Annotated in this window: 49 protein-coding genes and 1 tRNA gene; 40 read left to right on the top strand and 10 right to left on the bottom strand. The window is 73.4% G+C overall.

Annotated features, from left to right (window positions below; all coding sequences use genetic code 11):
* Positions 1-344 (top strand): hypothetical protein (locus VNF07_08660; protein HVB06297.1); only part of this gene is annotated, 344 nt, incomplete at its 5' end.
* Positions 341-1,639: a universal stress protein gene (locus tag VNF07_08655; protein HVB06296.1), complete on the top strand. Its 1,299-nt coding sequence runs from the start codon at positions 341-343 to the stop codon at positions 1,637-1,639. The genes VNF07_08660 and VNF07_08655, both read left to right, overlap by 4 nt.
* 12 nt (positions 1,640-1,651) lie before the next feature.
* Here the strand turns inward: VNF07_08655 and VNF07_08650 are convergent, their stop codons facing one another.
* Together VNF07_08650 and VNF07_08645 are read right to left on the bottom strand one after the other, a co-directional pair.
* A complete protein-coding gene (locus tag VNF07_08650; protein HVB06295.1) occupies positions 1,652-2,200 on the bottom strand; it encodes a hypothetical protein in 549 nt (182 codons plus the stop codon).
* A 168-nt stretch (positions 2,201-2,368) separates the two neighbouring features.
* A tRNA-Arg gene (locus VNF07_08645) sits at positions 2,369-2,440 on the bottom strand.
* 89 nt (positions 2,441-2,529) lie between these two features.
* On the opposite strand from VNF07_08645, the gene argS reads away from it, so the two are divergent.
* The 10 genes from argS to VNF07_08595 all read left to right on the top strand — a co-directional run bounded on the left by argS (position 2,530) and on the right by VNF07_08595 (position 14,970).
* Positions 2,530-4,254 (top strand): arginine--tRNA ligase, encoded by a 1,725-nt coding sequence (gene argS / locus VNF07_08640; protein HVB06294.1) that lies wholly within the window; start codon positions 2,530-2,532, stop codon positions 4,252-4,254.
* Positions 4,254-5,534: a diaminopimelate decarboxylase gene (lysA, locus tag VNF07_08635; protein HVB06293.1), complete on the top strand. Its 1,281-nt coding sequence runs from the start codon at positions 4,254-4,256 to the stop codon at positions 5,532-5,534. The genes argS and lysA overlap by 1 nt, the downstream gene beginning before the upstream one ends.
* A 17-nt stretch (positions 5,535-5,551) precedes the next feature.
* Positions 5,552-6,862: a homoserine dehydrogenase gene (locus VNF07_08630; protein ID HVB06292.1), complete on the top strand. Its 1,311-nt coding sequence runs from the start codon at positions 5,552-5,554 to the stop codon at positions 6,860-6,862.
* A complete protein-coding gene (gene thrC, locus VNF07_08625) occupies positions 6,859-7,926 on the top strand; it encodes a threonine synthase (GenBank protein HVB06291.1) in 1,068 nt (355 codons plus the stop codon). The genes VNF07_08630 and thrC overlap by 4 nt, the downstream gene beginning before the upstream one ends.
* 47 nt (positions 7,927-7,973) lie before the next feature.
* Entirely contained in the window at positions 7,974-9,911 is a 1,938-nt protein-coding gene (locus VNF07_08620; GenBank protein ID HVB06290.1) for an alpha/beta hydrolase domain-containing protein, read from the top strand.
* A 325-nt stretch (positions 9,912-10,236) separates the two neighbouring features.
* On the top strand, positions 10,237-12,111 hold the full coding sequence (gene rho, locus VNF07_08615; GenBank protein ID HVB06289.1) for a transcription termination factor Rho: 1,875 nt from the start codon (positions 10,237-10,239) through the stop codon (positions 12,109-12,111).
* A gap of 46 nt (positions 12,112-12,157) precedes the next feature.
* Positions 12,158-12,370 (top strand): 50S ribosomal protein L31, encoded by a 213-nt coding sequence (rpmE, locus tag VNF07_08610; protein ID HVB06288.1) that lies wholly within the window; start codon positions 12,158-12,160, stop codon positions 12,368-12,370.
* 56 nt (positions 12,371-12,426) lie between these two features.
* On the top strand, positions 12,427-13,521 hold the full coding sequence (prfA, locus tag VNF07_08605; protein HVB06287.1) for a peptide chain release factor 1: 1,095 nt from the start codon (positions 12,427-12,429) through the stop codon (positions 13,519-13,521).
* The gene (gene prmC / locus VNF07_08600) at positions 13,518-14,357 is read left to right on the top strand and encodes a peptide chain release factor N(5)-glutamine methyltransferase (protein ID HVB06286.1); all 840 of its coding nucleotides are present in this window, start codon (positions 13,518-13,520) and stop codon (positions 14,355-14,357) included. Before prfA ends, prmC begins: the two co-directional genes overlap by 4 nt.
* Entirely contained in the window at positions 14,344-14,970 is a 627-nt protein-coding gene (locus tag VNF07_08595) for an L-threonylcarbamoyladenylate synthase (protein HVB06285.1), read from the top strand. The genes prmC and VNF07_08595 overlap by 14 nt, the downstream gene beginning before the upstream one ends.
* On the opposite strand, the gene VNF07_08590 is transcribed toward VNF07_08595, so the two are convergent.
* Complete coding sequence (locus tag VNF07_08590) at positions 14,945-15,721, bottom strand: ABC transporter permease (GenBank protein HVB06284.1); 777 nt, start codon at positions 15,719-15,721, stop codon at positions 14,945-14,947. The two genes, VNF07_08595 and VNF07_08590, sit on opposite strands and share 26 nt — an antisense overlap.
* Before the next feature lie 134 nt (positions 15,722-15,855).
* On the opposite strand from VNF07_08590, the gene glyA reads away from it, so the two are divergent.
* The 14 genes from glyA (at position 15,856) to VNF07_08520 (ending at position 27,673) form a co-directional block, all read left to right on the top strand.
* Positions 15,856-17,154, top strand: coding sequence for a serine hydroxymethyltransferase (gene glyA / locus VNF07_08585; GenBank protein HVB06283.1), 1,299 nt, complete (start codon positions 15,856-15,858; stop codon positions 17,152-17,154).
* A gap of 42 nt (positions 17,155-17,196) precedes the next feature.
* On the top strand, positions 17,197-18,606 hold the full coding sequence (locus VNF07_08580; protein ID HVB06282.1) for an MraY family glycosyltransferase: 1,410 nt from the start codon (positions 17,197-17,199) through the stop codon (positions 18,604-18,606).
* Between the two features lie 59 nt (positions 18,607-18,665).
* Complete coding sequence (locus tag VNF07_08575; GenBank protein HVB06281.1) at positions 18,666-18,818, top strand: hypothetical protein; 153 nt, start codon at positions 18,666-18,668, stop codon at positions 18,816-18,818.
* A gap of 75 nt (positions 18,819-18,893) precedes the next feature.
* Complete coding sequence (locus VNF07_08570; GenBank protein ID HVB06280.1) at positions 18,894-19,319, top strand: hypothetical protein; 426 nt, start codon at positions 18,894-18,896, stop codon at positions 19,317-19,319.
* The gene (gene atpB / locus VNF07_08565; GenBank protein ID HVB06279.1) at positions 19,316-20,050 is read left to right on the top strand and encodes a F0F1 ATP synthase subunit A; all 735 of its coding nucleotides are present in this window, start codon (positions 19,316-19,318) and stop codon (positions 20,048-20,050) included. The genes VNF07_08570 and atpB overlap by 4 nt, the downstream gene beginning before the upstream one ends.
* A 79-nt stretch (positions 20,051-20,129) precedes the next feature.
* Positions 20,130-20,348 carry an ATP synthase F0 subunit C gene (gene atpE / locus VNF07_08560; protein HVB06278.1) on the top strand — a complete coding sequence of 73 codons (219 nt, stop codon included), beginning with the start codon at positions 20,130-20,132 and terminating at the stop codon, positions 20,346-20,348.
* Between the two features lie 11 nt (positions 20,349-20,359).
* The gene (atpF, locus tag VNF07_08555; GenBank protein ID HVB06277.1) at positions 20,360-20,872 is read left to right on the top strand and encodes a F0F1 ATP synthase subunit B; all 513 of its coding nucleotides are present in this window, start codon (positions 20,360-20,362) and stop codon (positions 20,870-20,872) included.
* Positions 20,873-21,382 (top strand): F0F1 ATP synthase subunit B, encoded by a 510-nt coding sequence (atpF, locus tag VNF07_08550; protein ID HVB06276.1) that lies wholly within the window; start codon positions 20,873-20,875, stop codon positions 21,380-21,382. It begins immediately after the preceding gene.
* Positions 21,382-22,269, top strand: coding sequence for a F0F1 ATP synthase subunit delta (locus tag VNF07_08545; protein ID HVB06275.1), 888 nt, complete (start codon positions 21,382-21,384; stop codon positions 22,267-22,269). The genes atpF (VNF07_08550) and VNF07_08545 overlap by 1 nt, the downstream gene beginning before the upstream one ends.
* Before the next feature lie 16 nt (positions 22,270-22,285).
* On the top strand, positions 22,286-23,824 hold the full coding sequence (atpA, locus tag VNF07_08540; GenBank protein HVB06274.1) for a F0F1 ATP synthase subunit alpha: 1,539 nt from the start codon (positions 22,286-22,288) through the stop codon (positions 23,822-23,824).
* A gap of 2 nt (positions 23,825-23,826) precedes the next feature.
* Complete coding sequence (atpG, locus tag VNF07_08535; protein HVB06273.1) at positions 23,827-24,801, top strand: ATP synthase F1 subunit gamma; 975 nt, start codon at positions 23,827-23,829, stop codon at positions 24,799-24,801.
* Entirely contained in the window at positions 24,798-26,240 is a 1,443-nt protein-coding gene (gene atpD, locus VNF07_08530; GenBank protein ID HVB06272.1) for a F0F1 ATP synthase subunit beta, read from the top strand. Before atpG ends, atpD begins: the two co-directional genes overlap by 4 nt.
* A gap of 1 nt (position 26,241) precedes the next feature.
* Positions 26,242-26,742, top strand: a complete 501-nt coding sequence (gene atpC, locus VNF07_08525) for an ATP synthase F1 subunit epsilon (GenBank protein HVB06271.1) — start codon at positions 26,242-26,244, stop codon at positions 26,740-26,742.
* 1 nt (position 26,743) lies between these two features.
* Entirely contained in the window at positions 26,744-27,673 is a 930-nt protein-coding gene (locus VNF07_08520; protein HVB06270.1) for a GNAT family N-acetyltransferase, read from the top strand.
* Here the strand turns inward: VNF07_08520 and VNF07_08515 are convergent.
* Genes VNF07_08515 through glpX form a run of 5 tightly spaced genes read right to left on the bottom strand, consistent with a single transcriptional unit; the run spans position 27,670 to position 32,573 of the window.
* Positions 27,670-28,851: an acetyl-CoA C-acyltransferase gene (locus VNF07_08515; protein ID HVB06269.1), complete on the bottom strand. Its 1,182-nt coding sequence runs from the start codon at positions 28,849-28,851 to the stop codon at positions 27,670-27,672. The two genes, VNF07_08520 and VNF07_08515, sit on opposite strands and share 4 nt — an antisense overlap.
* 1 nt (position 28,852) lies before the next feature.
* Positions 28,853-29,758 (bottom strand): dioxygenase, encoded by a 906-nt coding sequence (locus VNF07_08510; GenBank protein HVB06268.1) that lies wholly within the window; start codon positions 29,756-29,758, stop codon positions 28,853-28,855.
* On the bottom strand, positions 29,755-30,765 hold the full coding sequence (locus tag VNF07_08505; protein HVB06267.1) for an iron-containing alcohol dehydrogenase: 1,011 nt from the start codon (positions 30,763-30,765) through the stop codon (positions 29,755-29,757). The genes VNF07_08510 and VNF07_08505 overlap by 4 nt, the downstream gene beginning before the upstream one ends.
* Positions 30,766-30,781: 16 nt before the next feature.
* The gene (locus VNF07_08500) at positions 30,782-31,495 is read right to left on the bottom strand and encodes an alpha/beta hydrolase (protein ID HVB06266.1); all 714 of its coding nucleotides are present in this window, start codon (positions 31,493-31,495) and stop codon (positions 30,782-30,784) included.
* A gap of 52 nt (positions 31,496-31,547) precedes the next feature.
* Positions 31,548-32,573: a class II fructose-bisphosphatase gene (glpX, locus tag VNF07_08495; protein ID HVB06265.1), complete on the bottom strand. Its 1,026-nt coding sequence runs from the start codon at positions 32,571-32,573 to the stop codon at positions 31,548-31,550.
* A gap of 64 nt (positions 32,574-32,637) precedes the next feature.
* Here glpX and murA point away from each other — a divergent pair, with 64 nt between their 5' ends.
* From murA to VNF07_08480, 3 genes are read left to right on the top strand one after another with little or no spacing between them, the layout of a single operon-like run.
* A complete protein-coding gene (murA, locus tag VNF07_08490) occupies positions 32,638-33,918 on the top strand; it encodes a UDP-N-acetylglucosamine 1-carboxyvinyltransferase (GenBank protein HVB06264.1) in 1,281 nt (426 codons plus the stop codon).
* A gap of 5 nt (positions 33,919-33,923) precedes the next feature.
* Positions 33,924-35,675, top strand: a complete 1,752-nt coding sequence (gene treS / locus VNF07_08485) for a maltose alpha-D-glucosyltransferase (GenBank protein ID HVB06263.1) — start codon at positions 33,924-33,926, stop codon at positions 35,673-35,675.
* Positions 35,672-36,949 (top strand): hypothetical protein, encoded by a 1,278-nt coding sequence (locus tag VNF07_08480; protein ID HVB06262.1) that lies wholly within the window; start codon positions 35,672-35,674, stop codon positions 36,947-36,949. Before treS ends, VNF07_08480 begins: the two co-directional genes overlap by 4 nt.
* Here VNF07_08480 and VNF07_08475 read toward each other — a convergent pair.
* The gene (locus VNF07_08475) at positions 36,922-37,929 is read right to left on the bottom strand and encodes a DUF4921 family protein (GenBank protein ID HVB06261.1); all 1,008 of its coding nucleotides are present in this window, start codon (positions 37,927-37,929) and stop codon (positions 36,922-36,924) included. The genes VNF07_08480 and VNF07_08475 overlap by 28 nt on opposite strands.
* A 100-nt stretch (positions 37,930-38,029) precedes the next feature.
* On the opposite strand from VNF07_08475, the gene VNF07_08470 reads away from it, so the two are divergent.
* The 6 genes from VNF07_08470 (at position 38,030) to VNF07_08445 (ending at position 45,957) form a co-directional block, all read left to right on the top strand.
* Positions 38,030-38,476 (top strand): hypothetical protein, encoded by a 447-nt coding sequence (locus VNF07_08470; protein ID HVB06260.1) that lies wholly within the window; start codon positions 38,030-38,032, stop codon positions 38,474-38,476.
* A 52-nt stretch (positions 38,477-38,528) separates the two neighbouring features.
* Positions 38,529-39,704: a hypothetical protein gene (locus VNF07_08465; GenBank protein HVB06259.1), complete on the top strand. Its 1,176-nt coding sequence runs from the start codon at positions 38,529-38,531 to the stop codon at positions 39,702-39,704.
* A gap of 4 nt (positions 39,705-39,708) precedes the next feature.
* Positions 39,709-40,854, top strand: coding sequence for an aminotransferase class V-fold PLP-dependent enzyme (locus VNF07_08460; protein ID HVB06258.1), 1,146 nt, complete (start codon positions 39,709-39,711; stop codon positions 40,852-40,854).
* Positions 40,855-40,857: 3 nt separating this feature from the next.
* The gene (gene mnmA, locus VNF07_08455; protein ID HVB06257.1) at positions 40,858-41,898 is read left to right on the top strand and encodes a tRNA 2-thiouridine(34) synthase MnmA; all 1,041 of its coding nucleotides are present in this window, start codon (positions 40,858-40,860) and stop codon (positions 41,896-41,898) included.
* The gene (gene ligA, locus VNF07_08450; GenBank protein HVB06256.1) at positions 41,895-43,985 is read left to right on the top strand and encodes an NAD-dependent DNA ligase LigA; all 2,091 of its coding nucleotides are present in this window, start codon (positions 41,895-41,897) and stop codon (positions 43,983-43,985) included. Before mnmA ends, ligA begins: the two co-directional genes overlap by 4 nt.
* Positions 43,986-44,058: 73 nt before the next feature.
* Positions 44,059-45,957 carry a PASTA domain-containing protein gene (locus VNF07_08445; GenBank protein HVB06255.1) on the top strand — a complete coding sequence of 633 codons (1,899 nt, stop codon included), beginning with the start codon at positions 44,059-44,061 and terminating at the stop codon, positions 45,955-45,957.
* 4 nt (positions 45,958-45,961) lie between these two features.
* On the opposite strand, the gene VNF07_08440 is transcribed toward VNF07_08445, so the two are convergent.
* On the bottom strand, positions 45,962-46,363 hold the full coding sequence (locus VNF07_08440; GenBank protein ID HVB06254.1) for an SCP2 sterol-binding domain-containing protein: 402 nt from the start codon (positions 46,361-46,363) through the stop codon (positions 45,962-45,964).
* A 78-nt stretch (positions 46,364-46,441) separates the two neighbouring features.
* Here VNF07_08440 and VNF07_08435 point away from each other — a divergent pair, with 78 nt between their 5' ends.
* The 5 genes from VNF07_08435 to VNF07_08415 all read left to right on the top strand — a co-directional run.
* Positions 46,442-47,203, top strand: coding sequence for an alpha/beta fold hydrolase (locus VNF07_08435; protein HVB06253.1), 762 nt, complete (start codon positions 46,442-46,444; stop codon positions 47,201-47,203).
* The gene (gene gatC, locus VNF07_08430; GenBank protein ID HVB06252.1) at positions 47,203-47,505 is read left to right on the top strand and encodes an Asp-tRNA(Asn)/Glu-tRNA(Gln) amidotransferase subunit GatC; all 303 of its coding nucleotides are present in this window, start codon (positions 47,203-47,205) and stop codon (positions 47,503-47,505) included. The genes VNF07_08435 and gatC overlap by 1 nt, the downstream gene beginning before the upstream one ends.
* Positions 47,502-48,968 carry an Asp-tRNA(Asn)/Glu-tRNA(Gln) amidotransferase subunit GatA gene (gene gatA, locus VNF07_08425; protein ID HVB06251.1) on the top strand — a complete coding sequence of 489 codons (1,467 nt, stop codon included), beginning with the start codon at positions 47,502-47,504 and terminating at the stop codon, positions 48,966-48,968. Before gatC ends, gatA begins: the two co-directional genes overlap by 4 nt.
* Entirely contained in the window at positions 48,965-50,386 is a 1,422-nt protein-coding gene (gene gatB, locus VNF07_08420) for an Asp-tRNA(Asn)/Glu-tRNA(Gln) amidotransferase subunit GatB (GenBank protein ID HVB06250.1), read from the top strand. The genes gatA and gatB overlap by 4 nt, the downstream gene beginning before the upstream one ends.
* A gap of 436 nt (positions 50,387-50,822) precedes the next feature.
* Positions 50,823-51,356: hypothetical protein (locus VNF07_08415; protein ID HVB06249.1), on the top strand; the 534-nt coding region annotated here is incomplete at its 3' end.

Here is a 51,356-nt window from a genome sequence, read left to right as displayed (position 1 = left end):
CGAGCGGCGCGGAGCTCACCCTCGACGTGCTCGACGGGCGCGACCCCCTCGGCTACCCGCTCGGGCTGCAGGCGGCCGAGCTCGTCGGCGACGCGCCCTCCGCCTCGAGCGACACCGTCGACTTCCGCCTCCGCTCGCCGGGCGCCGGGGCGCGCCGCCTGCACCTCGACGGCCCGTGCGGCGAACGGGCGGCGCGCTGTAGGGGGGCGTTCCCGCTCGTCTTCTGCCCCGAGGTGCGCGGCAGCTCCGCGCTCTACGGGCCCGGGCTGTGCCTCACCGGCCGCGTCGACCGTGAGCTTCCTCCGGGTCGCGGCGACGGCGACGGAGCAGGGGAGCCGTGGTGAGCGGGCGGCTGACCGGGAGCCTCGAACAGCTGGCCCGCGCCGGGCGCGAGGCTGGGATGCGACGAACCGGCACCGCGCCGGTCGACGAGTTCGTCGCGCCCGAGGTGGACGAGGTGTCGTCGTTGGAGGGGGGCGAGCTGCCGTCGGTGGAGGGCCTCACCGCCGAGGAGGTGGAGTCGGCCGGCCACTTCCGCCTCTACCTCGGAGCGGCGGCCGGCGTCGGCAAGACCTACGCGATGCTCGACGAGGCCAGACGCCGCGCCGAGCGCGGCGCCGACGTCGTCGTCGCCTACGTCGAGTGCCACGGGCGGCGGCACACCGAGGAGCGCCTCGCCGGTCTCGAGGTCGTCGCGCGCCGCGCCGTCGAGTACCGCGGCGGGACCTTCGAGGAGATGGACCTCGCCGCGGTGCTCGCCCGCCACCCGCAGCTCGCACTCGTCGATGAGCTCGCGCACACCAACGTGCCCGGCTCGGGCGATCACCCCAGGCGCTGGCAGGACGTGCTCGAGCTCCTCGACGCGGGGATCGACGTCATCTCCACCGTCAACATCCAGCACCTCGAGAGCATCGCCGACGCGGTCGAGCAGATGACAGGGGCCCGGGTGCGCGAACGGGTGCCCGACTGGGTCGTGCGCCGCGCCGACCAGATCGAGCTCGTCGACTCCTCTCCCGAGCAGCTCCGCCGGCGCATGATCCACGGCAACATCTACCCTCCACAGAAGGTCCATCAGGCCCTCACGCACTTCTTCCAGACCGACAACCTCGTGGCACTGCGCGAGCTCGCGCTGCGCTTCCTCGCCGACGAGACCGAGGAGGAGCTCCTCGAGCACCTGCACAAGCGCCACGCGGACCAGCTCTGGGAGACGGCCGAGCGGATCATGGTCGGGGTCACCGCCGCTCCGGGGACCGACGGCCTGCTGCGGCGGGCGGCGCGCATCGCGGCGCGCATGAAGAGCGAGCTCGACGTCGTGCACATTGCGACCGGTGACGCCTCGCGTCGGGACGAGACGGCGATCGCCGCGCTGCGCACCCTCACCGAGGACCTCGGTGCCCGCTGGCACGAGATCTCCGGGAACGACCCGGCGCGGGCGCTGATCGGCTTCGCGCGCGAGCACCAGATCACCCAGCTCGTGATCGGCTCCAGCCAGCGCAGCCGTCTCCAGGAGCTCCTCGGCGGCGGCTCCATCGTCCGCAAGGTGCAGCGCATGGCGGGCGCCTCCCAGATCGACGTGCACACGATCGCCCGCCGGGACCACCTGAAGGGCCTCGCCGCCCCCGAGCAGGAGGAGAGCTGAGCTCCGGCGCGCTCACAGCTCGGCGGTGAGGCTCCCACCGACGAGCACGGCGTCGGGCCGCGCGCCGGGGTCCTCGCTCGGAAAGCAGAGCACGCCGCAGCCGACGAGGGAGACGCCGGGGCGCTCGAGGGGCCGCGACGGCGTGTCCTTCGGCGTCGGGAGCAAGTGGTGCGGCAGGGTGGCGAGGATGTCGTCGGGGTCCGAGGCGTAGAGGTAGGCGCTCGCGCCGGGGTGCATCTCCTTCGCGCGGCCAACCGTCACGAGCCATTCGAGGAGCTCGATCGGATGGCGCAGCAGGCGCCTGCCGCCCGGGCCGGCTGCGGGGTCGAGGAGGTAGTCGGCCCAGTCGGGGTCGCCGGCGGCCACCCGGGAGGAGAGGGCCGCGGTCGCCGCCGCGCCGGCGAGGTCGGCTGGGAGCGGCGGGGGAGCCGGGCGGCCGACGAGTGGGTGCAGGTAGCAGTGGCCCGCGCGGTCGACGAACGAGCACCCGGCGTCGCGGAGCACGCGCTGGGCGGGGCGCGGCAGGTACTCGGCGACCACCACCGCGAGCGACCACCTCATCGCTCCACGATGCCCCTGCGCCGCCCCAAGCGCGCACCGGCGCCTGGGGCGCCGCCGTCGACCCGACGGGAGGGGCCGAGGTGACGAGCTCCGAATGCCCCGACACGACCCCCGAACCCACCGAGTTGAAGGTCCGGGGTGGTTCCGATGTCGCGCGACATCACAGGGTGCCCCCGGCAGGATTCGAACCTGCGCACCCGGCTCCGGAGGCCGGTGCTCTATCCCCTGAGCTACGAGGGCCCGCGGGGAGGGCCGCGGCGCTCCGCCGACTCTTCCCCGCGGCATGGTAGCCGGAGGGCGTCGGGTCGCCCGTCTGCGACGATAAGGAGATGGTGAGCCTCCTCGATACCGTGGCGCAACGCCTGCAGCCCGCCTTCGACGCCCTCGAGCCCGGCGCGGACCCGATCCTGCGCCTCTCCGAGCACGCGGACGCCCAGGTGAACGGCGTGCTCGGGCTCGCCAAGCGCCTCGGCCGCCCGCCACGCGAGGTCGCCGAGGAGATCGTCGCGCGCAGTGACCTCGCCGGGCTCTGCGAGCAGATCGAGATCGCGGGCCCCGGCTTTCTCAACCTCACCTTCTCGGCGGCCTTCCTCGGCCGCCACCTGGAGGCGCTCGCCGCCGACGGGCATCTCGGCGTGCGGCAAAGCGACGCCGACGGGACCGTCGTCGTCGACTACGGGGCGCCGAACGTCGCGAAGGAGATGCACGTCGGCCACCTGCGCTCGGCGATCATCGGTGACGCCCTCGCGCGCCTGCTCGACTACTCCGGCAGTCGCGTGATCCGCGAGAACCACATCGGCGACTGGGGCACGCCCTTCGGGATGCTCATCGAGCACTCGCTCGACATCGGCGAGGCCGAGGCGGCGCGCGAGATCGCGCTCGGCGACCTGAACGCCTTCTACCAAGAGGCGCGCAAGGCCTTCGACGGCGATCCGGAGTTCGCCGAGCGCTCGCGCCGCCGCGTGGTGCTGCTGCAGTCCGGCGACCCAGAGACGATGCGCCTCTGGGCGCGCCTCGTCGAGGACAGCATCCGCTACTTCAGCGTGGTCTTCTCGCGCCTCGGGGTGCTGCTCACCCCGGACGACGTGCGCGGCGAGAGCGCCTACAACGACCTCCTTCCCGGGGTCGTCGAGGCGCTCGCCGACAAGGGTCTGCTGGTCGAGAGCGAAGGGGCGCTCTGCGTCTTCCCGCCGGGCTTCAGCAACCGCGAGGGGGAGGCGCTCCCGGTCATCGTCCGCAAGTCCGACGGTGGCTACAACTACGCGGCGACCGACCTCGCCTGCATCAGGGACCGCACCGACCGTCTCGGTGCCGACCTCATCCTCTACGTCGTCGGTGCCCCGCAGTCCCAGCACTTCGAGATGGTCTTCGCCGTCGCCGCCATGGCCGGGTGGCTCGACGAGGAGCGGCGCGCGGTGCACGTCGCCTTCGGCTCGGTGCTCGGCGAGGACCGCAAGATGTTCCGCACCCGAAGCGGTGAGTCGACCAAGCTCATCGACCTCCTCGACGAGGCGGTCGAGCGCGCCCTTGCGGTCGTGCGCGAGAAGAACCCCGCGCTCGACGAGGCGGCCGCCTCCGCCGTCGCCGAGGCGATCGGCATCGGCGCGGTGAAGTATGCGGACCTCTCGACCGAGCGGACGCGGGACTACGTCTTTGACTGGGACCGGATGCTCGCCTTCGAGGGCAACACCGCTCCCTACCTGCAGTACGCGCACGCACGGATCTGCTCGATCTTCCGGCGCGCCGCCGCCGAAGGTGCGCCGCCCCGCGCCTTCGGCCGCCCGCAGGAGGCCGCCGAGCGGGCCCTCGTCCTCTGTCTCTCGGCCTTCGGGGACGCCGTCGCCTCGGCGATCGCGGCGTACGGCCCGCACCGCCTCTGCACCTATCTCTACGAGCTGGCCGGCACCTTCACCTCCTTCTACGAGCACTGCCCGGTGCTGCGCGCCGGGGAGGAGGCGACCGTCGCCCGCCGCCTCGGCCTCTGCGAGCTCACCCGCCGGGTGCTCGCCCAGGGCCTCGAGCTGCTCGGCATCGCCGCGCCCGAGCAGATGTGATGGCCGCGACCGCGCCGATCGCCCGCCACCTCCTCCCCGACGGCGCGGCCGTGGGAAAGGGCGGTGAGCTTACGGTCGCGGGGGTGGCGCTCTCGGCCGTCGCCGAGGAGTTCGGGACCCCCTTCTTCCTCTACGACGAGCAGCACCTGCGCGCCCGCTGCCGCGAGGCGGTCGCCGCCTTCGGCCCCGGCGCCGCCTACGCGACCAAGGCCTTCCTCTGCAAGGCGATGGCGGCGCTCGCCGCCGAGGAGGGGATGACCCTCGACGTCGCCACCGGGGGCGAGCTCGCGGTCGCGCTCGCCGCGGGGGTCGACCCGGCGCTCCTCGTCCTGCACGGCAACAACAAGTCCGACGAGGAGCTCGCCGCCGCCTTCGGCGCCGGGGTCGGGCGCATCATCGTCGACTCCTTCGAGGAGATCCGCCGCCTCGAGCGCCTCGCGCCCGCCAAGGGCGCGCAGCGCGTCTCGCTGCGGGTCACGCCCGGCGTGGAGGCGCACACCCACGAGTTCGTGATGACCGGGCAGGAGGACTCGAAGTTCGGCTTCTCGCTCGCCTCCGGGGCGGCCGCCGAGGCGTTGCGGGCGCTGCACAAGGTGCCGGGCATCGTCGCCGACGGCGCGCACGCGCACATCGGCAGTCAGATCTTCCGCCTCGACGCCTTCGAGCGCGAGGTCGCGGTGCTCGCGCCCTTCATCGTCGACAACGGCCTCACCGAGCTCTCGGTCGGCGGCGGCCTCGGCGTCGCCTACCTGAACGACGAGCACGCCCCCTCGATCAGCAAGTGGGCCGAGGTCGTGCGCGGCGCCTGCGCGAGCGCGGGCATCCCCTCGTCGGTCCTCCTCTCCGCCGAGCCCGGCCGGGCGATCGTCGCCAGCGCCGGGCTGACCTGCTACCGCGTCGGGACGATCAAGGAGCTCCCCGGGATCCGCACCTACCTCGCGGTCGACGGCGGGATGAGCGACAACCCCCGCCCGGTGCTCTACGGCAGCGGCTACGAGGCCTTCCTCCCCCGCAGCCCCGACGCCGAGCGGCCACTCGCGGCGCGCATCGTCGGCAAGCACTGCGAGTCCGGGGACGTCCTCGTCCACGAGGCGTTCCTGCCGGGCGACGTCGCCGTGGGGGACCTCCTCGTGACGCCGGTCACCGGTGCCTACGGCTTTTCGATGGCCTCGAACTACAACCGCCTCGCCCGCCCGCCCGTGCTCTTCGCCCGCGACGGCGAGGTGCGCGCCGTCGTGCGGCGCGAGTCGATCGAGGACCTGCTCCGTCTGGAGCCCTGATTCGATACCTTGTGCCGATGGCCAGCGCCGATGTCGTGCGTGTCGGGCTGCTCGGCTGCGGCAACGTCGGCGGCGCGCTCGTCGACGTCGTCGACCACGACGGAGCGGCGATCGCCGCCCGCACCGGCGTGCACCTCGAGATCACCCGCATCGCGGTGCGCAACGTCGCCCGCGCACGGGTGCCGGCGCTCGCTCCCGACCGCCTCACCCACGACGCGGCGGCGCTCGCCGTCGACCCCGAGATCGACGTCGTCGTCGAGCTGATCGGCGGCATCGAGCCGGCGCGCGGGCTGGTCGTGGACGCGCTGCGCGCCGGCAAGCCGGTCGTCACGGCGAACAAGGAGCTGCTCGCGAACTTCGGCGAGGAGCTCTACCGGGCGGCGGAGGAGGGCGGCAGCGCGCTCTACTGCGAGGCGGCGGTCGGTGGCGCGATCCCCCTCTTGCGGGCGCTGCGGGTCTCGCTCGCCGGTGAGCCGATCAAGCGTGTGATGGGCATCGTCAACGGCACGACGAACTACATCCTCTCCCGGATGAGCGAGGAGCGGATCTCCTACGCCGAGGCGCTCGCCGAGGCAGAGCGCCTCGGTTACGCCGAGCGCGACCCCTCGGCCGACGTCGAGGGCTTCGACGCCTCGGCCAAGGCGGCGATCCTCGCGAGCATCGCCTTCAACACCGAGGTCGTCGCCGGCGACGTCTACCGCGAGGGGATCGAGACCATCGACGTCGCCGACATCGACTTCGCCAGCCGCCTCGGCTACGCGGTGAAGCTCCTCGCCGTCGCCGAGGACACGACCCCCGCCGGTGCCGCGCAGAAGACGATCGGCGTCAGGGTGCACCCCGCGATGGTCCCCCTCGAGCACCCCCTCGCCGGGGTGCGGGGCGCCTTCAACGCCGTCTTCGTCGAGGGCGAGCACGCCGGCGAGCTGATGTTCTACGGCCGCGGGGCCGGTGGGCGCCCGACGGCCTCGGCCGTGCTCGGCGACCTCCTCGACGCGGCGCGCAGCGCGCGCCTCGGACCCCTCCCGCCGCGCCCGCCGGTGCAGAAGGTGGAGATCCGGCCGATCGACGAGCTGCACGCGCAGTACTACCTGACGATCGACGTCGCCGACCGCCCGGGCGTGCTCTCCGCGGTCGCCTCACTCTTCGGCGAGCACGGCGTGTCGATCCGCTCGATGGAGCAGGTGGGCCTGGCCGCCGAGGCGCGGCTCGTCTTCATCACCCACCTGGCGCGCGAGGCGGACATCCAGGCGACGCTCGCGGGGCTGCGAGAGCTCGACGCCGTCGAGCGCATCGGCGGCCTGCTGCGGGTGATCGGCCCGGAGCATTGACCGCCACCGTGCCGGTGGGCGCGCCGCAGGTGCACCGCGGGCTCATCGAGCGCTACCGGGAGCTGCTGCCCGTGAGCGACGCGACACCGGTGATCACCCTCTACGAGGGGAACACCCCCCTCCTCCCCGCGCCGCGCCTCTCCGAGCGCCTCGGCGCAGAGGTCTTCCTGAAGATCGAGGGGGCCAACCCGACCGGCTCCTTCAAGGATCGCGGGATGACCGTGGCGATGTCCAAGGCTGCCGAGAAGGGCGCGAAGGCGGTCGTCTGCGCCTCCACCGGCAACACCTCCGCCTCGGCCGCCGCCTACGCAGCGCGCGCCGGCCTCGCGTGCTTCGTGCTCATCCCCGAGGGGCACATCGCCCTCGGCAAGCTCGCCCAGGCGCTCGTGCACGGGGCGCGCGTCCTGCAGGTGCGGGGCAACTTCGACGTCGCCCTCGAGATCGTGCGCGAGCTCTCCTCGCGCACCCCCATCGAGCTAGTGAACTCGGTGAACCCCTTCCGCATCGAAGGGCAGAAGACGGGAGCCTTCGAGATCGTGGACGTCCTCGGCGACGCGCCGGACGTGCACTGCATCCCCGTCGGCAACGCCGGCAACATCACCGCCTACTGGAAGGGCTACCTCGAGTACCGCGCCGCGGGGCGCGCGACGAAGCTGCCGAGGATGCTCGGCTTCCAGGCGGCGGGCGCCGCGCCGATCGTTCTCGGCCACCCCGTCGAGCACCCCGAGACGATCGCCACGGCGATCCGCATCGGCAACCCCGCCTCCTGGTACGGGGCGACGGCGGCGGCGAGCGAGTCCGGGGGGAGCATCTCCGCGGTGAGCGACGAGGAGATCCTCGCGGCCTACCGCTTCCTCGCCGAGCAGGAGTCCGTCTTCTGCGAGGCGGCCTCCGCGGCCGCCGTGGCGGGCCTGCTGAAGCTCGGGGTGGCGGAAGGGTCGCGGGTCGTCTGCATCCTCACCGGTCACGGCCTGAAGGACCCCGACCTCGCGATCAGCCAGGTGCGCGTGCCCGAGACCGTCGACGCGACCTTCGACGCAGTCGCCGCCACCCTCGAGCTGTGACGGCGGCCGCCTCGCGGTGCCGGTGAGGGTGCGGAAAGGGGTCGACGATGGGCCTTGAGCGGGTCGAGATCACCGAGCGGGAGCCGCTCGCCGGGGCCCCCGAGGGTTACGTGCTGCTGCGCGGCAGGGCGCACTTCGTCCTCGACCCGGCGGCCCCGGCCAACGCCCGCATCGCCGACCTCCCACTCGCGGCGGGGGAGGACGGCCTCGTCCGTTTCTCCTCCGACCTGCTCGTCGCCGAGCCGCCCGGAGGGGCCGCCGCGCCGCTGTTCTACGTCGTCGCGAACCGCGGCCGCGCCGAGGTCCTTCCGCTCGCGCTCGGCGCGGCGCTGCCCGGGCTCCTCCCGCCGGCGCTTGTCACCGAGGCGACGGCCCCCGCGCTCGGGGACGGGCTCCTCCTCCGTCTCGGCTACCGGGTGGTGTGGTGCGGCTGGCAGAGCGACCTGCGCCCCCTCCCCGGGCTCCTCCGCCTCGACGCCCCGCTCGCCCGCGTCGGGGGGGCGAGCCCGCCGGGGCTGCGCGAGACGCGCATCGAAGTGGACCGTGTGCTCCCGAGCGTGCCGCTCATCGACTCGCGCGCCCTCTCGCCGGCGATCGCGCCCGACCCCGTCGCCGATCCCGCGGACCCGGGCGCGCGTCTCCTCGTCCGGCCGCGCACCGGAGGGGCCTTCGAGGTGATCCCCCGCGACCGCTTCCGCTTCGCCCGCGCCCTCGACGGTGCGCTCACCGAGAGCGCCGAGGACCTCGCCCTCGACGGCGGCTTCCTTCCGGAGAACGTCTACGAGCTCTCCTACCACCCCCTCCGCTCCCCGGTGCACGGGGTCGGGCTCAGCGTGGCGCGCGACCTCGTCTCGGCGCTGCGGGAGGACGCCGCGGCCGTCCTCGGCGGGGGAGCCGCGCCGGTCGGGGACACCTTCGCCTTTGGCGTCTCGCAGTCCGGCCGCTACCTCCGCCAGTTCCTCTTCGACGGGCTGAACCTCGACGAGCCCGGCCGCCGGGTCTTCGACGCGATGTTCGTCGACATCGCCGGCGCGCGCCGCGGCGACTTCAACGAGCGCTACGGGCAGGTCTCGGTGAACCGCTCCGAGGGGAGCGGGCTGCACCCCCCGTACGCGGCGGCGCACCCCGACGGCGGCCTCCTCGACCGCCAGCGCGCCCTCGGCGGCTCGCCGAAGGTGATGTTCGTGAACAGCGCCTTTGAGTACTGGCGCCGCGACGCCTCGGCGATCCACACCGAGGTCGACGGCAGCGCCGACCTGCCCGAGGACCCCGAGGTGCGCTGCTATCTGCTCGCCGGCTGCTCGCACGTCGTCGGCCTGCCGGCCCTCGGGGCGCCGGTCGCCCCCACCAACCCGGCGAGCGTGCTCGACCCCATGCCGGCGCTGCGGGCGCTGTTCGTGGCGCTCGCCCGCTGGGTCGGGGAGGGCGTCGAGCCGCCGCGGAGCCGGGTGCCGCGCGTCGGCGACGGGAGCGCGCGGCGGCGCGAGGAGGTGCTCTCCCGCCTCGGCCGCCTGCCGGGGCTCGCCCTCCCGCCGCCGTCGATGATCCCGGTGACGAGCCGCTCGCACCCCGGTGCCGAGGAGAAGGAGGGGGACGGGAGCGTCGCCGCCGAGGACCGGGTGGTCGGCCTCGTCGCCGCCGTCGACGGGGACGGCAACGAGCGCGCCGGCGTCGTCCTCCCCGAGCTCGCGGCGCCGCTGCACACCCACCTCGCCTTCAATCCGCGCGCCGCCCCCGACGGTGGCCTGGTTGACCTCATCGGGACGAGCCTCGCGTTCCCGGTCGACGCCGCGGCGCGCGCCGAGAGCGGCGACCCGCGCCCCGCGGTGAGCGAGCGGTACCCCGACCGCGCCGCCTACCTGCAGGCGCTGCGCAGGGCGGCGCGGGCGCTCGCCGCCGACGCGCTCGTGCTCGCGGAGGACGAGGAGTGGATCGTCGCAGCGGGCGGAGAGCGTTTCGACGCGCTCCTCGGCGGGGCGGGTTGAGGCCATTGCGTTGTCGCCCCCCGGGGGCGGCGATACACTGGCTGTACTTCCTCCGCTCAGGACCGGCGCCGATCGGCGCCGTCGACCCTGGCGGTCGGATCCCGTACTTCTTGAGATCGCACTTCCGGCAGTCCTCCGCGCAGTGTTCGGTCGGGGCCGCAGCCGATGGTGACATCGGTGCCAGGCGGCGACCGGACGGTTCGTCGGTCCTGCACTCCGGGACCGACGGGTGGGCCGCACGCCGAGCCTTCGGCGCCACGCCCGAGCGCTGGATCTCAAGTCCTTTTCCCGCAACTTCCCAAAGTGACAACCAGGAGCAAGACCAATGGTCGCTGAGCAGCTTGAGCGCTCGATCCTTGAACGCAAGGAGCGCGATGAGCTCCACGCCATCGCCACCGCGATGGCCCTCAAACCCGCAGCCCGTCTGAAGAAGGCCGACATCATCGACCTCATCCTGCAGGCGACCGGTGTGGGCCCGGAGGCCGCCGTGGCAGACGGCGCCGCGAGCCCCGCCCCCGACGCGCCGGCGAACGGCGGCCCGAGGCGGCGTCCGCCGCGGGCGCGCGCCGAGGCCGCGGCCGACGCCGACGCCGACGCAGGGGAGGCCCCCGCGGAGCGCGCCCCGACGGCAGAGGACGACGCCGCCGAGGCGCCCGCCGCTGCCGAGGCAGACCAAGGGGCCCCCGCCGATGGCGCCCCAGAGGTGACGACCGAGCAGAACGGTGCCGCGCCGCTCGGCGACACGGCCGAGTTCTCCGCCGAAGGCCCCGCCAAGAGCAACGGGCAGGGCCAGTCGCACCAGAACGGCCAGGGCCAGGGCCAGCGCAACCAGCAGAACCAGCAGAACCAGGGTGGTCCCGGCAACCAGAGCAACCAGGGTGGCCAAGGGGGTCAGGGCAACCAGGGCAACCAGGGTGGTCCCGGCAACCAGAGCAACCAGGGTGGCCAGGGCGGTGGGCAGCTCGACGTGGGCAACCGCCGAGGGCGTCGCCGCCGCGGGCGCGACCGCGAGCGCGTGGGCGGCGAGGGTGCCGCGGCCGCGGACGCGCCCTACTCGGGCGAGCTGATCCCGGTGAAGGGCCTCCTCGACCTCCGCGACGAGGGCTACGGCTTCCTCCGCACCTCCGGCTACCTCGCCAGCCAACGCGACGTCTATGTCTCGGTGAGCCAGGCCCGGCGCTTCGCGCTGCGCCGCGGCGACGCGATCGAGGGGGCGTGCCGCCCCGCCGGGGCGAGCGAGAAGTACCCGGCCCTCGTGCGCATCGACTCCGTCGGCGGGATGAACCCCGAGGAGGCGCGTTTGCGCCCCCGCTTCGAGGACCTCACCCCGCTCTTCCCCGACGAGCAGCTGCACCTCGAGCTCGCCGCCGACCCGACGAACGTGACGGCGCGCATCGTCGACCTCATCTCCCCGATCGGCAAGGGCCAGCGCGGCCTCATCGTCTCGCCGCCGAAGGCCGGCAAGACCACGATCCTGAAGCAGATCGCGCACTCGATCGAGGCCAACGACCCCGAGGTGCACCTCATCGTGCTGCTCGTCGACGAGCGCCCCGAAGAGGTCACCGACATGCGCCGCTCGGTGAAGGGTGAGGTCATCGCCTCGACCTTCGACCGGCCGGCCGACGAGCACACCGCCGTCGCCGAGCTCACGATCGAGCGGGCGAAGCGCCTCGTCGAGCTGGGCAAGGACGTCGTCATCGTCCTCGACGGCATCACCCGGCTCGCGCGCGCCTACAACCTCGCGCAGCCCGCGACGGGGCGGATCATGTCCGGTGGTGTCGACTCCGGCGCCCTCTACCCCCCGAAGCGCTTCTTCGGCGCGGCCCGCAACGTCGAGGAGGGCGGCTCGCTCACGATCCTCGCGACGGCCCTCGTCGAGACCGGCTCACGGATGGACGAGGTGATCTTCGAGGAGTTCAAGGGGACCGGCAACATGGAGCTGCGCCTCGACCGCAAGCTCTCCGAGCGCCGTCTCTACCCCTCGATCGACGTGAACGCGAGCTCGACCCGTCACGAGGAGCTGCTCTTCGACCGTGGCCAGCTGCAGCAGGTCTGGAAGCTCCGCCGGGTGCTGAACGCCCTCTCGAGCGAGGGGAACGTCGCGGCGGGCCTCGAACTGCTCATCGACAAGCTCCGCCAGACCCGCTCCAACGACGAGTTCCTCGCCGAGATCGCGAAGGCACCCGTCCCCAACACCTGACCACCCGCCCGCCCACGGGCACGGCGCCGCTATCCTGGAAGGCACCATGAAGACCGACATCCACCCCGAATACGTCATCGCCTCGGTGCACTGCTCGTGCGGCAACACCTTCACGACGCGCTCGACCAAGGGCGAACTACGCGTGGAGCTCTGCAACGAGTGCCACCCCTTCTACACGGGGAAGCAGAAGCTGGTGGACACCGGTGGCCGTGTCGAGCGCTTCGAGCGCCGCTACGGCAAGCGCTCCTCCAAGCGCTGAGCTGACTCCCCCTCCCCCGGGCGCGCGTCGGGGGACCTGAACCGAACGAGGCCTGCGTGGACCCGAAGGAACAAGGCCGCGCGGAACTGCTGACGAAGGCGGCCGACCTCGAGGCCGAGCACGAGCGGCTGCTCGTGCTGCTCTCGGACCCCGAGCTCGTGCGCGACCGCACCGCCTTCCGGGAGACCTCCCAGCGGCACAAGCAGCTCGAGGACATCGTGCGCGCCCTCACGCTGCTGCGCGGCGCGATCGGCGACGCCGGCGCGGCGCGCGAGATGCTCGACGAGGCGCCGCCGCCCGAGCGCGAGCTCGCTCGCGAGGAGCTGGCCGGCGCCGAGCAGCGCGTCGAGCTGCTCGAGGCGGAGCTGCGGGAGCTGCTGTTGCCGCGCGACCCCAACGACGGGCGCAACGTGATCATCTCGATCCGCGGCGCGGAGGGGGGCGAGGAGGCGAACCTCTTCGGCAAGGACCTCTACGACATGTACCTCCGCTACGCCGACCACCGCGGCTGGCGCACCGAGGCCCTCTCGTTGCAGCTCTCGGACCTCGGGGGGATCGACGAGGCGACCTTTGTCGTGCAGGGCAAGGACGCCTGGCAGCGCCTCAAGTTCGAGGGCGGGGTGCACCGCGTGCAGCGCGTGCCGGTGACCGAGTCCCAGGGCCGGGTGCACACCTCCTCGGCCGCGGTCACGGTCCTCCCCGAGGCCGACGAGGTCGAGGTACAGATCGACGCGAGCGACCTGCGCATCGACGTCTACCGCTCGACGGGGCCGGGGGGCCAGTCGGTGAACACCACCGACTCCGCGGTGCGCATCACCCACCTGCCGACCGGTGTCGTGGTCGCGATGCAGGACGAGAAGAGCCAGATCCAGAACCGCGCCAAGGCGATGACGGTCCTGCGGGCGCGACTGTTGAAGATGGAACAGGACCGCCAGGCCGACGAGCTCAGCCGGGCGCGCCGCGAGCAGGTGGGCACCGGCGGGCGCTCGGAGAAGATCCGCACCTACAACTACAAGGACAACCGCGTCACCGACCACCGCCTCCAAAAGGCGCGCTTCCCGCTCGACCGGGTGCTCGGGGGCGACCTCGACGACCTCGTCGAGGAGCTCGGCGCGAACGAGCGCGCCGAGCAGCTGCACGGCGAGCGTTGAGGCTCGCGGCCCTCTTCGCGCAGCTCGTGGAGGAGCTCGGCGCCCGCCACGAGGCCGTGGTCGTGCTCGAGGAAGCCTCCGGCCAGCGCCTCTCGACCCTCGCCGCGCGCTTCGACGAGGAGGCGCCCGCGAACCTCGTCCAGCGCGCCGGTCGCCTCTCGGCGGCGCGCCGGAGCGGGCTCCCGCTGCAGCACGTCGTCGGCCACTGGGGCTTCCGGACGCTCGACCTCCTGCAGGACCGCCGCGCCCTCGTCGTGCGGCCGGAGACCGAGACCGTCGTCGGGGTCGCCCTCGCCGAGCTCGACGCCAACCCGGCCGGCGCCGGCCGCGCCCTCGACCTCGGGACCGGGAGCGGTGCGATCGCGCTCGCCCTCGGCACCGAGCGCGCCGCGCTGCGGGTGATCGCCACCGACGCCTCGACCGAGGCGCTCGCGCTCGCAGCGGAGAACCGCGCCCGCATGGCGCCGGCCGTCGCCGAGCGCGTGCGGCTCGTCGCCGCCGACTGGTACGCGGGGATCGGCGGTGCTGGGGCGTTCGACCTCATCGTCTCCAACCCCCCCTACGTCGCGGAGCAGGAGTGGGCCGACCTCGAGCCGGTGGTGCGCGAGCACGACCCCCGCGTTGCCCTCGTCGCCGGCGCGAGCGGCCTCGAGGGGGTCGCGGCGGTGCTCGCCGGCGCGGCGTGCCGTCTCGTGGCGGGCGCCCCGCTGGTCTGCGAGATCGGTGACGGGCAGGGCGCCGACGTCCTCGCGCTCGCCGAGGGCGCGGGGGCGACCGCGGCGCGCGTCGAGCGCGACCTCGCCGGAAGGGAGCGGGTCCTCGTTGCGCGCTTCTGAGCCCGCCGCGCCCGGCTCGGACGAGGAGGCGGCGCTCGTCGCCTTGCGCTCGGGCGGCGCCGTCGGCCTCCCGACCGACACCGTCTACGGCCTTGCCGTGCTGCCGGCGCTCCCCGACGCGCTCGAGGAGCTCTTCGCGCTGAAGGGGCGCCCGGAAGCGGTCGCGGTCGCGGTCCTCGTCGCCGACGCCTCCCAGGCCCTCGCGCTCGCCGCCGACCCCGACGGCGGCCTCGGGCGCCTCGCCGAGGCCTTCTGGCCGGGCCCGCTTACCGTCGTCGCCCGACGCGCCGCGGGGGTGGACTACCCCCTCGGTGGTGACCCAGCCTCGATCGGCCTGCGCTGTCCCGACGACGCGCTCGTGCGGCGCCTCGCCGCTTCACTCGGGCCGCTCGCGGTGACGAGCGCCAACCTGCACGGCGAGCCCCCGATCACCGACGCCGGGGTCCTGCGGCGCACCTTCCCGGGGATCGTGGTGGTCGACGGCGGGGTGCGCGACGGCCAGCCCTCGACGGTCGTCTCACTGCTCGACGCGCTGCCCGAGGTGCTGCGTGAGGGGCCGATCGGCGCGCGGGCGCTGTCGGAGGCACTCAGCGGCGACGGGGCTCGAAGCTGAAGCGTCGGACGGCGAGCAGGATCCCGATCGCCGCCCAGATCACGAGCACCCGCAGGTCCGGCCAGGCCCACGGTGAGGCGCCGGGGCTGTGGTCGAAGGCCGCGAAGACGGCGAGCACGAAGTGGCGGATCGGCAGATAGGCGGCGAACTTCGCGAGCCCCGAGGTGCCGGCGATCGGGAACCAGATGCCCGAGATCGCGACGAGAACGAAGAAGACGAGGTTGATGATCGGCGCGCCGGACTCCTGGTTCGGCACGAGCGCGCTCACCCCCACCCCGACCGACACGAAGCAGACGACGCCGACGACGATGGCGATGGGCAGCGCCGCCCAGTTGGTGGCGAGCTGGTCGTGGTAGGCGAAGTGCCCGAGCGCCAGCAGCGCGGCGATCTGCACCGCACAGATCACGAGCACGTTGAGGATCAGGCCGCCGAGGAAGGCCGCCACCGGCAGCGGTGAGAGGCGGAGGCGCTTCAGCTGGCCGTTCTCACGCCGCTGCACGAGGACCAGGCGGTGGTGGAAGTCGCGGGCCGTGCGACGTGCGCTCGGGTCGAAGCCGAGGACGCGCACCTCACCGTTGTCGCCCTTGCGGAAGCCCTCGAGGATCTCGACCGTCGTCGTCTTGCCGGCGCCGTTCGGCCCGAGGAGCGCGAAGACCTGGCCCTGCGGCACCTCGAAGCTGACGTCCTGCACCGCGACGAGGTCGCCGTCGTGCTTGGTGAGGCCCTGCACCGAGATCGCAGGAGCCGCCATCCGGTCGGGACTTACCCGGGCGGTCCTTGGGGAGGGCGTTGGCTATTATCCGCGGTGCCCGGCCCCGAAGCGTTTCGGCGGCATTTGGCGCCGGTCAGGCGCCTCGTCGGCGGGCTGACCCTGGAGGAGCATCCTTGAGCCCATTCGGTGGCGGCGACCTCTCCGCAGACCCGGAGGTGGCACGGATCCTCGGTGACGAGCTCGACCGGCAGCGGACGACGATCCAGCTGATCGCGTCGGAGAACTTCACCTCGCCGGCGGTGCTCGCGGCGACCGCGTCGGTGCTCACGAACAAGTACTCCGAGGGCTACCCCGGGCGCCGCTACTACGGCGGCAACGTCTTCGCTGACGAGGTCGAGGACCTCGCCCGCGAGCGGGCGAAGGACCTCTTCGGCGCCGAGCACGCCAACGTGCAGCCGCACGCCGGCGCGCCCGCCAACCTCGCCGTCTACCTCGCCCTCGCCGAGCCCGGCGACACGATCCTCGCGATGCGCCTCGACCAGGGCGGCCACCTCACCCACGGCTCGCCGGTCTCGATCACCGGCAAGACCTACCGCTTCGTCTCCTACGGGGTGACCCCGGCGGACGACGCAGGCGGCGGCGAGCGCATCGACCTCGACCGGCTGCGCGACCTCGCCCTCGCCGAGCGCCCGCGCATCATCGTCGCCGGCACCACCGCCTACACCCAGATCATCGACCCGGAGCCTTTCCGCGAGATCGCCGACGAGGTCGGGGCGCTGTTCATGTTCGACGCCGCCCACCCCGCCGGGCTGATCGCCGGGGGCGTGCACCCGAGCCCCGTCGGCGTCGCGGACGTCGTCACTTTCACGACCCACAAGACGCTGCGCGGGCCGCGCGGCGGCGCCATCCTCTGCAACGAGGAGCACGCGCGCGCGATCGACGGCGCAGTCTTCCCCGGTCTGCAGGGCGGGCCGCTCGAGCACGTGATCGCCGCCAAGGCGGTCGCCTTCCGCGAGGCGGCGACCGAGGACTTCCGCAGCTACGCGCAGCGCGTGGTGGAGAACGCCGCCGCGCTCGCGGCGGGCCTCGCGGAGGAGGGCTTCCGCCTCGTCTCGGGGGGCACCGCCAACCACCAGGTGATCCTCGACCTGCGCAGCTTCGACGCCGAGCTCACCGGGAAGACCGCGCAGGAGGCGCTCGACCGCGCCGGCATCACCTGCAACCGCAACCAGATCCCCGACGACCCCCGCTCCCCGTTCATCACGAGCGGCCTCCGCCTCGGCTCCGCCGCCGAGACGACCGCCGGCATGGGCGCGGCGCAGATGGGCGAGATCGCCCGCCTGATGGGGAGGGTGCTGCGCGACCACGCATCGGAGGAGAATCTCGCCGCGGTGCGCGAGGAGGTCCGCTCGCTCTGTGGCCACTTCGACCCCTACCCGGACGCGGACCAGCTCGTCGGCGCAGCGCGCTGAGCGCTCCGGCATGAGGCGACGGCGGGGGGAGGGGTCGCCGAGGTGAAGCCCTACCTCCCCTACCTCGCCCTGTTCGGGGTGGCGGCGCTCTCGAGCTACCTCGCGTGCTTCCCGATCAGTGCGCTGGCGCGCCGCATCGGCGCCGTCGACCAGCCGGGCGAGGGGCGGATGCACGCGCTCCCGACGCCGATCGCCGGCGGGGGGGCGATGCTCGTCGCCTTCCTCATCTCGATGTTCGTCGCCTCGCGCGTCCACACCTTCGGGGGCATCTTCCGGACCTCCCTCGAGCCGCTCGGGGTGATCATCGGCGCGATCCTCATCTACCTCGTCGGGCTGATCGACGACGTGCGGGACATCTCCGCCCCGGCCAAGGTCGCCGGCCAGGTGCTCGCGGCGATGGCCCTCGTCTCGCTCGGGGTGACGATGTTCTATTTCAAGATCCCCTTCTACGCCCCGATCATCAACCTCTCCCCCTCCGAGCTGCCGCTGATCACGGCGCTGTGGGTGGTCGGCATGGCCAACGCGGTGAACCTCATCGACGGCCTCGACGGCCTCGCCGCGGGGATCGTGGCGATCGCCTCCGGCTCGCTCTGCGTCTACGGGCTGCGTCTCGAGCACCTCGGCGACCTCGCCCCGGACTCGATCGGCCCGCTCGTCGCGCTGATCGCCTGTGGCGTGTGCATCGGTTTCCTGCCCCACAACTTCCACCCGGCGAGGCTGTTCATGGGCGACGGCGGGGCGCTGTTCCTCGGGCTGTTGATGGCGGCGGCGACGATGGTGATCGGCGGCCGGACCGAGTCGAGCAGCTCGCAGCCGATCCACGTCTCGGGGCTCACCTTCTTCCGCTTCGCCCCGCTCTTCCTCCCCTTCTTCATCCTCGGGGTGCCGATCCTCGATACCGCGTTCGCGATCGTCCGACGCACGGCGCGGCGCTCGAGCTTCGCGGCGCGCGACCTCGGCCACCTCCACCACCGGCTGGTGCGCCTCGGCCACGGGCAGCGCCGCGCGGTGCTCATCTTGTGGTCCTGGACGGCGGTCCTCTCGGCCTTCGTCCTCATCCCGGTCTTCGACAACCGCGCCAACGCCTACGTCCCGGTCGGCCTCGCCGTGCTCGGCGTCGGGCTCTACACGCTCTTCCATCCGGCCGGGACGCCGACCGAGGCCCCGGTCCTCACCGCCGAGGGGGTGCCGCTCGCCCCGCCCGGCGAGGTGGAGCCGACGCGCCCCCGCCACGGCCGTTCCGGGCCGCCGATCTCGGTGACGGTGAGCGGCGCCGCGGGGGTCGCGGTCGCCGGCGAGCCCGACCTCGCCTCGCCGACGCGCCGCCGCCGGGTCCGCCGCCGCGTCCCCCGCCTCGCCCTCCGACGGCCGCGGCACTCCGGGGAGGCGCCCCTTCCCACCTCGGATCCGGCCGGCCGGGTTGCCCCCAACGAGGGGGAGGTGCGAGGATAAGTCGCCCTAGGAGGGAACGGTCGAGCCCGACCCTGGTCGAGCTCGCCAGCATCGGTGGAGTGGGTGCCGCCTGTATCGCCGCCGGAGTCGGTGGCGGTTACTGGATCGCCTCGTCGACCGGAGCCGGAGCAGCCGTCGTCTTCGCCGGGCTTTCGGTCGGGATCGTCGCCGCGGTGGCGGGGGCGTACGTGAAGATCAAGAGGTATCTCTAGCTGGAGCCTGCAGCGTCGCTGGCCCGGGAGAGTTTCTCCCCGGTATGCGGCGCGCCCGTACTCCCGAGACGAACCATGGACCGACTCACCGCGCTGTTCGAACAGCTTTCTCTCCCGGAGATCGCGCGCATCCTCCGCCGCACGGTCTTCTCCGGCGTCGGCATCGGCGTGGTCGCGCTCGGGGTGAGCGCGCTCCTCTCGCACCTGCTCGTCGGGGCGGGGATCGTCCTCGGCCTCGGCATCGGGCTCTTCAACATCCGGCTGATCACCCGCTCGGTCGCCCGCGTCAACGCCTCCGGCGCCGAGCGGCCGAAGCGCATCCTCGCCCAGCGGACGCTCACCCGCCTCGGCCTCACGACGGTGATCATCATCGGGCTCGCCCTCGCCTCGGTCTCGCTCGGGATCGGCACCGCCGCCGGGGTGGCCCTCTTCTACTTCGCGCTCATCGCCAACCTCGTCCGGGAGCTGCTCCGCGAGAACGGGGCGGTGCCGACGGCATGAGCCCACTGCTGCTCGCCACCGACATCCCCGTCGGCGACCACATCTTCTGGAAGGTCGCCGGCCTCACGATCGACGCCGACACCGTCCTTGCGACGATCATCGCCGGGGTCATCGTCCTCGCCGCCGGCCTCTACCTGCGGGCGCGGGTGACCGCGGACGTCCCGGGGCGCCTGCAGCTCGCCTTCGAGACGATCGTCTCGGGCGTCAGCCGCCAGATCGGCTCGACGATGGGCGACGAGGGTCGCCCGATCGTGCCGCTCGCCGTCACGCTCTTCGTCTTCATCCTCATCGCCAACTGGCTCGAGCTGATCCCGACGGGCCACAGCCCGCAGTACCTGCCGGCGCCGTCGGGGGACGTGAACTTCACCCTCGGCATCGCGCTCTTCGTGATCATCGCGGTGCACGTCACCTGGATCCGCCACCAGGGGCTGCGCAGCTACTTGGGGCACTACTTCAAGCCCTACAAGGTCCTCTTTCCGATCAACGCGATCGAGGAGCTGGTGAAGCCGATCACGCTCGCGCTGCGGCTCTTCGGCAACATCTTCTCGGGTGGGCTGATGCTGGTGCTCATCGCCGACCTGCTCCCGACGAAGCTGATCGCGCCGATCCCCATCCTCGACGTGGTCTGGAAGCTCTTCGACGGCCTCTTCGTCGGCCCCGTCCAGGCCTTCATCTTCGCCCTACTCACGATCTTGTACTTCGAGGCGGCGATCGCCGGCTCGGGGCACTGAGCGCAGCACACCGTCCACCGAAACAGGAGAAACGATGCCAGCTAACACCTTGACCCAGGGGATCGAGCTCGCCGGCGCCATGGTCGGCGGCGGTCTCGCGCTCGGCGGTGGCGCCGTCGGCGCCGCGATCGGCGACGGCCTCGCCGGCAGCCAGACGATCGCCGGCGTCGCCCGCCAGCCGGAGGCGCAGAGCCGCCTCTTCACGATCATGTTCATCGTCGTCGGCCTCTGTGAGGCGATGTACTTCATCAACCTCGTCTTCATGGCGCTGTTCATCTTCGTCCTGGCGAAGAAGTAGCCATCCCGCCCATGCTCGCCGACACCTCGTCGACGCCCAACTTCATCCTCCCGAACGCCACGATCCTCGTCGAGGTCGTGCTGTTCCTCGTCGTGCTCGGCATCGTCAACGCGTTCGTGCTGAAGCCCGTGCAGCGGGTCATCGCCGAGCGCGAGGAGACGATCCGCTCCGGACTGCAGGCCCGCGACAGCGCGCAGAGCGAGGCGGCGGAGCTGGAACAGGCGCGCCGCGCGGTGCTCGAGGAGGCCCGCGCCGAGGCGCGCGGGCTGATCGAGGCGGCGACCAGGGCCGCCGAGGAGCTGCGGGCGACGGCGCGCGACGACGGCCAGCAGGAGCACGACCGGCTGATCGCCGGTGCCGCCGCGGAGATCGACCGCCAGCGCGAGCAGGTGCGCAGCGACGTCCTCAGCCGCGTCGAGACGATGGTCGGCGAGGCGGCGAGCCGCGTCGCGGGCGTGCCGATCGACGCCGCCCGCCACCGCGACCTGATCCAGCTGGCCGTCGCCGCGGCGGAGGGGAACTAGGTGCCGTTGTTCGCCGCCACCGGGAACTTCGGCCTCTCCTACCTCCTCGAGTGGGTCGCGCTCATCTTCGTGGCGCTGTTCATCAAGCGCTACGTCGCCCCCTTCCTCGGCGCGCAGATGTCCGCGAAGCGCGAGCAGATCCGCGGCCAGCTCGCCGAGCGCGAGGAGGCCGCCGCCGCGGCGGCGGCGCTGATCGCGGCGCGCCGCGCCGAGCTCGAGGCGGCCCGCGCCGAGGCGGAGGGGATCGTCCGCCTGGCGCGCGACAGCGCCGCCTCGCTCGTCGAGGAGGGGCGGGCGCGCGCCGCGGAGGAGCGCGAGCGACTGGTGCGGCGCGCCACCGCCGAGATCGAGGCGGCGCACAGCCGCGTGCGCGCCGAGGTGATCGCCGAGCTCGGCTCCATCGTCGTCGACGCTGCTGAGCGGGTCGTCACCGCCGAGCTCGACGACGCCAACCAGCGGCGGTTGATCGCCGAGGCGATCAGCGCGACCGAGGCGGGGGCGCCCGCCTGATGGCCCACGAGCTGCTGCACGGCTACGCGCTCGCGACGCTCGAGAGCGCCCGCGCCAGCGGGGAGCTGGAGCGCGTCGCCGGGGAGGTCGAGGCTTTCGCCGCTGCGCTCACGAGCTCGGAGCCGCTCCGTCGGGCGCTGAGCGACGCAGCGGTCGCGCAGAACGCCCGACGGGCGATCGCCGCCGACCTGCTGCACGGCCGCGCGAGCGAGGCCGGCGCCTCGCTCGTCGACTTCGCGCTGCGCGCCGTCCGCGCGGGCGAGCTCGCGGTCGCCGTCGCCGACCTCGTGGTCGCCGCCGACGCGGCGCGCGAGGGCGTCGCCGAGCAGCCGATCCACGGGCGCAGCGCGCTCCGCTCGAGGATCCGTGGCTACACCGAGCGGGTGCTCGAGGAGCTGGGGAGCCTCGACGAGGTCGACACCGTCGAGGAGCAGCTGTTCTCCTTCGCCCGCATCGTCGAGGCGAACGCCGAGCTCCGTCGCGAGCTCTCCGAGCCGAGCGCGGCGGTGGCGGGGCGCGTCGCGCTGCTCGCGGACCTCCTCTCCTCCCAGGTGCTCCCCGCCACGCTGCGCATCGTCTCCTTCGTCATCGCCGTCGGCCCGGTGCGCAACCTCGTCGGGACCTACGAGTGGCTGGTGGACCTCATCGCCGAGGAGCGCGGCCGGCGGGTCGCGCAGGTGCGCGCCGCGGTGGTCCTCTCCGAGGAGGAGCGGAGCTCGCTCGCGCGGGTGCTCTCCACGCTCGTGCACCGCGACGTCGAGGTGCGGATGATCGAGGACCCCGACGTGATCGGCGGGATCCTCGTCTCGGTCGGCGACCTCCTCATCGACGGGACGGTACGGCTTCGGTTGGAACGACTGCGCGAGGCCGTCGCGCAGTGGGCCTAGGGAAAGGCACAAATTCATGGCAGAGCTGACGATCAGCGCTGACGACATCCAGGCGGCACTCGCCCGCCACGTCGGGGAGCTCCGCACGGAGATCTCCACCGAGCAGGTCGGCCGGATCGCCTCCGTCGGTGACGGCATCGCCTACGTGACCGGCCTCCCGCAGGCCTCGGTCAACGAGATGCTCACCTTCGAGAACGGCGTCATCGGCCTCGCGCTGAACCTCGAGGAGGAGGCGATCGGCGCGGTCGTGCTCGGCGACTCCGAGGGCCTCGACGAGGGCCAGGTGGTGCGGGCGACGGGCGAGATCCTCTCGGTCCCGGTCGGCGACGCGCTCCTCGGGCGGGTGGTCAACCCCCTCGGCGAGCCGCTCGACGGCAAGGGGCCGATCGAGGGCGCGACGCTGCGGCGCCTCGAGATCCAGGCGCCGGGGATCGTCAACCGCCAGCCCGTGACCGAGCCGCTGCAGACCGGGATCAAGGTCATCGACGCGATCACGCCGATCGGCCGTGGCCAGCGGGAGCTCATCATCGGCGACCGCAAGACGGGCAAGACGACGATCGCCGTCGACGCGATCCTCAACCAGGCGGGCCTCGGCGTGAAGTGCATCTACGTCGGCATCGGCCAGAAGGGTTCCACGATCGCGCAGACCGTCGCCCTCCTCGAGTCCCACGGCGCCCTCGAGTACACCGTCGTCGTCGCCGCACCGGCCTCCGAGCCGGCGCCCTTCAAGTACCTCGCCCCCTACGCCGGCTGCGCGATGGGCCAGCACTGGATGGAGAACGGCGAGCACGCGCTGATCGTCTACGACGACCTCTCCAAGCAGGCCGAGGCCTACCGCCAGCTCTCGCTGCTGCTGCGCCGCCCGCCGGGGCGCGAGGCCTACCCGGGCGACGTCTTCTACCTCCACTCCCGCCTCCTCGAGCGCGCCGCGAAGCTCTCCGACGAGCTCGGCGGTGGCTCGCTCACCGCCCTCCCGATCATCGAGACCAAGGCCGGTGACATCTCCGCCTACATCCCGACGAACGTGATCTCGATCACCGACGGCCAGATCTTCTTGGAGACCGACCTCTTCAACTCCGGCATCCGCCCGGCGATGAACATCGGCAACTCGGTCTCGCGCGTCGGCGGCGCCGCGCAGATCCGTGCCATGCGCTCGGTCGTCGGCTCGCTGAAGATCGACCTCGCGCAGTTCCGCGACCTCGAGGCCTTCGCCGCCTTCGGCTCCGAGCTCGACCGCGCCTCGCAGTCCCAGCTCGACCGCGGCTACCGCCTGACGGCGCTGCTGAAGCAGGGGCTGAACGAGCCGATGCCGGTCGAGGAGCAGGTCGCGGTGATCTTCGCCGGCGTGCGCGGCCTCATCGACGACCTCGCCGTCGAGGACATCCCCGCCTTCGAGGCGGCCCTGCGCGCCCATCTGCGCGGCGCGCACGCCGAGCTCCTCACCCACATCCGGGAGCAGAAGACGCTCCCCGACGAGCAGGAGCTCACCAAGGCGATCGAAGAGGCCAAGGCGGGCTTCTCGAGCGGAGACTCCGCCGCCGCCAAGGCGGGCTGAGGATGGCGGGCGGCCAGGAACGCGCGCTGCGCAGGAGGATCCGCAGCGTCGAGGCGACGAAGAAGATCACCCGCGCGATGGAGCTCATCGCCGCCTCGCAGATCCCGCGCGCCCGCGCCCGCATCGCTGGCTCCGCCCCCTACGTGGAGGGCATCGAGCGCGTCCTCGCGACCACCGCCGCCGAGGCGAGCGGCGCGTCGCGCCTCCTCGGCGATGGCGCCGAGGCGCGCTCCGTCCTCGTCCTCGCGATCGTCGCCGACCGCGGCCTCGCCGGGGGCTACAACTCCTCGGTGCTCCGCCAGACCGAACGGCTGATCGTCGCCGGGGAGGCCGAGGGGCGCGAGTACCGGCTCGTCACGATCGGCCGCAAGGCGATCGGCTTCTTCCGCTTCCGCGGCCGCAGCGTCGACCGCCCCTTCCTGCAGATGACGAACCGCCCCACCTTCGAGGACGCCCGGCAGGTCGCCGCCGAGCTCACCGGCCCCTTCCTCGCCGGCGAGGTCGACCTCGTGCAGCTCGTCTCCACCCGCTACCGCTCCGCCGGCGTGCAGGTCGTCGAGACCCGTCAGGTGCTCCCGATCCCCGAGGTGGACGAGGAGCGCGAGGAGGGTTCGGGCGGCGCCGAGGGCGCGGCCGGCGCCGAGGGCGCGGGCGGCTTCTTCGACTTCGAGCCCGAGCCGGAGGAGCTGCTCCGGCTGCTCGTCCCCCGCTACGCCGAGGCCGTCGTCTACCGGGCGCTGCTCGAGGCCTCGGTCTCCGAGCACACCGCCCGCCAGCGGGCGATGGCTGCCGCGACCGACAACGCCGAGGAGCTGATCACCACCTACCGGCGGGCGATGAACCGGGCCCGCCAGGACGCGATCACCACCGAGATCCTCGAGATCGTGAGCGGCGCCGAGGCGCTGCGCGCCAATTCCGAGGCCGCGGACGAGCGCGACGACTTTCTACGCAACGACCAACAGGAGCAGAGTGCATGACGACGACTGAGCAGCAAGCGGGGGAGAAGACGAGGGAGAACGGCCGGGTGGTCGTGATCTCCGGGCCCGTCGTCGACGTCGAGTTCCCGCCCCACGCGCTCCCCGCGATCAACACCGCCCTCGAGATCGACCTCGAGTTCGCCGGTGAGAAGATCCTCATCACCGCCGAGGTCGCCCAGCAGCTCGGCGAGGGCCGCGTGCGCTGCGTCTGTCTGAAGCCGACCGACGGCCTCACGCGGGGCGCCGTGGTGCGCAACCCCGGCCACGGCATCACCGTCCCCGTCGGCGACGCCGTGCTCGGCCACGTCTTCAACGTCATCGGCCAGCCGCTCGACACCGACGACATCGGCGAGATCGACGACCGCTGGGAGATCCACCGCGACCCGCCGCCGTTCGACGAGCTCGAGTCCTCGCGCGACATGTTCGAGACCGGGATCAAGGTCATCGATCTCCTCGAGCCCTACGTCCGAGGCGGCAAGATCGGCCTCTTCGGCGGCGCCGGCGTCGGAAAGACGGTGCTCATCCAGGAGATGATCCGCCGCGTCGCCACCCAGCACGGTGGCGTCTCGGTCTTCGCCGGCGTCGGCGAGCGCACCCGTGAGGGCACCGACCTGTGGCTCGAGATGCAGGAGTCGGGGGTCATCGAGAAGGCGGCCCTCGTCTACGGCCAGATGGACGAGCCGCCGGGCGTGCGCCTGCGCGTCGCGCTCTCCGCGCTCACCATGGCCGAGTACTTCCGCGACGTGAAGAACCAGGACGTGCTGCTGTTCGTCGACAACATCTTCCGCTTCGTGCAGGCGGGCTCGGAGGTCTCCACCCTCCTCGGGCGGATGCCCTCCGCCGTCGGCTACCAGCCGACGCTCGCCGACGAGATGGGCCAGCTGCAGGAGCGGATCACCTCCACCAAGGGGCGCTCGATCACCTCGCTGCAGGCCGTCTACGTCCCCGCCGACGACTACACCGACCCGGCGCCGTTCACGACCTTCACCCACCTCGACGCGACGACCGAGCTCTCCCGGCAGATAGCGGCCCTCGGCATCTACCCCGCCGTCGACCCGCTCTCCTCGACGAGCAACATCCTCGCCCCGGAGGTGGTCGGCGACGCCCACTACCGCTGCGCGACGGCGGTGAAGGAGATCCTGCAGCGCAACCGTGAGCTGCAGGACATCATCGCGATCCTCGGCCTCGACGAGCTCTCCGAGGAGGACCGGCTGACGGTCACCCGCGCCCGCAAGATCCAGCGCTTCCTCTCCCAGCCCTTCTTCGTCGCCGAGGTCTTCACCGGCCAGCCCGGGGTCTACGTGCCGATCGACGAGACCGTGCGCAGCTTCGAGGCGCTCGTCGGCGGCGACCTCGACGACCTCCCCGAGCAGGCCTTCCTGAACGTCGGGGGGGTCGACGAGGTGCACGCCAAGGCCAAGCAGCTCGCCGACAGCTGAGATGGGCACCCCCTTCCACGTCGAGCTGGTCACGCCCGAGCGGGTGCTCTTCTCGGGCGAGGCCGACGAGGTCTCGCTGCGCACCGACGTCGGCGAGATCGCCTTCCTCGCCCACCACGAGGACTTCGTTGGCGCCGTCGACATCTCGCTGTGCACGATCGACGAGCTCTCGTCCTCCGGAGAGGAGGCGACGCCCCGCCGCTGCGCGGTGCACGGCGGCTTCGTCTACGTCTCGGACAACGCGGTGACGATCCTCGCGGGCGTCGCCGAGCTCGGCGAGGAGATCGACGTCGAGCGGGCGCGCGCCGCGCTGCAGCGCGCCGAGCAGGAGGTCGCCTCCGGTGCCCCGGCGGCCGAGGGCCACGAGGCCGTCGAGGGTGAGGAGGGCGCCGCCGCGCTCTCGCCGACGATGCTCGCGCTGATGGCCCCCGACGCCCCCGAGGTCGCCCTCCGCCGCGCGCAGGTGCGTCTCGAGGCGGCCGGAGCGGCCCCGGCGGCGTAGCTTGGCCGAGCGGCGGCGCCTGCTCGTCGCCCTCGTGCTCGACGGCGCCGTCGCCGCCGAGATCGACGGCCTCCGCCGTGCCCTCGACAGCCGCGACCTCTCGCGGATCGCGCCGCACGTCACCCTCGTCCCCCCGCTGAACGTCCCAGTCGCTGCCGACGAGGCGGTGGAGGAGCACCTGCGGGCGGTCGCGAGGCGCTTCTCGCCCCTTCACCTCACCCTCGGGCCGCCGGCGAGCTTTCCGCCCGGCGTCCTCTACCTCGCCGTCGGCGCGCGCCCCGACGAGCTCGCCGAGCTCGCCGGGGCCCTCGCGAGCGGGCCGTTCGCACCCCCCGCCGGCCGCGCGCCGCGCCCTTTCGTCGCGCACGTCACGCTGCGCAGCGGTGCCCCCGCCGAGCTCGTGAGCGCCGGCGAGCGCCTCCTCGCGCCCTACGCGACGACCGCCCGGGTCGAGGCGCTCACCCTCCTCGAGCAGCACGTGGACGCCGCGCACCACCCCTGGCGGCGCGTCGGCGAGGTCCGTCTCGGCCGCCCGGCGGTGACCGGGAGGGGCGGGCGCGAGCTCGAGTTCCACGTCACCCACGTGCCCGCCGGCGGGACCGACGAGCCGGGCGAGCGCCTCGCCGTCTCGGTCACCGAGGCGGGGCGGGGCGTCGCCCGCGCCGTCCTCCTCGCGGCCGGCGGCGCCCTCTTGGTCACGGGCCTCGAGGTCGCCGAGGAGCACCGCGGCGAGGGCGTCGGGGGTCAGCTGCTCGGCTTCCTCGAGCGCCTCGCCGCCGAGCGCGCCGGCGCCGAGCTCGTCGTCGTCGATGCCCGGAGCCCGCAGTTCCTCGCACGCCACGGCTTTCACCCCGACCGCAGCGGGCTGTTCCGCCGCGGTGAGTCGCCGTCGGCCACCACCGCGCCGGCAGGCGGGGGAGACCGTGCCTAGGCCGCCTCGAGGACGACGGCGATCCCCTGCCCGACGCCGATGCACATCGTCGCCAGGCCGTAGCCGCTGCCGCGGCGGTGCAGCTGCCAGGCGAGCGAGGTGAGCAGCCGCGCCCCCGAGCAGCCGAGGGGGTGGCCGATCGCGATCGCGCCCCCCTGCGGGTTGACGATCGCGGGGTCGAGCTCGGGCCACTCGGCGAGGCAGGCGAGGGACTGCGCGGCGAAGGCCTCGTTGAGCTCGACGACGGCGAGGTCCCCCCAGCCGATCCCGGCCCGCTTGAGCGCCGTCTTCGCAGCCTCGACGGGGCCGATCCCGTAGTACTGCGGCTCCACCGCGGCGACGGCGCGCGCCGCGATGCGGGCGAGCGGCGCCCTGCCGGCCCGCTCCGCGCCGGCGGCGCTGCCGAGGAGGAGGGCCGCGGCCCCGTCGTTCAGCGGGGAGGCGTTCCCGGCGGTCACGGTGCCGCCCTCGCGAAAGACCGGGCGCAGCTGGCCGAGGCGCTCAAGGGTGCTGTCGGCGCGGATCGACTCGTCGCGGGCGAGCTCGCTGCCCGCGACGGGGACGACCTCGTCGGCGTAGGCGCCCGCCTCCCAGGCGGCGGCGGCGCGCTGGTGGCTGGCGAGGGCGAAGGCGTCCTGCTGGGCGCGCGACAGCCGGTACCGCTCGGCGAGCAGCTCGGCGCCCTCGCCGAGGGAGACCGTCCATTCGGCGGGCAGCCTCGGGTTCACCATCCTCCAGCCGAGGGTCGTCGAGTGGAGGGTGGCGTTGTCGCGCGGCAGGGGGTGCTCGGGCTTGAGGAGCACCCAGGGGGCCCTGCTCATCGACTCGACGCCCCCCGAGACGATGAGCTCGGCGTCTCCGGTCTCGACGGCGCGCGCCGCCTCGATGCTCGCCTCCATCCCCGAGCCGCAGAGCCGGGTCACCGTCGCGCCCGGCACGGAGGTCGGGAGGCCGGCGAGGAGGACCGCCATGCGGGCGACGTTGCGGTTGTCCTCGCCCGCGCCGTTGGCGTCGCCGAGGATCACGTCCTCGATCGCCGCGGGGTCGAGCTCGGGGCTGCGGGCGACGAGGGCGGCGAGCGCCGCGCCCGCGAGGTCGTCGGGGCGGACGCCGGAGAGGGCGCCGCCGACGCGGCCGATCGGGGTGCGGACGGCGTCGAGGATGAACGCCTCGGCCATGTCAGCTGCTCCCTTCGCGGGCGCCGCCCGCGGTGTTGAGGACGAAGACCTGCTCGACGCTGTCGTAGGGGACCTCGACGACGCGGCCGTCGGGGGCGGTCCCCGCCGGGTGGTGCTCGAGGTCCTTCACGAGCGAGGCGGCGACGGCGAAGACCGCGTCGGAGTCGAGGTAGCGGTCCCCGGAGGGGAAGAGGTGCGTGACGAGCTCGCGGTAGCCGGGGGCGGCGATCTTGAAGTGCAGGTGCGCAGGGCGGTACGGGTGGCGCCCCTGCGCGGCGAGCATCACGCCGACGGGGCCGTCCTGGGGGATGGGGTAGCTCGAGGGCACGACCGACCAGAACGAGAAGCGCCCCTCCGCGTCGGTGCGTAGCCGTGCCCGGAGCCGCGTCCCCTCGTCGCGCTGGGTGTCGTAGAAGCCCTCGGTGTCGGACTGCCAGGTGTCGACGAGGGCGCCGGCGACCGCCTCCCCCGCGGGCCCGCGCACCTCGCCGGCGAAGTGCAGCGGCGTCCCCTTGGCGCCCGCCGCGAGGTCGCTCCCCGAGGCGACCTCCGGCGCGCCGGCGACGAAGAAGGGGCCGAGGACGGTCGACTCGGTGAACTCCCCGCCCCCGCTGTTGAGGACGTTCACCAGGCTCGAGACCCCGAGGGTGTCCGAGAGGAGGATGAACTCCTGGCGCGTCGGGGTGCAGAACTGCCCGACGCGGGTGAGGAACTCGATCGCCGCCCCCCACTCCTCGTCGCTCGGCTGGACCTCGCCGACGAAGGCGTGCAGGTGGCGGACGAGCGCGTCGAAGATCTCCGCGAGGCGCGCGTCGCTCCCCCCGGTGACCTGGGCGCGCACCATCGCCGTGAGCTCCGCGATCCGCTGCTCGTCCACGGCGTCCATGCTCGCGCCACCGCCGCTCATCTCCCAACCCGCGCCTGCTCGAGGAGTGCGGCGACCGCCTCCGCCTCGCCGCCGGCCGCCGCGGCGCTGGCCGCACAGGGCGCGACGTCCTCCGCGCGTAGGCCGAGCTCCCCGAGGGAGCGGGGGGCCGCGAGCCGCGCCTGCAGCGCGAAGAGCGCCTCGCTGACACCGCCGGGGGGCACCCCGAGCGCTGCTGCGGCGCCGGCGAGGCGCGCCGCGCCGCGGCCCTCCTCGCAGGCCACGGCGTAGGGGAGGAGGGCGGCGTGCGTCGGGGAGTGGGGGAGGCCGTAGCTGCCGCCGAGGAGGTGGCAGAGGCGATGGTGGAGGCCCATCGTCGTCGCCGCCAGGCAGCGGCCGGCGAGCGCCGCGCCGAGCAGCGACTCCTCGACGCCGCCCGCGCCCTCCACCACGTCGGGCAGGAAGGCGGAGAGGAGCCGGATCGCCTCTGTCGCGTCCCGGTCGCTGAAGGGGCTCGCGTCGGGGGCGAGGAGCGCCCCGAAGGCGTGCGCGAGGGCGTTCAGGCCGCTCGTCGCGGCGAGGCGCGGCGGCATCGTCGCCGCGAGGTCGGCGTCGTAGAGGACGGCGCGCGGCAGCGCCCGCTCGTCGCGGCGCGTCGTCTTCACCCCATCGCGCCGCTCACCGACGACGGTGGTCATCTCCGAGCCGGAGAAGGTCGTCGGCACGGCGACGAGGGGGAGCCGCAAGCGCAGCGAGAGCGCCTTGCCGAGGCCGATCGCCGCGCCGCCGCCGATCGCGACGAGCGCCTGCGCGCCGCGCCGCGCCGCCTCGGCCTCGGCGCGCTCGGTGACCTCGACGGGGGTGTGCTCGACCGCCTCGCCGAAAGAGAAGCTGCCCCGCGGCCCAAGGCGTTCGAGGAGCGCTGCGCCGAGCGCCGCGTGGTGCGGTCCGCTGAGCACGCCGACCGCGCCGAGGCCGAGCTCGTCGAGGAGCTCGCCGAGCTCGGCGAGGCGTCCCCGCCCGAAGCGGAGGCGCTGCGCGTAGGTCACCGCGCCGAAGCGCAGCTCAGCGATCGCCGATCCCCCCGAGGTGCGCGGCGATCGCCGTGGCGAAGGCCTCGGGCTCCTCCAGGTGGACGATGTGCGGCGCCTCGAGGACGACGAAGCGCGCGCCGCTCACCGCCTCGGCGATGGCGAGCAGGCGCTCGGGCGGCGCGGCGAGGTCGCGCCGGCCAGCGAGGCAGGTGAGGGGGAGGTCGAGCTCGCCGAGGCGGGCGGCGACGTCGTGACCGCCGATCGCCCGCCAGCCGTCGGCGAAGGCGAAGGGGTCCATCGCGAGCAGCGCCTGGCGGGCTCGCTCGACGCCGGGGTGGTGGCGCCGCGAGAGCGCCTCGGGGGTGAACCAGCGGGTGAGGGTCTCGTCGAGGACGCCGGCCATGCCGCGCTCGGCCGCCGCGGCGCGCGCCGCCATCGTGGCCGGGTCGGCGGCGGCGCCGCTACAGGCGACGAGCAGCGAGCGGACGCGCGCCGGGTGGTCGAGCGCGAGGTGGAGGCCGACCATCGCCCCCATCGAGACCCCGACGACGTCGAGGCGGCCGGGGCACTGCGCGAGCACGTCGTCGGCGAGATCGGCCATCGTCATCCCCGGGCGTCGCTCGCGCCCGCCGTGACCGAGGAGGTCGGGCGCCACCGCGTCGTGCAGCCCGAGGAGGGAGAAGGTGCTCCCGTTCAGCCCGACAGGATGGAGGAGCACGAGCGTCACGGCGTCGTCGTCGGCCATCGCGTCGCTCCTTGTCGGCCCGCGCGCGGCGCGCCGTTCGGCCACCGGCTCCTCAGGCGAGAAGGCTGCCGTTCGCCGCCGCCTCGACGTGGTCGATGAGGCGGAACTGCTTCAGCTTCTCGAGGCGGTGGTGCGCCTGCACGATGCGCACCGTCCCGGTCTGGGAGCGGACCACGAGGGAGTGCGTCGTCACCCCGGTGCTCGTGTAGCGCACGCCGCGCAGCAGCTCCCCGTCGGTCACCCCGGTGGCGGCGAAGAAGCAGTTGTCGCCGCCCACGAGGTCGTCGGTCGTGAGCACGCGGTCGAGGTCGAAGCCAGCGTCGACCGCCCGCTGCCGTTCGTCGTCGTCGCGCGGCCAGAGGCGCCCCTGGATCTCCCCGCCCATGCCCTTCAGGGCGGCGGCGGCGATCACCCCCTCGGGGGTCCCGCCGACGCCGAAGAGGATGTCGGCCCCCGAGTCCGGCCACGCCGTCGAGATCGCGCCGGCGACGTCGCCGTCGGTGATCAGCAGGATGCGGGCACCGGCGGAGCGGAGCTGCTCGATGATCTCCGCGTGGCGGGGGCGGTCGAGGACGATCGCCGTGAGCTCGCTGATCGAGGAGCCCTTCGCCGCGGCGACGGCGCGCAGGTTCTCGGCGATCGTCGCGTCGATCGAGACCCTGCCGACGGACTCCGGTCCGACGGCCAGCTTCTCCATGTAGACGCACGGCCCGGGGTCGAACATCGACCCCCGCTCGGCGAGCGCGACGACCGAAAGGGCGCCGCCGCGGCCGTAGGCGGTGGGGGTCGTGCCGTCGATCGGGTCGACGGCGATGTCGACCTCGGGCGGGGTCCCCGACCCGATGCGCTCCCCGTTGTAGAGCATCGGGGCCTCGTCCTTCTCCCCCTCGCCGATCACGACGATGCCGTCGACGGAGACGGTCTGGAAGACGAACCGCATCGCGTCCACCGCCGCCCCGTCGGCCCCGATCTTGTCGCCCCGCCCCACCCACCGGCTCGCGGCGATCGCAGCGGCCTCGGTGACCCGCACGATCTCCATGGCGAGGTTGCGGTCCGGCGCCCTCCGCTCGCTGTCCATGGGCCGACGTTACCGCTCGGCGCGCCACCCTCACCGGGTAGGGCGCGCGTTGTACCGTTCCGTGATGGATCACCTGCGCGTGCGGCCGGCGGGGCCCCTCTCCGGCACCGTCGAGCTGCAGGGCGCGAAGAACTCCGCCCTCAAGCTGATGGCGGCGACGCTGCTCACCTCCGGTCGCTCGATCCTCGAGCGGGTCCCGGAGATCACCGACGTGGCGATCATGGGCGAGGTCCTCGAGTCGATCGGCGCGACGGTGAGCCGCGAGCCGTCGGGGGCGCTCGCGATCGACACCCCCGAGGTCCTCGTCCCCGTCGCCCCCTACGAGCTCGTCGAGCAGATGCGGGCCTCCTTCGTCGTCCTCGGCCCGCTGCTCGCGCGCCACGGCTCGGCGCGCGTCTCGCTGCCGGGCGGCGACGACTTCGGCTCGCGCCCGATCGACATCCACCTGCGCGGCCTCACCGAGCTCGGCGTCGAGTTCACGACCGAGCACGGCTACGTCGAGGGGCGCTGTGACGGCCTCGTCGGCACCCGCATCGTCCTCGAGTTCCCGAGCCACACCGCGACCGACAACCTGCTCATGGCCGCCTGCCTGGCGAAGGGCACGACGGTGATCGAGAACGCGGCCCGTGAGCCCGAGGTGCTCGACCTCGCCACCTTCCTCGGCGAGATGGGGGCGCGCATCAGCGGCGCGGGGACGAGCCGCCTCGAGATCGAGGGGGTGAGCGAGCTCTCCCCGGCCCGCCACGAGACGCTGCCCGACCGCGTCGAGGCCGCCACCTTCCTCGCCGCGGTCGGCCTCACCGGCGGCGAGCTCTACCTCCCCGACGCACGCGTCGAGCAGATGGACATGCTCTTGGAGAAGCTCGCCGCGATGGGGATGACGATCGACCCCTCGCCAGCGGGGGTGCGGGCGTCGTCCTCGGGGCGTCTCTCGGCGGTCGACGTCGCGACCCTCCCCTACCCGGGGGTGGCGACCGACTACAAGCCGCTGCTCGTGACGATGCTCTCGGTCGCCTCAGGGGTGGCGATCGTGAGCGAGAACGTCTTCGCCGGCCGCTTCCGCTACGTCGACGAGCTGCGGCGGATGGGCGCCGACATCCGCACTGAGGGCCACCACGCTGTGGTGCGCGGCGTCGAGCGCCTCTCGGGAGCGCCGGTGCGGGCCCCGGACATCCGCGCCGGCGCGGCGCTCGTCCTCGCCGGCCTCGTCGCCGAGGGGGAGACCCTCGTCGGCGCCGTCGAGCACATCGACCGCGGCTACGAGGACTTCGTCGGCAAGCTCGCCCGCCTCGGCGCGGACATCGAGCGGGTCGTCGAGCACGCCCCGGGCCGCGCCCCGCTGTAGCGGCGATGCAGCCCGGCCTTCCCGAGCCCGTCGCGGGGGCCGTCACCCCCGGCCCCCACCTCGTCCTCCCCGGCGAGGCGCGCCTCGGCCCGGAGAGCTGGCGGAACCTCGACGACGACCCCCGCTGGTTCGAACGGGCGGTCTTCTACGAGCTGCTGCCGCGGGGCTTCTTCGACTCCAACGGCGACGGCGTCGGCGACCTCGACGGGATCGTCGAGAAGCTCGACTACCTCGCCTGGCTCGGGGTCGACTGCCTGTGGCTGCTGCCCTTCTACCCCTCGCCGCTGCGCGACGGCGGCTACGACGTCGCCGACTACCTGCAGGTGGCACCGGAGTGCGGGAGCGCCGAGGGGCTGCGACGCCTCATCGAGGAGGCGCACCGCCGCGGCGTGCGGGTGATCTCGGACTTCGTCATCAACCACACGAGCGACCAACACCCGTGGTTCGTCGAGTCGCGCAGCTCGCGCGACAACCCCAAGCACGACTGGTACGTGTGGGCCGACGACGACCTCGCCTACCGCGACGTGCGGGTCATCTTCCCCGACGCCGAGGCCTCGAACTGGACCTACGACCCGCTCCGCCAGCAGTTCTACTGGCACCGCTTCTTCCATCACCAGCCCGACCTCAACTACGAGAACCCGGCGGTACAGGAGGCAATGCTCGACGTCCTCCGCTTCTGGCTCGACCTCGGCCTCGACGGCTTCCGCCTCGACGCCGCCGCCTACCTCTTCCAGCGGGAGGGGACCTCGGGGGAGAACCTCCCCGAGACGCACGCCTTCTTGAAGCGCCTCCGCCACGAGATCGACCGCGAGTACCCGAACCGCGTGCTGCTTGCCGAGGTCAACCAGTGGCCGACCGACGTCGTCGACTACTTCGGGGACGGCGACGAGTGCCAGATGTGCTTCCACTTCCCGCTGATGCCCCGGATGTTCATGGCCGTGCGGCGCGAGCAGCGCTTCCCGATCACCGAGACCCTCGCCCAGACGCCGCCGATCCCCGACGGCTGCCAGTGGGGCATCTTCCTCCGCAACCACGACGAGCTGACCCTCGAGATGGTCACCGACGACGAGCGCGACTACATGTACACCGAGTACGCCCGCGACCCGCGCATGCGCCGCAACCTCGGGATCCGCCGCCGCCTCGCGCCCCTCGTCGAGAACGACCGCCGCGTCGCCGAGCTGCTGCACGCATTGCTGCTCTCGCTGCCCGGTGCCCCGGTCCTCTACTACGGGGACGAGATCCTGATGGGCGACAACATCTACCTGGGCGACCGCGACTCGGTGCGCACCCCGATGCAGTGGTCGCCGGACCGCAACGGCGGCTTCTCCCAGGGCGACTTCGCGCAGCTCGTCCTCCCGCCGCTCATGGACCCCGTCTACGGCTACCAGGCGGTGAACGTCGAGGCGGGGCTGCGCGACTCCTCCTCGTTCCTCCACTGGCTGCAGCGGATGCTGGCGGTGCGCCGCCAGTACCCGGTCTTCGCCCGCGGCGGGATCGAGGTCCTCCCCGCCGACAACCCCTCGGTGCTCGCCTACCTCCGCCACTTCGAGGACGACCAGGGGAGCCACAGCGTCTGCTGCGTGAACAACCTCTCGCGCTTCGCGCAGTCCGCCGAGATCGGCCTCGGCCGCTTCGAGCGGGCGGTGCCCATCGAGCTGATCGGGAGGGCGAGTTTCCCCGCGGTGTCGGGCGGGGGCTACCCCGTGACCCTCGGCCCCTACGGTTTCTACTGGTTGGAGATCGGGGGACGGGGATGACGCTCGACGCGGCGACGCTCTTCTCCCTCGTGCCCGGCTACCTCGAGCGCCAGAGCTGGTACGCGCTCGCCGTCGCGGGGGACCCGCCGGCGCCGCTCGAGCTCGAGTCGGTGGAGCTGTTGCGCGACGGCGAGCCGGGGCTCGCCCGGCTGCTGCTGCGCCGCGGCGAGCGGTGGCTCTTGCAGCTCGTCGGGTGGCGGCCGGCGACGGGCTTCGCCGGGGTGCTGCGCAACGAGGACCGCTCCCTCATGGGCTCGGCGGACGACGAGGGGACGACGGTGATCGTCTACGACGCGCTCGCGGACGACGCCCTGATGCGCTTCGTCCTCGAGCGGGCGAGCGGCGGCAAGGTGGAGGGCCACCTCGTGCGCCCCCTCGCGACCCTCGTCAGCCACGCCAGCCTCGTCTTCGACGAGAAGGTCTTCATGAAGTGCTACCGGGTCCTCGAGCGTGGCCCGCGCCCCGAGGTGGAGGTCCTCTTCCGCCTCGACGAGGCCGGCTTCAACGCCCTCGCCGCACCCCTCGGTCGTTGGCGCGAGGGGGACTTCGACCTCGCGCTCGTCCGCGAGTTCCTCCCCTCCGCCCTCGAGGGGCGTCTGCTCGCGCTCACGTCGCTGCGCGACCTGCTCGCCCACGCCTCCCTCGGCGAGGAGGCGGAGGGGGAGTTCAGCGGTGGGGTCGACCTCGACAACGCCGAGCGCGCCGCCGCCTCGGCCGGCGGGGACTTCGCCTCGGAGATGCGCCGCCTCGGCGAGACCACGGCACGGCTGCACGTCGCGATGGCGACCGCCTTCGGCCGCCGGGAGCTCACCGCGCAGGCCCTCCCGCCCTCCTTCGAGCGCCCCGCCGGCCTCGCGCTCGGCGAGGAGATCCAGCTGCACGGCGACTTCCACCTCCGCCGGGTGATGCGCGGCGAGACGGGGTGGCTCGTCACCGGCTTCGGGGACGACCCCCTCTACAACGAGTCCGGCGGGGCGCCCTCCTCGGCGCTGCGGCGGGGCTCGTGCCTCGAGGATCTCGCGGACATGACCTTCGCCCTGCGGCGGGTGAGCCTGGAGGCGCTCGCGCAGCGCCCGGAGCGGGAGGCGCCGCTCGCCGGAGCGCTCGCCGCCGCCTGGATGCGCCGCAACTGCGGCGCCTTCCTCGGGGGCTACCTCGCCGACGCAGGCGTCAGCCCGCTCCTCCCACCCGACCAGCGCTTCCGCGACCAGCTGCTCTACGCCTACGAGCAGGTGCGGGAGCGGCGCTACGAAGCGACGTCGGCGGGCGCCTGAGCCATCTGCGCGATCGCGGTGCTGAGCTCCACCGCGGCACGCTCGGGCGCGACGACGTTGATGTAGACGCCGGTGCCGAGCTCGAAGCCGGCGCGCGTCGTCAGCTTCGGGAGGATGTGCACGTGCCAGTGGTAGGGGGCGCCGGCCCGGTACGGGGCGGCGTGGAAGACGACGTTGTAGGCGACGTCGCCGAGGTTGGCCTTCAGTGCGGCGAGGGAGGTGCGCACCGCCATCGAGACGCCCGCCAGGTCGGCCGGGCCGGCGTGGTGGAGGTGCGGCTCGTGGTTGCGCGGCACGATCAGCAGCTCGTAGGGGGTGCCCGACCAAAAGGGGGCGAAGGTCACCGCCGTCGGCGTCGCGTGCACGAGGCGGTAGCCGGCGCGCTCCTCGGAGGCGGTCGCGGTGCAGAGCAGGCAGCCGCCGGCGAAGCGGGTGAAGCTCCCCTGCTCGTCGACGAGCTCGCGGGGCACGAAGGGGATGCCGAGGAGCTGGCCGTGGGGGTGCTCGAGGGAGGCCCCCGCCTCGCGCCCGGAGTTCACGATGACCTGGGAGTAGCGCAGCCCGGGGGTGCTCTGGTGCTCCTCGACGCGGTCGCGGATCGCCGACATCACGAGGACGCACTGCTCGTCGGAGAAGTCGCCCCAGGAGAGCTCGTGGTCGGGCGAGAAGACGAGCACCTCGTGGATGCCGCTCGCCGGCGCCTCGGTGAAGACCGGCCCGCGGTGGTCGACGACGAAGGGCTGCGAGCCTTCGAAGGCGGGGTAGCGGTTGGGGACGACGCGCACGAGCCAACTCCCCTCGCTCCCGTAGGTCTCGAGCGCCGGTGGCGTCTCACCCTCGTTGCCGGGGCAGAAGGGGCATTCGTCGCGGTTCTCGGCGGGGAGCTCGATGCGCGGCAGGAAGGCGGCGGTGCGTGCGATGCGGTCGGTCGAGACGGCGACCCATCGGCCCGAGAGCGGGTCGAGGCGGAGTTGGTTCACTGAGCTCCCAGATCCCGTTTCGATCGCCGCCTCACGTGCACTTACGGTAGTACCCCTATGCCAGAAAGGCGCGTCAGCCATCGGTGACGTCTGGTACGACGTGCTCCTCGCGGTGCACGTGGCCGCCGCCGTCACCGGATTCGGCGCGATCGCCGCAACGGGGGCTTTCGCGCACGAGGCGCGCACGAGCGAGGCGCCCTTTCACTCCAGGGCCCTCGCCCGCTACTTCCGACCCGGTCACAACCTCGCGGCGCGCGCGATCTACCTCGTCCCCGTCGCGGGGGGCGGTCTGCTCGCGCTCGGCCACGGCGGGGGCGTCGGCGCCGCCTGGCCGTGGATCGGGCTCGCGCTGTGGGTCCTCGCCGTCTCGGTCGCGACGAGCACCCTGTGGCCCGCTGAGGCGGAGCTGCAACGGCTGCTGCTGCAGGGTCCCGAGGGCGAGGCGGCGGTGCTGCTCGGGCCGGCGCGCCGCCTCGAGCGCTCGGCGGCGGTGTGCAGCGTGCTCTTCGTCGCCGCGCTCGCGGTGATGGTCGTCCAGCCGCGCTGAGCGGGCGCGCCCGCGCCGGTGGGCACGGGCACCTCCGGTACCCTCGGGTCTCGTGCCCGAGCATCGACCGGCCCGTCGACCGGCGCGCCCGGCGGCACCCGCGACCGGCCCCGCCCGTCGGCAGGCCCCCCGCCGCCGGCAGCGCCTCGCCCGCACGCTCACGCTCGTCTTCGCGGTCGCGCTCGTCGCCGCGCTGGCGCTCGTGCTGCCGAGGCTGCACCACGAGCCGAAGGCGGGGGGAGTCGCGGTGACGGCCTCCCGGCCGCACTTCACCGCGGGCGTCGTGAGCTGCACCTTCACCGACGGTGCGCGCAGGACGGCGAACTACCTCACCGGGGTGAGCACCGCGGGGCGGGTCATCCCGACCGAGATCCGCTACCCGACGACCTCGGGGAGCCCCGGTCTCGCCGAGACAGCGGGCGCGCACCCGGCGATCCGTCACGGCCCCTATCCGCTGATCGTCTTCGCCGAGGGCTACGCGGTGACGCCGGCGACCTACGCGAAGCTCCTCGACCGCTGGGTGCGCGCCGGCTTCGTCGTCGCCGCACCGCGTTTCCCCGACACCGACGCCGCCGCCGTCGCCGCCCAGCACAACGTCGACACCGAGGGCGACGACGTGAACCAGCCCGCCGACACGGGCTTCGTGACCCGCACCATCGAGGCCGAGGCGAGCGAACCGGCGAGCGCCTGCGGGGTCCTGCACCGCCTGCTCATCCCCAACGAGGTGGCGCTCGCCGGGCAGTCCGACGGCGCCGAGACCGTCGCCGGCCTCGCCTACGACGCCCACTACGCGGAGGCCGGCCTGCACTTCACCGCCGTCGTCGCCCTCTCGGGACAGGCCTTCGGCGCCGAGTCGAGCAGCGGCCCCGACCCCTACCTCGCGGGCCCGCCGCTGCTCGTCACCCAGAGCGCGACCGACACCTGCAACCCGCCGCAACTCTCCACCCAGCTCTACTCGCTCGTCCACCAGAGCGCGAAATGGTTCCTCGAGCTGCGCTCGGCCTACCACCTGCCCCCCTACTCGGGGAGCGACCCGACGGCCTTTTCCGCGGTGGCCTCGGTGACGACCCGCTTCTTCTCCCTCGAGTTCGCGCACGGCACCCCCGGCCAGGGCTTCCTCGCGTACGGCGACCGCTCCCCCCCGGTCGCGACGCTCTCGACCGGCGCCTCGCCGCCGACCATCAAGCCGCTGACGGGGAGCGCCGCGAGCTGCTACCTCCATTACTGAGCCGATGACGTCGCTCTGCTACCTCGACCACGCGGCGACCACGCCGCTTCACCCCGAGGCGCTCGCCGCGATGCTCCCCTTCCTCGGCGCCGAGTTCGCCAACCCCTCGAGCAGCCACCGCGCCGCCCGGCAGGTCCGCAGCGCAGTCGACGAGGCGCGCGAGCAGCTCGCCGAGCTCTTCGGCTGTGCCGCGTCGGAGGTGGTCTTCACCTCGGGCGGCACCGAGGCGGACAACCTCGCGGTGAAGGGCGCCGCGGCGGCCCGCGCCGGGGCGGTCGTCGTGAGCGCGGTCGAGCACCACGCGGTGCTCGGCGCCGCGGCCCGCGTCGGCGCCACGACGGCACCCGTCGACGGCGACGGCCTCGTCGACCCCGCCGAGGTCGCCGCCCTCCTCGGCCCCGACGGCGTGCTGTGCTCGGTGATGGCGGTGAACAACGAGACCGGGGTCGTCCAGCCGGTCGCCGACGTGGCCGAGGCGGTGCATGACCGCGCGCCGCGGGCGCTCGTCCACTGCGACGCGGTGCAGGCCTTCCCGCTGCTCCCGCTGCAGCGGCTCGGCGCCCCCGACCTCGTCAGCTTCTCGGCCCACAAGTTCGGCGGACCGAAGGGCGTTGGCGTGCTCGTCGTGCGCGAGGGGGCCCGTGAGCGCCTCCGCCCGCTCATCGACGGCGGCAGCCAGGAGGACTCGCTGCGCGCCGGGACCGAGAACGTCGCGGGCATCGTCGGGATGGCCGTGGCGGCGCGCCTCGCGGCGGCGACCGCCGCGCCGGCGGCGCTCGCGGCGCTTCGCGACGACCTCGGTGCCGCGGTGCGCGGCACGGTCGCGGGTGTCACCGAGACCGGCAGCCAGGTGGAGCGCGTCGCCTCGATCTGCCACCTCGTCTTCGCCGACGCGGAGGCCGAGGAGCTGCTGCTGCTGCTCGACGAGGAGGGGGTCGCGGCCTCCGCGGGGGCGGCCTGCGCGGCGGGCGCGATCGAGGCGAGCCACGTGTTGCTCGCGATGGGGCGCTCCACCGAGGAGGCGCGCCGGGCGGTGCGCTTCAGCCTCGGCGCGGCGACGACGCGGGCCGACATCGAGCGCGCCGCCGCCGCCGTCGGCCGCGCGCACCGCCGTCTCACCCGCGGTGTCGGCGCGGCGGGGGAGAATTGAGCGATGCGGGTGCTCGTGGCGATGTCCGGTGGGGTCGACTCCTCCCTCGCCGCGGCGCGCCTCGTCGAGGAGGGCCACGACGTCGTCGGCGCGACCTTGAAGCTGTGGGGCGGCGCGGGTGACTCGGGCTGCTGCTCGCTCGCCGACGTCATCGACGCCCGCCGCGTCGCCGACCACCTCGGGATCGCGCACCACGTCTTCAACTACGAGGAGCTCTTCGAGCGCGAGGTCGTCGCGCCCTACGTCGCCGCGCACGCTGAGGGCCGGACGCCGAACCCCTGCGTCGAGTGCAACCGCAGCCTGAAGTTCGGGGCGCTCGAGGCCCGCGCCGAGCGCCTCGGCTTCGACGCGGTGGCCACCGGTCACCACGCCCGGGTCGAGCACGGCGCCGGCGCACCGGCGCTGCGGCGGGGGGTCGACCGGGCCAAGGACCAGTCCTACGTGCTCGCCGTCCTCGGCGCCGAGCAGCTCGCAAGGGCGCGCTTCCCGATCGGGGAGCTCACCAAGGCCGAGGTGCGCAGCGAGGCGCGCCGGCGGGCGCTGCGCACCGCCGACAAGCCCGACAGTCAGGACGTCTGCTTCATCTCCGCGACCCTCGGTGGTCGCAGCTCCTTCCTCGGGGGACGGATCCCGCTGCACGCAGCGGCCGTCGTCTCGAGCAGCGGTGAGGCGCTCGGCGAGGTCGCGGAGATTGAGCTCCTCACCGTCGGCCAGCGCCGCGGCGTCGGCGTCGCGACCGGGGAGCGCCGCTACGTGCTCGAACTCGACGTGGCGGCGCGACGGGTGACCCTCGGCACCCCCGACGAGCTGCAGGCGAGCGTGCTCGGCCTCGAGCGCCGGAGCTGGACCGGCGAGGAGCTCCCCCCCGGAGCCGCCGTCGAGGTGCAGGCGAGCGCGCACGGCGCCACCCGCCCGGCGCGGCTCACCGGCGAGGGGCTGGCCTTCGACGAGCCGGTCCGGCGGGTCGCGCCCGGCCAGCTGGTCGCCCTCTACCAGGGAGACCGCGTCGTGGGCTCCGGCATTGCCGGGCAGGCGCCGGGGTGAGCGCGACAGCCGACGACGAGGAGGTCGCGGCGAGGCTGAAGAGCCTGCGGGACCTCGTCGCCTACCACGCCGCCCGCTACCACCGCGACGACGACCCCGAGATCGCCGACGCCGAGTACGACGCGCTCGTCCGCGAGCTCGTCGCCCTCGAGGAGGCCAACCCCGCGCTCGTGATGGCCGACTCGCCGAGCGCGCAGGTGGGCGCGGCCCCCTCGTCGCTGTTCGCACCGGTGGTGCACCGGGTGCCGATGATGAGCCTCGACAACGTCTTCTCCCCCGACGAGCTCCTGCAGTGGGGTCAGCGACTGGAGCGCGTCATCGAGCGCTCCGGCGCCCCCGCCTCGCCGCTGCGCTTCGTCGGGGAGCCGAAGATCGACGGCCTGGCGATATCGCTCCGCTACGAGGCGGGGGCGCTCGTCTCGGCGGCGACGCGCGGCGACGGGCGCGTCGGCGAGGACGTCACCGACAACGTGCGCACGATCGCCTCGGTCCCCGCGCACCTCGCCCTCACGGCCGAGGAGTGTCCCGACGTCCTCGAGGTGCGCGGCGAGGTCTACCTCCCGATCTCGGCCTTCGAGGAGCTGAACCGCCGACAGGCCGAGGCGGGCCTGCGGCTGTTCGTCAACCCCCGCAACTCCGCCGCCGGCTCGCTCCGCCAGAAGGACCCCTCGGTGACCGCCTCCCGGCCCCTCGGCTTCTTCGCCTACCAGTTGGGCGAGCACTCCGGTGGGGCCGGCGGCCCGGACGGCGCGGCGCTCTCCAGCCACCACGAGAGCCTCGAGCTCCTCAGACGCTGCGGCTTCCAGGTGAACGACCTCGTGCGCGTCTTCGACGGCCTGGAGGGGGTCGCCGCCTTCTGCGAGGGCCTCGAGGAGCGCCGGCACGACCTCGACTACGAGATCGACGGCGCGGTGGTGAAGCTCGACGACCTCGCGCTGCGGCGCGCCGCGGGTGCCACCAGCCACGCCCCGCGCTGGGCGATCGCCTACAAGTTCCCCCCCGAGGAGCGCACCACCCTGCTCGAGGAGATCATGGTCTCGATCGGGCGCACCGGGCGGGCGACGCCCTTCGCGCGCATGACCCCCGTCTTCGTCGGCGGCTCGACCGTCGGGCTGGCGAGCCTGCACAACGAGGACCAGGTGCACCTGAAGGACGTGCGCCCCGGCGACACCGTGATCGTGAGGAAGGCGGGCGACGTCATCCCCGAGGTCGTCGCCCCCGTCCTCGCGCAGCGCCCGAAGGCGAGCCGCCCCTGGCGCTTCCCGTCGACCTGCCCGGCCTGCGGCGCCGAGCTCGTTCGCCTGGAGGGCGAGAGCGACACCTACTGCGTGAACGCCGAGTGCCCCGCGCAGCGGGTGCAACGCATCGTGCACTTCGCCTCGCGGGGGGCGATGGACATCGAGGGCCTCGGGGAGAGCCGCGTCGAGCTCTTCGTCACCGGCGCGTTGGTGCGCGACGTCGCCGACCTCTACCTCCTCGAGCAGGCGACGGTGCAGGGCCTCGAGGGCTTCGCCGAGCTCTCGGCGCGCAACCTCCTTGAGGCGATCGAGCGCTCCAAGCAGCGGGGCCTCGCCCGCCTGCTCGTCGCGCTCTCCATCCGCCACGTCGGCCCGACCGTCGCCGCCGCGCTGGCGGGTGAGTTCGCCGACCTCGACGAGCTGCGCGCCGCGCCCCTCGAGCGGCTCGCGGCGATCGAGGGCGTCGGCGGGATCATCGCCGCGAGCGTCGTCGCCTTCTTCGCCGAGGAGCCGAACCAGCTCGTCGTCGAGAGGCTCGCCGCGGCGGGGGTCTCCCTCGCCGCGGACCGCCCAGAGGACTCGGGGCGCGTCGCGAAGGTGCTCGCCGGCAAGTCGATCGTGGTGAGCGGAAGCCTCGAGGGCTTCAGCCGCGAGGAGGCGGAGGCGGCGATCACGGGCAGGGGCGGCAAGTCGCCGGGCTCGGTCTCGGCGCGCACCTACGCGCTCGTCGTCGGTGCCGACCCCGGAGCCGCGAAGCTCACCAAGGCCGAGGCGCTAGGGATCCCGATCCTCGACGAGGCCGCGTTCCTCGCACTGCTCGAGCACGGGGAGCTGCCCGGAGGGGGCTGAACGCCCCGCTCTGTGCAACAAGAGTAACGCCTATCACTTTGTCCACAGCCCCGCGGTAGCATTGCGGCGGCCTATGTCGACCATCACGGACCAGCTCGGCCGGGTCCTCGCCGGCCGCTACCGCCTAGACGGCGCGCTCGGCACGGGAGCCTCGGCGCACGTCTACCGGGCGACCGACCTTCGTCTCGGGCGCGTCGTGGCGCTGAAGCTCCTCCATCCCGGGCTCGGTGGCGACGAGGCCTTCCTCCGCCGCTTCCGCGCCGAGGCGCAGGCCGTCGCGGCGCTGAGCCACGCCAACCTCGTCCGTCTCTACGACTGGGGGTGGGAGGAGGGCGAGCCCTTCCTCGTGCTCGAGTACCTCCCCGGCGGCAGCCTCCGTGACCTCCTCGACGACGGCCTGCTGCTCAGCCCCGCCCAGGCGGCCGAGGTGGGCGCCGCGGCGGCGCGCGGCCTCGCGCACGCGCACCGCCGGGGCCTCGTGCACCGCGACGTGAAGCCCGCCAACCTCCTCTTCGACGAGGAGGGGGTCGTCCGGGTCGCCGACTTCGGCCTCGCCCGCGCCCTCGCCGACGCGGCGTGGACCGAGCCCGCCGGCGCGGTGCTCGGCACCGCCCGCTACGCCTCCTCGGAGCAGGCCGAGGGCAAGGCGCTCGACGGCCGCTCGGACGTCTACTCGCTCGCCCTCGTCCTCTACGAGGCGGTCACCGGCGACGTCCCCTTTCGCGGCGACAGCACCCTCGGCACGTTGCGCGCCCGCGTCGGCGCGCGCCTCCCCCCGGCGGCCGGCCTCGGCCCCCTCTACCCCCTGCTCGCGCAGGCGACGATCTCGGACCCGCTCGCCCGCCTCGACGCGGCCGAGCTCGCGGTGGAGTTCGACACCCTGCTCATCGGCCTCGGCCGGCCGCCGCGGCTGCCGGTCCGCGAGGCGACCACGACGAGCGCGCTGCCGCGGCCGGCGCGGCTGCACGCCCCCGCGACGGGCACACTCACGGGGGTCGGGCCCCGTCCCGTGCTCTACGACCTCGACGACCGCACCGAGCACGGCTTCGCGCCCGCCGCGGGTCGCGGCGGCGCGGAGCCCGCCCTCCGCCACCGCCACTGGGGGCGGCGGGCGCTCGCCCTCGTCGTGGCGCTCGCGCTGCTCGCCGGCGGTGCCTTCTTCGTGCGCCGCGACGTGCTCTACAACCACGTCGTCCCCGCCCTCGCCGGCCTCCCGCTCCCCGCGGCCACGACCCGCGCGACGAGCGCGGGGCTCCGTCTGCACGTCACCGGCAAGGCGTACTCGCCGACGGTCGCCGCCGGCGAGGTGCTCTCGCTGCGGCCGGGTGCGGGGGCGCGCCTCGGCAAGGGGGCGGTCGTCGACGTCGCCCTCTCGGCGGGGCCCCGCCCCGTCGCCGTCCCGCTCGTCGAGTCCAAGCCGGCCGCCACCGCCGAGCAGGCGGTGACCGCCGCTCACTTCGTGCCGGTGGTCGCACACGCGTACTCCGAGACGGTGACGAAGGGCATCGTCATCGTGCAGAGCCCCGCCAAGGGGAGCCGCGTCCCGGGCCACAGCGTCCGTCTCGTCGTCTCCCTCGGCCCGAGCCCGCGCACCATCCCCCAGCTCGGCGGTGACACCTGGGCGGCGGCCAAGCAGGCGCTCACGGCACTGCGCCTCGTGCCGGTGATGAGCCGCGACTACTCCTCGACGGTGGCGCGCAACGAGGTGATCTCGACCACGCCGGCGGAGGGGAGCGGCGGGGTGCCCGTCGGCGCCACCGTGCAGGTGCTCGTGAGCAAGGGGCCGCAGCTCGTCACGGTCCCCCCGGTCGTCGGCGACTCCATCTCCGACGCGGTGGCCACGCTGCAGGCCGCGGGCCTGAACGTCAACGAGGTCGTCGGACCGCCCTTCGCGACCCAGGCGACGACCACCGACCCGGCGCCGGGGAGCCAGGTCAACCCGGGGAGCGCGATCACCCTCTACGCCGCCTGAGCGCTCAGGCGGTGATCTCCCGCACCGCGTCGGCGAGCGCCTGCTGGCGCTCGTTCGGCGGCGTCGCCTGGTAGGTGAGGAGCTTGGTCATGTCCCCCTCGACCCGTACCTTGCCGGCCATGAAGGCGCTCATCGCCGCCTCCGCGTCCTGGTCGACGAGGACCCGCTTGGCCGTCTCGTAGTCGAGCAGCACGCGCACGTCGGCGCGCTCGAGGTGGCCGAGGTCGATGTCGAGGGCGCCGGAGGTGGTGTCGAGGTGGGCGTCGAGGGTCCCCTCGCCGAAGGGGACCTCCTCGACGACGAGGTTCATCTGCAGCGTCACCGTCGCCGGCTCCTCGCCGGCGTCTGCCTGCAGCGCCTTCGCAGCGGCGATCCATTCCAGGCTCAAGAACACGTAGCGCGCCACCGTCGTCCCCGTTTCCTCGCGTCCAGACCGACACTAACGGCGCCCGGCGCCCCGACCCGGGCTGGGTAGATTGAGCAGATGGTGGCCGAGGGCGACGAGGACGAGGCGAGCCGCGCCTTCTCGGCGACGAACGGAGTCGACGGCGTCCTCGTGCTGCACGGCTTCACCGGCTCTCCCCGCTCGATGCGCCCCCTCGCCGAGGCCTTCGCGAACGCGGGCTTCCGCGTCGAGCTGCCGGTCCTCCCCGGCCACGGGACGACCCCCGCGGAGCTCGCCGAGACGAGCTATTCAGACTGGGTGCAGGCCGCCGACGAGGAGTTCCTCGCCCTCGCCTCGGCGTGTGAGCGGGTGATCGTCGCCGGCCTCTCGATGGGGGGCGCGCTCGCCTGCGAGCTCGCCGCCCGCCACCCCGAGGTCGCCGGGATCATCCTCGTCAACCCCTTCGTCGAGCCCCCGGCGGCGAGCTTCCTCGCCCTCCTCGGCCAGGCGCTCGCCACCGGGCAGCGGTCGTTCCCGAGCATCGGCTCGGACATCGCCCGTGCGGGCCCCTCCGGTGGCGGCTACGACGAGACCCCCATCGCCCCGCTCCTCTCTCTGGCCGAGGCGCTGCAGGACTTCGCCGGCCGCCTCGGCGAGGTCACCTGCCCGGTGCTGCTGTTCAGCTCGCGCGTCGACCACGTCGTCCCTCCCTCGGGCGGTGACTTTGTCGAGGGTCACGTCGCCGGCCCCTTCGAACGGGTCTTCCTCGAGCACAGCTTCCACGTCGCCACGCTCGACGAGGACGCCTCCGAGCTCGAGGCGCGGGCGGTGGCCTTCGCGCAGAAGGTGACGGCCGCCTGATGGCCGAGCACCTCGGCCGCGAGGAGGTCACGCACATCGCTTCGCTGGCGCGCCTCGCGCTCTCCGAGGAGGAGCTCGTGACCTTCGCGGAGCAGCTCTCCGCCGTCCTTGACCACGTCGACGCGCTCCGCGAGCTCGACATCGCCGATCTTCCGCCGATGCACCACCCGCTCCCCCTGCAGAACGTCCTGCGCCCCGACGAGGTCGGCCCCTCGCTCGACCGCGACGAGGTGCTCGCGGCAGCGCCGGCCGCGGAGCGGGGACGCTTCCGGGTGCCGCGCATCCTCGCGGAGGAGCCGTGAGCGCGCCGAGCTCGCAGGCGCTCGCGATCGCCGCGGAGGTGCGCGCCGGGAGCCGCAGCGCGCGCGCCGTCGCCGAGGAGGCGCTCGCCGCCGTCGCGGCGCGCGAGGAGGAGCTCCACTGCTTCAACGAGGTGACCGCGGAGCGGGCGCTCGCCGAGGCGGAGGCGGTCGACGCCCGCGTCGCCGCCGGCGAGGACCCCGGCCCCCTCGCCGGGGTGCCGATCGCGCTGAAGGACAACCTCTGCACGCGCGGCGTCGCGACCACCTGCTCGTCCCGCATCCTCGAGGGGTGGCTCCCGCCGTACGACGCGACCGTCGTGCAGCGGGTGCGCGCCGCGGGCGCCGTCGTCGTCGGCAAGACCAACCTCGACGAGTTCGCGATGGGCTCCTCGACGGAGAACTCCGCCTTCGGGCCGACCCGCAACCCCTGGGACACGAGCCGCGTCCCGGGCGGCTCGTCGGGGGGCTCGGCCGCGGCGGTGGCCGCCGGCCTCGTGCCGCTCGCCCTCGGCTCGGACACCGGCGGGTCGATCCGCCAGCCCGCCTCGCTCTGCGGGGTCGTCGGGATGAAGCCGACCTACGGCCTCGTGAGCCGCTACGGCCTCGTCGCCTTCGCCAGCTCGCTCGACCAGATCGGCCCCTTCGCCTGCACCGTCGCCGACGCGGCGTCCCTCCTCGAGGTGATCGCCGGCCACGACAAGATGGACTCCACCTCGCTGCCCGCGCCGGCGCCCACGATCGTCGGCGGCCTCTCTGCCGGCGTCGGCGGCCTGCGGGTGGGCGTGATCTCGGACTTCCTCCCCGACGCGAGCCCCCGCACGCAGGCCGCGCTGCGCCGGGCGGCCGAGTCCCTCGCCGCGGCGGGGGCCGAGGTGGCCGAGGTCGCCCTCCCCGAGCTGATGAACGGCCTCGCCGCCTACTACCTCATCGCCCCGGCGGAGGCCTCCTCCAACCTCTCCCGCTACGACGGCGTCCGCTACGGCCTGCGCGTCGACGCGCCGGGCGTCGAGGAGATGAACGCCCGCACCCGCGCCGCCGGCTTCGGGCCGGAGGTGAAGCGCCGCATCATGCTCGGCACCTACGTCCTCTCCGCCGGCTACTGCGACGCCTACTACTCCCAGGCGCAGCGGGTGCGGACGCTCGTCTCGCGCGCCTTCAGCGCCGCCTACGAGCGCTTCGACGTCCTCCTCGCCCCGACGGCGCCCTCGGTCGCCTTCGCCTTCGGCGAGAAGACCGCGGACCCCCTGCAGATGTACCTCTCGGACCTCTACACGATCCCCTCCAACCTGGCCGGCCACCCGGCGGTGAGCGTCCCGTACGCGCTCGGCGAGGAGGAGCTCCCGGTCGGCGTGCAGGTGCTCGGCCCCGCGCTCTCCGAGGCGACCCTCTTCCGCGCCGCCGCGGCGCTCGAGGAGGCGGCCGACCCGGCGGCGCGCGGCCCGGTCGCGGTCGGGGCGCGATGAACAGCGACTGGGAGCTCGTCGTCGGCCTCGAGGTTCACTGCGAGTTGCAGACGCTGACCAAGCTCTTCTGCTCCTGCCCGAACGCCTTCGGGGACGAGCCGAACACCAACATCTGCCCCGTCTGCCTCGGCCTGCCGGGTTCGCTCCCGGTGCTGAACGCGCGCGCCGTCGAGTACGCGATGTGCATCGGCCTCGCGCTCGGCTGCCGGGTGGTGCCCTCGATCTTCCACCGGAAGAACTACTTCTATCCCGACATGCCGAAGGACTACCAGGTCAGCCAGTACGACATTCCGATCAACATCGACGGCCGGATCGAGCTCCCCGACGGCTCCGTGGTCGGCATCGTGCGCGCACACATCGAGGAGGACACGGGCAAGTCCACCCACGTCGGCGGCGGCGGGCGGATCCACGGCGCCGACTACTCGCTCGTCGACTACAACCGCGCCGGCGTCCCGCTCGTCGAGATCGTCTCCGCCCCCGACCTGCGCAGCTCCGAGGGGGCGCGCGCCTACGTGAGCGAGCTGCGCTCGATCCTCGTCGCGACCGGCGCCTCCGACGGACGGATGGAGGAGGGCTCGCTGCGCGTCGACGCCAACGTCTCGGTCCGCCCCGCCGGGACGGAGGCCTTCGGCACGCGCTGTGAGGTCAAGAACCTCAACTCGCTGCGCTCGCTCGGCCTGGCGATCGAGCACGAGGCCGAGCGCCAGATCGCCCTCATCACCTCCGGCGGGCGGGTGAAGCAGGAGACGCGTCACTGGAACGAGGCGGAGCAGATGACGCACTCGTTGCGCTCCAAGGAGGACGCGGACGACTACCGCTACTTCCCCGAGCCCGACCTCGTTCCCCTCGTCCCGACGACCGGGGAGATCGAGGCGCTGCGGGCGGCGCTGCCACTGTTGCCGGCGGCCCGGCGGGCTCGGCTGCGCGAGCGCCTCCCCGGGGCGGACGCCGATCAGGTCGTCACAGTCGTGAACCTGGCCCTCGACGACCTCGTCGTGGCGGCGATCGACGGGGGGGCCGACGGTCGCCTGGCGCTCGCTCGCGCGGCCAATGAGGCGGCGGCGCACCCCGACAAAGCGCGGGCGCTCCCCGCCGCGTCCTTCGCCGAGCTGATCGGGCTCGAGCACAGCGGGCAGCTCGGCGCGACCCAGGCGAAAGCGGTCCTCGCCGAGCTCCTCGAGTCCGGGGGTTCGCCGACGGAGGTCGTAGAGCGGCTTGGAATCGTGAGCCTCGGCGCCGATGCTCTCGACGGTGAGGTCGACGCGGTGATCGCTGAGAACCCCGCCGAGTGGGCCCGTTACCAGGAAGGTGATCTGAAGGTCGCGCAGTTCCTCCTCGGCCAGGTGATGCGGCGCACCAAGGGCCAGGCCAACGGCAAGCTCGTCGCCGAGGCCTTCGAGGCACGAAAGGCCCGCTGAGCGCCCCACCCCGACCGGGATGGTCGATGACGGCCGGCAGTGACTGCGCCCGAGTCCGCGGACCGTCGTTGCGCGCCGCCCTGTGCTCGCACGGCCCGGCCGGTCGGCATGCACGTGTGGCCGAATGACCCCTCGTCGGCGCTTCGATCGGGTGAGCCGAGCTCGCCAGGATTACAGGTGTAACGGCGCATGGGGGCGAGTCTGGGTGATCGATCGACCGCGTGTTCTGGGACACGCGATGAAGCGCGGAACGCCGAATCCGGCGCCGCCGACCTGTCGGCTCAGAGGGTTTTGGCCGAGCATTCGGTGCGGCCCCGTCCCGTACTGGGATAGTCGGCCCCAGATCAGGCCTATGTCCGAACATGAGCGTGGAAGTTCTCGTTATGCGGGCTGCGGATTTGAGCCAGGTCCCAGGCGGTGTGCCGTAGGACCAACGATGACCGCTTCGCAACGCGCGCCGTCGGGTGTCGGGACTACTGTTCGCTTCGCTTCGCTCCGACTTCGACAGATTGCGACAGCCATAATGCAGCTTCGGTCGCAGAGAATGCTCTCTTCCCAGCGGCGCGAGCCTCTGTGGCGTCGTGAGCCCGATGCGAACGGACTGGCCGCGTCGCGGTTCGTCAGAGATGGGGTCCTCTCGAACCTGGCGCCAGCACAGGTGATCCAGCGCCTACAGCGGAGCGCGGGCAACCAGGCCGTCACCACGGCTCTTGCGGCAAACCAAATGATCGCCGTTCAGCCTCTGAGCCTCTTCGGAAAGAAGAAGGCCAGCAACGAGGACATCTTCGAACCTCACAGCGGCAACCTGTCCGACAATCAGGCCACGTTGTTGAGCGAGATGATGAGCGATCCCCTCCGGTATCCAAAAGCTTGGGGCCTCTTCAAGCAGTTCGCCGGAAAGGAGTTCTCGACGGAGAACACGACCTTCCACGAGGAGTACTACAGGTCCCAGGCTCAGGGTGGCGGCGGG

The sequence above is a fragment of the Acidimicrobiales bacterium genome, from assembly GCA_035533595.1.
GTDB lineage: Bacteria > Actinomycetota > Acidimicrobiia > Acidimicrobiales > Bog-793 > DATLTN01.
The sequence above is the reverse complement of the archived record's forward strand: the minus strand, read 5'-3'. Positions and strand labels throughout refer to the sequence as shown.

What these genes read in the sequence shown, in the direction of transcription:
- VNF07_08650 (HVB06295.1), bottom strand. Translation starts at nt 2,200, where the DNA reads ATGAGGTGGTCGCTCGCGGTGGTGGTCGCCGAGTACCTGCCGCGCCCC.
- argS (HVB06294.1), top strand. Translation starts at nt 2,530, where the DNA reads ATGGTGAGCCTCCTCGATACCGTGGCGCAACGCCTGCAGCCCGCCTTC.
- lysA (HVB06293.1), top strand. Translation starts at nt 4,254, where the DNA reads ATGGCCGCGACCGCGCCGATCGCCCGCCACCTCCTCCCCGACGGCGCG.
- VNF07_08630 (HVB06292.1), top strand. Translation starts at nt 5,552, where the DNA reads ATGGCCAGCGCCGATGTCGTGCGTGTCGGGCTGCTCGGCTGCGGCAAC.
- VNF07_08620 (HVB06290.1), top strand. Translation starts at nt 7,974, where the DNA reads ATGGGCCTTGAGCGGGTCGAGATCACCGAGCGGGAGCCGCTCGCCGGG.
- rho (HVB06289.1), top strand. Translation starts at nt 10,237, where the DNA reads ATGGTCGCTGAGCAGCTTGAGCGCTCGATCCTTGAACGCAAGGAGCGC.
- rpmE (HVB06288.1), top strand. Translation starts at nt 12,158, where the DNA reads ATGAAGACCGACATCCACCCCGAATACGTCATCGCCTCGGTGCACTGC.
- VNF07_08590 (HVB06284.1), bottom strand. Translation starts at nt 15,721, where the DNA reads ATGGCGGCTCCTGCGATCTCGGTGCAGGGCCTCACCAAGCACGACGGC.
- VNF07_08570 (HVB06280.1), top strand. Translation starts at nt 18,894, where the DNA reads ATGGACCGACTCACCGCGCTGTTCGAACAGCTTTCTCTCCCGGAGATC.
- atpB (HVB06279.1), top strand. Translation starts at nt 19,316, where the DNA reads ATGAGCCCACTGCTGCTCGCCACCGACATCCCCGTCGGCGACCACATC.
- atpE (HVB06278.1), top strand. Translation starts at nt 20,130, where the DNA reads ATGGTCGGCGGCGGTCTCGCGCTCGGCGGTGGCGCCGTCGGCGCCGCG.
- atpF (HVB06277.1), top strand. Translation starts at nt 20,360, where the DNA reads ATGCTCGCCGACACCTCGTCGACGCCCAACTTCATCCTCCCGAACGCC.
- VNF07_08545 (HVB06275.1), top strand. Translation starts at nt 21,382, where the DNA reads ATGGCCCACGAGCTGCTGCACGGCTACGCGCTCGCGACGCTCGAGAGC.
- atpA (HVB06274.1), top strand. Translation starts at nt 22,286, where the DNA reads ATGGCAGAGCTGACGATCAGCGCTGACGACATCCAGGCGGCACTCGCC.
- atpG (HVB06273.1), top strand. Translation starts at nt 23,827, where the DNA reads ATGGCGGGCGGCCAGGAACGCGCGCTGCGCAGGAGGATCCGCAGCGTC.
- atpD (HVB06272.1), top strand. Translation starts at nt 24,798, where the DNA reads ATGACGACGACTGAGCAGCAAGCGGGGGAGAAGACGAGGGAGAACGGC.
- atpC (HVB06271.1), top strand. Translation starts at nt 26,242, where the DNA reads ATGGGCACCCCCTTCCACGTCGAGCTGGTCACGCCCGAGCGGGTGCTC.
- VNF07_08515 (HVB06269.1), bottom strand. Translation starts at nt 28,851, where the DNA reads ATGGCCGAGGCGTTCATCCTCGACGCCGTCCGCACCCCGATCGGCCGC.
- VNF07_08510 (HVB06268.1), bottom strand. Translation starts at nt 29,758, where the DNA reads ATGAGCGGCGGTGGCGCGAGCATGGACGCCGTGGACGAGCAGCGGATC.
- VNF07_08500 (HVB06266.1), bottom strand. Translation starts at nt 31,495, where the DNA reads ATGGCCGACGACGACGCCGTGACGCTCGTGCTCCTCCATCCTGTCGGG.
- glpX (HVB06265.1), bottom strand. Translation starts at nt 32,573, where the DNA reads ATGGACAGCGAGCGGAGGGCGCCGGACCGCAACCTCGCCATGGAGATC.
- murA (HVB06264.1), top strand. Translation starts at nt 32,638, where the DNA reads ATGGATCACCTGCGCGTGCGGCCGGCGGGGCCCCTCTCCGGCACCGTC.
- treS (HVB06263.1), top strand. Translation starts at nt 33,924, where the DNA reads ATGCAGCCCGGCCTTCCCGAGCCCGTCGCGGGGGCCGTCACCCCCGGC.
- VNF07_08480 (HVB06262.1), top strand. Translation starts at nt 35,672, where the DNA reads ATGACGCTCGACGCGGCGACGCTCTTCTCCCTCGTGCCCGGCTACCTC.
- VNF07_08460 (HVB06258.1), top strand. Translation starts at nt 39,709, where the DNA reads ATGACGTCGCTCTGCTACCTCGACCACGCGGCGACCACGCCGCTTCAC.
- mnmA (HVB06257.1), top strand. Translation starts at nt 40,858, where the DNA reads ATGCGGGTGCTCGTGGCGATGTCCGGTGGGGTCGACTCCTCCCTCGCC.
- VNF07_08445 (HVB06255.1), top strand. Translation starts at nt 44,059, where the DNA reads ATGTCGACCATCACGGACCAGCTCGGCCGGGTCCTCGCCGGCCGCTAC.
- VNF07_08435 (HVB06253.1), top strand. Translation starts at nt 46,442, where the DNA reads ATGGTGGCCGAGGGCGACGAGGACGAGGCGAGCCGCGCCTTCTCGGCG.
- gatC (HVB06252.1), top strand. Translation starts at nt 47,203, where the DNA reads ATGGCCGAGCACCTCGGCCGCGAGGAGGTCACGCACATCGCTTCGCTG.
- gatB (HVB06250.1), top strand. Translation starts at nt 48,965, where the DNA reads ATGAACAGCGACTGGGAGCTCGTCGTCGGCCTCGAGGTTCACTGCGAG.